Annotated in this window: 57 protein-coding genes (2 of these 57 running past the window's edge); 40 read left to right on the forward strand and 17 right to left on the reverse strand. The window is 53.0% G+C overall.

Going from position 1 to position 56,854, the window contains the following annotated elements:
• Both glpE and glpG read left to right on the forward strand, forming a co-directional pair.
• Positions 1-13, forward strand: partial view of a thiosulfate sulfurtransferase GlpE gene (gene glpE, locus RNAN_RS00560; protein WP_008217656.1) — the 3' portion only. It extends 314 nt beyond the left edge of the window; the window shows 13 of its 327 coding nt (coding positions 315-327); the start codon falls outside the window, past its left edge; its stop codon occupies positions 11-13.
• A gap of 5 nt (positions 14-18) precedes the next feature.
• Positions 19-840, forward strand: a complete 822-nt coding sequence (gene glpG / locus RNAN_RS00565; RefSeq protein ID WP_008217657.1) for a rhomboid family intramembrane serine protease GlpG — start codon at positions 19-21, stop codon at positions 838-840.
• Positions 841-858: 18 nt separating this feature from the next.
• Here the strand turns inward: glpG and RNAN_RS00570 are convergent, their stop codons facing one another.
• Positions 859-1,254, reverse strand: coding sequence for a flagellar basal body-associated FliL family protein (locus RNAN_RS00570; protein ID WP_008217658.1), 396 nt, complete (start codon positions 1,252-1,254; stop codon positions 859-861).
• 139 nt (positions 1,255-1,393) lie between these two features.
• Here RNAN_RS00570 and RNAN_RS00575 point away from each other — a divergent pair, with 139 nt between their 5' ends.
• Genes RNAN_RS00575 through RNAN_RS00585 form a run of 3 tightly spaced genes read left to right on the forward strand, consistent with a single transcriptional unit; the run spans position 1,394 to position 3,282 of the window.
• Positions 1,394-1,969 (forward strand): chorismate--pyruvate lyase family protein, encoded by a 576-nt coding sequence (locus RNAN_RS00575; RefSeq protein WP_237739865.1) that lies wholly within the window; start codon positions 1,394-1,396, stop codon positions 1,967-1,969.
• The gene (ubiA, locus tag RNAN_RS00580; RefSeq protein WP_008217660.1) at positions 1,966-2,838 is read left to right on the forward strand and encodes a 4-hydroxybenzoate octaprenyltransferase; all 873 of its coding nucleotides are present in this window, start codon (positions 1,966-1,968) and stop codon (positions 2,836-2,838) included. The genes RNAN_RS00575 and ubiA overlap by 4 nt, the downstream gene beginning before the upstream one ends.
• A gap of 6 nt (positions 2,839-2,844) precedes the next feature.
• Positions 2,845-3,282, forward strand: a complete 438-nt coding sequence (locus RNAN_RS00585) for a DUF192 domain-containing protein (RefSeq protein WP_008217661.1) — start codon at positions 2,845-2,847, stop codon at positions 3,280-3,282.
• Positions 3,283-3,474: 192 nt separating this feature from the next.
• On the opposite strand, the gene RNAN_RS00590 is transcribed toward RNAN_RS00585, so the two are convergent.
• From RNAN_RS00590 to RNAN_RS00620, 7 genes are all read right to left on the reverse strand, one after another.
• Positions 3,475-6,588 carry an efflux RND transporter permease subunit gene (locus tag RNAN_RS00590; protein ID WP_008217662.1) on the reverse strand — a complete coding sequence of 1,038 codons (3,114 nt, stop codon included), beginning with the start codon at positions 6,586-6,588 and terminating at the stop codon, positions 3,475-3,477.
• Positions 6,589-6,599: 11 nt separating this feature from the next.
• Positions 6,600-7,829: an efflux RND transporter periplasmic adaptor subunit gene (locus RNAN_RS00595; RefSeq protein WP_008217665.1), complete on the reverse strand. Its 1,230-nt coding sequence runs from the start codon at positions 7,827-7,829 to the stop codon at positions 6,600-6,602.
• A 62-nt stretch (positions 7,830-7,891) separates the two neighbouring features.
• Positions 7,892-8,236, reverse strand: coding sequence for a hypothetical protein (locus tag RNAN_RS00600; protein WP_148275620.1), 345 nt, complete (start codon positions 8,234-8,236; stop codon positions 7,892-7,894).
• An 88-nt stretch (positions 8,237-8,324) separates the two neighbouring features.
• Positions 8,325-8,957, reverse strand: a complete 633-nt coding sequence (locus RNAN_RS00605; protein WP_008217669.1) for a 2OG-Fe(II) oxygenase — start codon at positions 8,955-8,957, stop codon at positions 8,325-8,327.
• 161 nt (positions 8,958-9,118) lie between these two features.
• The gene (locus tag RNAN_RS00610; RefSeq protein WP_008217671.1) at positions 9,119-9,991 is read right to left on the reverse strand and encodes a hypothetical protein; all 873 of its coding nucleotides are present in this window, start codon (positions 9,989-9,991) and stop codon (positions 9,119-9,121) included.
• On the reverse strand, positions 9,988-10,635 hold the full coding sequence (locus RNAN_RS00615) for a hypothetical protein (protein WP_008217673.1): 648 nt from the start codon (positions 10,633-10,635) through the stop codon (positions 9,988-9,990). Before RNAN_RS00615 ends, RNAN_RS00610 begins: the two co-directional genes overlap by 4 nt.
• Complete coding sequence (locus RNAN_RS00620; RefSeq protein ID WP_008217675.1) at positions 10,610-11,170, reverse strand: RNA polymerase sigma factor; 561 nt, start codon at positions 11,168-11,170, stop codon at positions 10,610-10,612. The genes RNAN_RS00615 and RNAN_RS00620 overlap by 26 nt, the downstream gene beginning before the upstream one ends.
• A 138-nt stretch (positions 11,171-11,308) precedes the next feature.
• Between RNAN_RS00620 and RNAN_RS00625 the strand changes: the two genes are divergently transcribed.
• Positions 11,309-11,890 (forward strand): DUF3833 domain-containing protein, encoded by a 582-nt coding sequence (locus tag RNAN_RS00625; protein ID WP_008217677.1) that lies wholly within the window; start codon positions 11,309-11,311, stop codon positions 11,888-11,890.
• Positions 11,891-11,958: 68 nt separating this feature from the next.
• On the opposite strand, the gene RNAN_RS00630 is transcribed toward RNAN_RS00625, so the two are convergent.
• The 3 genes from RNAN_RS00630 to RNAN_RS00640 are packed head-to-tail and all read right to left on the reverse strand — an operon-like array spanning position 11,959 to position 14,506.
• Positions 11,959-12,537: a DUF4136 domain-containing protein gene (locus RNAN_RS00630; protein WP_237739866.1), complete on the reverse strand. Its 579-nt coding sequence runs from the start codon at positions 12,535-12,537 to the stop codon at positions 11,959-11,961.
• 28 nt (positions 12,538-12,565) lie between these two features.
• A complete protein-coding gene (locus tag RNAN_RS00635; protein WP_008217681.1) occupies positions 12,566-14,092 on the reverse strand; it encodes a response regulator in 1,527 nt (508 codons plus the stop codon).
• A gap of 24 nt (positions 14,093-14,116) precedes the next feature.
• On the reverse strand, positions 14,117-14,506 hold the full coding sequence (locus RNAN_RS00640) for a DUF2721 domain-containing protein (protein ID WP_237739867.1): 390 nt from the start codon (positions 14,504-14,506) through the stop codon (positions 14,117-14,119).
• Between the two features lie 210 nt (positions 14,507-14,716).
• Between RNAN_RS00640 and RNAN_RS00645 the strand changes: the two genes are divergently transcribed.
• Genes RNAN_RS00645 through RNAN_RS00655 form a run of 3 tightly spaced genes read left to right on the forward strand, consistent with a single transcriptional unit; the run spans position 14,717 to position 16,964 of the window.
• Positions 14,717-16,009, forward strand: a complete 1,293-nt coding sequence (locus RNAN_RS00645) for a coiled-coil domain-containing protein (protein WP_008217684.1) — start codon at positions 14,717-14,719, stop codon at positions 16,007-16,009.
• On the forward strand, positions 16,010-16,363 hold the full coding sequence (locus RNAN_RS00650; protein WP_008217685.1) for a putative signal transducing protein: 354 nt from the start codon (positions 16,010-16,012) through the stop codon (positions 16,361-16,363).
• Positions 16,344-16,964, forward strand: a complete 621-nt coding sequence (locus RNAN_RS00655; protein ID WP_008217687.1) for a YjaG family protein — start codon at positions 16,344-16,346, stop codon at positions 16,962-16,964. Before RNAN_RS00650 ends, RNAN_RS00655 begins: the two co-directional genes overlap by 20 nt.
• A gap of 21 nt (positions 16,965-16,985) precedes the next feature.
• Here the strand turns inward: RNAN_RS00655 and rsmD are convergent, their stop codons facing one another.
• Positions 16,986-17,609, reverse strand: coding sequence for a 16S rRNA (guanine(966)-N(2))-methyltransferase RsmD (gene rsmD, locus RNAN_RS00660; RefSeq protein ID WP_008217689.1), 624 nt, complete (start codon positions 17,607-17,609; stop codon positions 16,986-16,988).
• A gap of 82 nt (positions 17,610-17,691) precedes the next feature.
• On the opposite strand from rsmD, the gene ftsY reads away from it, so the two are divergent.
• The 4 genes from ftsY to rpoH all read left to right on the forward strand — a co-directional run bounded on the left by ftsY (position 17,692) and on the right by rpoH (position 21,529).
• Positions 17,692-18,882, forward strand: a complete 1,191-nt coding sequence (ftsY, locus tag RNAN_RS00665) for a signal recognition particle-docking protein FtsY (protein WP_008217691.1) — start codon at positions 17,692-17,694, stop codon at positions 18,880-18,882.
• 2 nt (positions 18,883-18,884) lie between these two features.
• Complete coding sequence (gene ftsE, locus RNAN_RS00670) at positions 18,885-19,571, forward strand: cell division ATP-binding protein FtsE (RefSeq protein ID WP_008217693.1); 687 nt, start codon at positions 18,885-18,887, stop codon at positions 19,569-19,571.
• Entirely contained in the window at positions 19,568-20,551 is a 984-nt protein-coding gene (gene ftsX, locus RNAN_RS00675) for a permease-like cell division protein FtsX (RefSeq protein ID WP_008217695.1), read from the forward strand. Before ftsE ends, ftsX begins: the two co-directional genes overlap by 4 nt.
• Positions 20,552-20,677: 126 nt before the next feature.
• Positions 20,678-21,529, forward strand: coding sequence for an RNA polymerase sigma factor RpoH (gene rpoH / locus RNAN_RS00680; protein WP_008217697.1), 852 nt, complete (start codon positions 20,678-20,680; stop codon positions 21,527-21,529).
• Positions 21,530-21,599: 70 nt separating this feature from the next.
• Here rpoH and metJ read toward each other — a convergent pair whose 3' ends face one another.
• A complete protein-coding gene (gene metJ / locus RNAN_RS00685; protein ID WP_008217699.1) occupies positions 21,600-21,935 on the reverse strand; it encodes a met regulon transcriptional regulator MetJ in 336 nt (111 codons plus the stop codon).
• Between the two features lie 180 nt (positions 21,936-22,115).
• Here metJ and metB point away from each other — a divergent pair, with 180 nt between their 5' ends.
• The 9 genes from metB to argH all read left to right on the forward strand — a co-directional run bounded on the left by metB (position 22,116) and on the right by argH (position 35,272).
• A complete protein-coding gene (metB, locus tag RNAN_RS00690; protein WP_008217700.1) occupies positions 22,116-23,381 on the forward strand; it encodes a cystathionine gamma-synthase in 1,266 nt (421 codons plus the stop codon).
• Between the two features lie 4 nt (positions 23,382-23,385).
• Positions 23,386-25,758, forward strand: coding sequence for a bifunctional aspartate kinase/homoserine dehydrogenase II (gene metL, locus RNAN_RS00695; protein WP_008217702.1), 2,373 nt, complete (start codon positions 23,386-23,388; stop codon positions 25,756-25,758).
• A 15-nt stretch (positions 25,759-25,773) separates the two neighbouring features.
• Entirely contained in the window at positions 25,774-26,673 is a 900-nt protein-coding gene (metF, locus tag RNAN_RS00700) for a methylenetetrahydrofolate reductase (RefSeq protein ID WP_008217704.1), read from the forward strand.
• 123 nt (positions 26,674-26,796) lie between these two features.
• Positions 26,797-29,763 (forward strand): ligand-binding sensor domain-containing diguanylate cyclase, encoded by a 2,967-nt coding sequence (locus tag RNAN_RS00705; RefSeq protein WP_008217706.1) that lies wholly within the window; start codon positions 26,797-26,799, stop codon positions 29,761-29,763.
• 141 nt (positions 29,764-29,904) lie between these two features.
• On the forward strand, positions 29,905-30,948 hold the full coding sequence (gene argC / locus RNAN_RS00710) for an N-acetyl-gamma-glutamyl-phosphate reductase (RefSeq protein WP_008217708.1): 1,044 nt from the start codon (positions 29,905-29,907) through the stop codon (positions 30,946-30,948).
• Positions 30,941-31,711, forward strand: a complete 771-nt coding sequence (gene argB, locus RNAN_RS00715) for an acetylglutamate kinase (protein ID WP_040551355.1) — start codon at positions 30,941-30,943, stop codon at positions 31,709-31,711. Before argC ends, argB begins: the two co-directional genes overlap by 8 nt.
• Positions 31,712-31,754: 43 nt before the next feature.
• Entirely contained in the window at positions 31,755-32,669 is a 915-nt protein-coding gene (locus tag RNAN_RS00720; RefSeq protein WP_008217713.1) for an ornithine carbamoyltransferase, read from the forward strand.
• Between the two features lie 7 nt (positions 32,670-32,676).
• The gene (locus RNAN_RS00725) at positions 32,677-33,885 is read left to right on the forward strand and encodes an argininosuccinate synthase (protein ID WP_008217715.1); all 1,209 of its coding nucleotides are present in this window, start codon (positions 32,677-32,679) and stop codon (positions 33,883-33,885) included.
• 4 nt (positions 33,886-33,889) lie between these two features.
• A complete protein-coding gene (gene argH / locus RNAN_RS00730) occupies positions 33,890-35,272 on the forward strand; it encodes an argininosuccinate lyase (RefSeq protein WP_008217717.1) in 1,383 nt (460 codons plus the stop codon).
• Positions 35,273-35,352: 80 nt separating this feature from the next.
• Here the strand turns inward: argH and RNAN_RS00735 are convergent, their stop codons facing one another.
• The gene (locus RNAN_RS00735; protein ID WP_237739868.1) at positions 35,353-37,848 is read right to left on the reverse strand and encodes a penicillin-binding protein 1A; all 2,496 of its coding nucleotides are present in this window, start codon (positions 37,846-37,848) and stop codon (positions 35,353-35,355) included.
• A 279-nt stretch (positions 37,849-38,127) separates the two neighbouring features.
• Between RNAN_RS00735 and RNAN_RS00740 the strand changes: the two genes are divergently transcribed.
• The 9 genes from RNAN_RS00740 to RNAN_RS00780 all read left to right on the forward strand — a co-directional run bounded on the left by RNAN_RS00740 (position 38,128) and on the right by RNAN_RS00780 (position 47,035).
• Entirely contained in the window at positions 38,128-39,207 is a 1,080-nt protein-coding gene (locus tag RNAN_RS00740; RefSeq protein WP_008217721.1) for a pilus assembly protein PilM, read from the forward strand.
• On the forward strand, positions 39,195-39,788 hold the full coding sequence (locus RNAN_RS00745; protein ID WP_008217723.1) for a PilN domain-containing protein: 594 nt from the start codon (positions 39,195-39,197) through the stop codon (positions 39,786-39,788). The genes RNAN_RS00740 and RNAN_RS00745 overlap by 13 nt, the downstream gene beginning before the upstream one ends.
• Positions 39,785-40,384, forward strand: coding sequence for a type IV pilus inner membrane component PilO (locus RNAN_RS00750; RefSeq protein ID WP_008217725.1), 600 nt, complete (start codon positions 39,785-39,787; stop codon positions 40,382-40,384). Before RNAN_RS00745 ends, RNAN_RS00750 begins: the two co-directional genes overlap by 4 nt.
• The gene (locus RNAN_RS00755; RefSeq protein WP_008217728.1) at positions 40,381-40,917 is read left to right on the forward strand and encodes a pilus assembly protein PilP; all 537 of its coding nucleotides are present in this window, start codon (positions 40,381-40,383) and stop codon (positions 40,915-40,917) included. Before RNAN_RS00750 ends, RNAN_RS00755 begins: the two co-directional genes overlap by 4 nt.
• 18 nt (positions 40,918-40,935) lie before the next feature.
• Positions 40,936-43,002, forward strand: coding sequence for a type IV pilus secretin PilQ (locus RNAN_RS00760; protein ID WP_008217731.1), 2,067 nt, complete (start codon positions 40,936-40,938; stop codon positions 43,000-43,002).
• Positions 43,003-43,157: 155 nt separating this feature from the next.
• Entirely contained in the window at positions 43,158-43,676 is a 519-nt protein-coding gene (aroK, locus tag RNAN_RS00765; protein WP_040551360.1) for a shikimate kinase AroK, read from the forward strand.
• A 26-nt stretch (positions 43,677-43,702) separates the two neighbouring features.
• Positions 43,703-44,761, forward strand: a complete 1,059-nt coding sequence (gene aroB / locus RNAN_RS00770; protein ID WP_008217735.1) for a 3-dehydroquinate synthase — start codon at positions 43,703-43,705, stop codon at positions 44,759-44,761.
• Positions 44,761-46,155, forward strand: a complete 1,395-nt coding sequence (locus RNAN_RS00775) for an SPOR domain-containing protein (protein WP_008217737.1) — start codon at positions 44,761-44,763, stop codon at positions 46,153-46,155. Before aroB ends, RNAN_RS00775 begins: the two co-directional genes overlap by 1 nt.
• Positions 46,156-46,162: 7 nt before the next feature.
• Positions 46,163-47,035, forward strand: coding sequence for a Dam family site-specific DNA-(adenine-N6)-methyltransferase (locus RNAN_RS00780; protein ID WP_008217740.1), 873 nt, complete (start codon positions 46,163-46,165; stop codon positions 47,033-47,035).
• Here the strand turns inward: RNAN_RS00780 and RNAN_RS00785 are convergent.
• From RNAN_RS00785 to RNAN_RS00795, 3 genes are all read right to left on the reverse strand, one after another.
• Complete coding sequence (locus RNAN_RS00785; protein WP_040551361.1) at positions 46,980-47,171, reverse strand: DUF2970 domain-containing protein; 192 nt, start codon at positions 47,169-47,171, stop codon at positions 46,980-46,982. The genes RNAN_RS00780 and RNAN_RS00785 overlap by 56 nt on opposite strands.
• On the reverse strand, positions 47,171-47,428 hold the full coding sequence (locus tag RNAN_RS00790; RefSeq protein WP_008217742.1) for a hypothetical protein: 258 nt from the start codon (positions 47,426-47,428) through the stop codon (positions 47,171-47,173). Before RNAN_RS00790 ends, RNAN_RS00785 begins: the two co-directional genes overlap by 1 nt.
• A 161-nt stretch (positions 47,429-47,589) precedes the next feature.
• Complete coding sequence (locus RNAN_RS00795) at positions 47,590-48,270, reverse strand: TorF family putative porin (protein WP_040551362.1); 681 nt, start codon at positions 48,268-48,270, stop codon at positions 47,590-47,592.
• 234 nt (positions 48,271-48,504) lie between these two features.
• On the opposite strand from RNAN_RS00795, the gene rpe reads away from it, so the two are divergent.
• From rpe to RNAN_RS00845, 9 genes are all read left to right on the forward strand, one after another.
• A complete protein-coding gene (rpe, locus tag RNAN_RS00805; RefSeq protein ID WP_008217748.1) occupies positions 48,505-49,182 on the forward strand; it encodes a ribulose-phosphate 3-epimerase in 678 nt (225 codons plus the stop codon).
• Positions 49,183-49,304: 122 nt separating this feature from the next.
• Complete coding sequence (gene trpS / locus RNAN_RS00810; RefSeq protein ID WP_008217749.1) at positions 49,305-50,309, forward strand: tryptophan--tRNA ligase; 1,005 nt, start codon at positions 49,305-49,307, stop codon at positions 50,307-50,309.
• Between the two features lie 20 nt (positions 50,310-50,329).
• Positions 50,330-50,932 carry an anthranilate synthase component II gene (locus RNAN_RS00815; protein ID WP_008217752.1) on the forward strand — a complete coding sequence of 201 codons (603 nt, stop codon included), beginning with the start codon at positions 50,330-50,332 and terminating at the stop codon, positions 50,930-50,932.
• A 58-nt stretch (positions 50,933-50,990) separates the two neighbouring features.
• The gene (locus tag RNAN_RS00820) at positions 50,991-52,121 is read left to right on the forward strand and encodes an HDOD domain-containing protein (protein WP_237739869.1); all 1,131 of its coding nucleotides are present in this window, start codon (positions 50,991-50,993) and stop codon (positions 52,119-52,121) included.
• A gap of 308 nt (positions 52,122-52,429) precedes the next feature.
• The gene (locus RNAN_RS00825; RefSeq protein WP_008217756.1) at positions 52,430-53,647 is read left to right on the forward strand and encodes an aspartate aminotransferase family protein; all 1,218 of its coding nucleotides are present in this window, start codon (positions 52,430-52,432) and stop codon (positions 53,645-53,647) included.
• Positions 53,648-53,749: 102 nt separating this feature from the next.
• Positions 53,750-54,766, forward strand: a complete 1,017-nt coding sequence (astA, locus tag RNAN_RS00830) for an arginine N-succinyltransferase (RefSeq protein ID WP_008217758.1) — start codon at positions 53,750-53,752, stop codon at positions 54,764-54,766.
• A 25-nt stretch (positions 54,767-54,791) separates the two neighbouring features.
• Positions 54,792-56,261 (forward strand): succinylglutamate-semialdehyde dehydrogenase, encoded by a 1,470-nt coding sequence (gene astD / locus RNAN_RS00835; protein ID WP_008217761.1) that lies wholly within the window; start codon positions 54,792-54,794, stop codon positions 56,259-56,261.
• Between the two features lie 117 nt (positions 56,262-56,378).
• On the forward strand, positions 56,379-56,726 hold the full coding sequence (locus tag RNAN_RS00840; RefSeq protein ID WP_008217763.1) for a DUF3802 family protein: 348 nt from the start codon (positions 56,379-56,381) through the stop codon (positions 56,724-56,726).
• 83 nt (positions 56,727-56,809) lie between these two features.
• On the forward strand, positions 56,810-56,854 hold the beginning of the coding sequence (locus RNAN_RS00845) for an OsmC family protein (protein WP_008217764.1). The gene runs 393 nt beyond the window's last position; the window shows 45 of its 438 coding nt (coding positions 1-45); it begins with the start codon at positions 56,810-56,812; the stop codon falls past the right edge of the window.

Genomic DNA, 56,854 nt, shown 5'->3' on the forward strand with positions numbered 1-56,854 from the left:
CGAAGGTGAGTAAAGCCGGTGAATAAATTTGCCGAATTAAACTCCGCCAGCGCAGCGCAGCTGTTTGCCGATTATTGCCGGGCGCAGGGCTTAAATGTCAGCGCTGTGGTGCAACAAGCCGATTTTGCTGAGCTGTACGCCGACAGCGCGCAACTGCCGCAGATCGAGGCCGAGTTTAGCCGTTTTATGCAGCAGCCGTCGCACCCGCGTTATCAGGCTGCCGCCTGGCAGTTAAGCCAGCCGGCAACCCTGGCCAGTGCGCCGCTGACGAAACCGGATCTGGGCAAATTATGGCAACAGGCACCGCTGACGCTGCTGCTATTAGTGCTGTGTTTGCTGGTGTATGGCTGGCAGCAACTGGACTGGCGTGCCAGTAGCGCGGCGTTACAACTGACAGAGCCTGCACAGCTATGGCGCTGGTTTACGCCTGTGCTGCTGCATTTTAGCCTGACGCATCTGGTGTTTAACCTGGCCTGGTGGTTTTATCTTGGCCGCCAGTTAGAGCAGCGGCTGGGCGCGGCCTTGCTTATCAATATTACCTTATCGGCTGCTCTGGTTTCTAATGCGGCACAGTATGTTGTGGTTGGGCCTAATTTTGGCGGTATGTCGGGGGTGGTGTACGCCTTACTGGGCTATTGCTGGCTGGCGGGGCAGCTTAACCCCAGGCAACAGCTTAATATTAGCAACGGCCTGGCCGGTTTTATGCTGCTGTGGTTGCTGCTGGGCTTTATGGATCTGCTGTGGGTGAGTATGGCGAACTGGGCGCATTTAGGCGGTTTAGTTACTGGCTTGCTGTGGGCCTGGCTGCTGCGGCACAGGCCCGGACGCGAATTGAGCTGAGCTTATTGATGCCTAAGTTTATTGATACAGGTACTTGGTAAACAGAATATCGCGGATAATGGTATTGCCGGCTTCGCGTTTCATCGCCTGCTGTAGCTGATCCAGCAGCGCCAGGCGAATTTCCTCGCGGCCGGTCAGCGATTTAATTTTATCTTCCGGCTGTTTGCTGATGGTGCCGTAAATAATATCGAGGATCAGTGGCTCGTGGTGCTCAATGGCCGGTAAAAATGACTTGTCTTCCAGCATCAGCTCAACCGTAATGCGGATATAGCCCAGGCTGCGCCGGTTGCCGGAGATATAGTTGGTGACAATATCCGGGTCAAAACCGTAGTACACCACTTCTTTCGGTTGCTCCTGTGCCGGCGTGGGCAGCGTGGCGAGCAGTAACAAAAACAGTGGAACAATTTTTAGCATAAGTATCACTTTTAGTTAAGAAAATTGGCCAGCACCGGCACTAACCTTAGCGCTAATGCCGCCATTTTACCAGCTAAGGTGGTTGGCAGTAAGCGCTTTTGTCGGCCAATAACGGCTGAAAAGCGCCACTGAAGTTGTTATGATGCAGCACGTTTTTTTCACGACAGAACAAACCCCTGTGACCACAGCGTTAATTTCGCTGGATCAGCCCTGGCAGGATGCGCGCAGCCTGACCTTGCCGGCTGAGCTGGCCCCCTGGATTTTAGAGCCCGCTTCGCTGACAGCCCGCTTAAAGCGACACTGCCGGCACTTTCGCCTGCAGCTGTTAAATGAGCGGCAAAGCGCGTTGCCACCATTTTTACAACCGCTGTTACCGGGTACCGCTAATGCACAGTTACGCGAAGTGATGCTGTGGTGTGATGATAAGCCCTGTGTTTACGCGCAAAGCTGGCTGCCACAGCAAACTATCAATCGGCTGCAACCGCTGGCGGATATGGGCGAGCGGCCACTGGGCGATTATATTTTTCAGCAGCCCGGTTTAAGCCGCGGCACCATTGAAGCAACCGAGCTGCAGCTGCACGGCGTGCTGACACGCGGTACAGAGGCCGGCCACTGTTTTGCCCGCCGCTCGGTATTTCAGCTGCACGGTTTGCCGCTGCTGGTGGCAGAGGTGTTTTTGCCGGCCATCAGGCGATTAGAGCCGGTGACAGCATGAGGCTGGCGCTAAAGGCCGCACACTGGCGTTATTATTTGCAGCTAATGCGGCTGGAAAAACCGATTGGCACCTACTTGTTGCTGTGGCCAACCTGGTGGGCGCTGTGGCTGGCGGCAGAGGGGGTGCCGCCGCTAGCGATGTTGTTAGTTTTTACCGCCGGTGTGGTGCTGATGCGCGCCGCCGGCTGTGTCATTAACGACTACGCCGACCGGCACTGGGATGGCGCAGTAGAGCGCACTAAGGCGCGGCCGTTAGCCAGTGGCGCGGTTAGCGCCGGTGAGGCGCTGCAGCTGTTTGGCCTGTTGGTGCTACTGAGCGCCAGTTTGCTGTTATGGTTAAACTGGCAAACGGTGCTGCTGTCTGTTGTCGCCTTGCTGCTGGCCGCCGTGTATCCCTTTATGAAGCGCTATACCCATTTGCCACAAGTGGTGCTGGGCGCTGCTTTTAGCTGGGGTATGCCAATGGCATTTATGGCAATACAGCTTAAGTTGCCGTTGCTGGTGTGGCTGTTGTATCTGGCTAATTTGCTTTGGACAGTGGCTTACGATACTTACTATGCGCTGGTCGACCGGCCGGATGATGTCAAAGTGGGCATTAAATCTACGGCGATTTTATTTGGCGATTATGCGCTGCCCATTATTGTGCTGCTGCAATTGGGCAGCCTTGGCTTACTTGCGGCAGTGGGCGACTTAGCGGCGTTGCACGGAGTGTATTATCTGGGTTTGCTGGCTGCAGCAGGCTGTTTTGTCTATCAGTACCGGCTGGCCAGTAGCAGCCGCGCCGGCTGCTTTAGTGCCTTTTTGCACAACCACTATGTCGGTATGCTGGTGTTTGCCGGCATTGCCTTAAGTTATGTCTTACAAGGATAACGCCTGATGAAACGTTTGCTGCTGTTAGTGCTGTTATGTTTGCCGCTGCTGGCCTGTGCCGCTCAGGAGGGCGAGCTTGAGGTGTTCGATCTGGTGTCATTACAGATAGGCAATATGACAATACAGGTACAATTGGCCGATACGCCCGAGAAGCGGGCACAGGGGCTGATGTTTCAGCAAAGCGCCGAGCCTGGCATGTTGCTGTTGTATAGCCAGCCGACAGCGGTATCTTTGTGGATGGCCAATACCGCTATGCCGCTCGATGTCGCCTATATTGGCCCGGACTGGACTATTGCTGAGCTGATAACACTGCAGCCGTTTGACCAAACGCCGGTGTCATCACAGCAGCCGGTGATTGCTGCGCTGGAACTGCCGCGCGGCTGGTTTGCCCGGCATAGTATTACCGTAGGGCAAAAAGTGGCTCTGGGAGCCGGTAAGAACTGATTTACCAGCGTGGTAGCACGAGAGTGTTACCGCTATGCTCGCCACAGCGGGGTTGCGGGCTTCCTGCCCTCCACCAGGCGGACCAGCTGCGCTGACCAAATTCGCTCCGGGCGAATTTGTTATCCGCCTTCGCTGGCGCGAAAAGGGTCTGTGGCTGCGCTATCGGCAACACTCTCGTGCCAGGTCTTGCTATCACTTTTGTGGCAATAAGCGCCGCAGTAATAAAAAGTACAGCACCGGCATTAATAACATCGACACCAGCGGCGCGGCTATCATGCCGCCAAGCATCGGCGCGGCAATGCGCTGCATTACTTCATTACCGGCACCGCCACCGAGCATAATCGGCAACAGGCTGACAATAATGGTCAGCACCGTCATCGCTTTGGGCCGCACCCGCTGTACTGCGCCCTGCATAATGGCGTGCCATAGCTGCTGCTCGTTTTCTGGCTTTAGCTCGTCCACGGCCCGCTTTAAATACAGCAGCATCACCACGGCAAACTCTGCCGCTACGCCACTGAGCGCAATTAAGCCCACCGCCACCGCGACCGACAACTGATAATCCAGCAGATATAACAGCCACAGGCTGCCACTGAGGGCAAAGGGTAATGACACCAGCACCAGCGTCACATCGCTAAAGCGGCGGAACGTCAGGTACAGCAAAATGATAATCAGCAGCAGGGTAAAGGGCACTAACTGCTGTAAGCGTTGCTGCACCCGCTCTAAATATTCATACTGGCCGCCTATGCTGACGCTAACCTGCGCCGGGAAGCGCTGCTCAGCCAATAGCTGCTCCAGCTGGTCCAAATAAGCGCCCAGCTGAGTGTCTGACGGTAAATCGATATAAATCCAGCTGGTTAAGCGGGCGTTTTCAGCGCGGATCATCACCGGGCCTTTTGTTACCTCGACCCTGGCCACCTGCTCCAGCAATACATAGGCACCATCCTGGCTTTGCAGTGGCAGCTGACGAAGGTCATCCGGGTGGCTGCGGTAATCACGCGGGAAGCGCAGGCTGATATCATAACGCTCGCGGCCCTGAATGCTCTGCGCAATAGGCGCACCGCCAATCGCAAATTGCACATATTGCTGCAGCTCGCTAAGTGTAATGCCATAGCGGCCCAGCTGCGGCAAATTCGGCGTAATTTGCAGGTAAAGCCCATCTTCGGCGCGCTCGGCAAATACCGAGCGGCTGCCGGGCAGCTGTTTAATCTCAGCCTCCAATTGCTGTGCCACTTCTGAGATAGTGCTAAGGTCGGGCCCGCTCACTCTAACGCCCACGGGGGTGCGAATACCGGTGGAGAGCATGTCAATACGGGTTTTTATCGGCGGCAGCCAGGCGTTGGTCAGGCCGGGCACCTGCACCACGGCGTCCAGCTCGGCGATAATATCGTTAAGCGTTACGCCTTCACGCCACTGGCTTTGTGGCTTGAGTTTGATACTGGTTTCCAGCATGGTCAGCGGCGCCGGATCGGTAGCGGTATTGGCGCGGCCGCTTTTACCCAGCACGGTTTCTACCTCGGGCACGGTTTTAATCAGCCGGTCAGTTTGCTGCAGCAGTTTGGCCGCTGTGGCCGGGCTTAAGCCGGGCAGGGTGGTGGGCATATACAGCAAGTCGCCCTCAGCAAAGGCTGGCATAAATTCACTGGATAGCCGCTGCCAGGGCAGCAAGCTGGAGCTAAGCGCCAACAGGCTTAGCAGCACCAGGCTTTTGGGAAAGCGCAGACAAAGCTTTAATACGGGAGTGTATAACGCGATTAATACACGGCTAAGCGGGTTACTGTGCTCAGACGGAATGTTACCGCGCAGAAAATACAGCATCAGCACCGGAATTAGCGTAATGGCCAACAGCGCTGCCGCGGCCATCGCGAAGGTTTTGGTGTAGGCCAGCGGCGCGAATAAGCGGCCTTCCTGTGCTTCAAGCATAAACACCGGTAAAAAGCTGACGGTGATCACCAGCAGCGAGAAAAACAGCGCCGGGCCCACATCCAGGCAGGCATCAATAATAGTTTGGCGAAACTCGGCTTTGCTGAGGCTGCGGCCATCACTGCGGGCCTGCTCCAGCTTTTTATGGCCATGCTCTACCATGACAATGGCGGCATCCACCAGCGCGCCGATGGCAATGGCAATACCCCCCAGGCTCATGACGTTGGCGTTAATGCCCAGCAGTTGCATCAGTAAAATACTGGCCAGCAGTGCCAGCGGCAGGCTGATTACCGCCACCAATGCCGAGCGGGCATGCAGTAAAAACACAAAACACACCAGCGCGACGACTGCCATTTCTTCCAGCAGCTTTTGGCTGAGGTTATTTACCGTGTTTTCAATCAGCTGTGAACGGTCGTACACCGTAACGATATTAACGCCCTCGGGCAGGCCATTTTGCAGCTGCTGCAGTTTGGCTTTTACCGCCGCTATGGTTTGCAGCGCGTTTTCGCCGTGGCGCATCACGATAATGCCGCCGACCACTTCACCTTCGCCGTCAAGCTCGGCAATACCGCGCCGCGCGGCCGGGACTTGTTGCACTGTGCCGATATCGGCCAGCGTGAGCGGGTAATCGGCACTGTTACGCACCCCAAGCGGCACGGCAGCTAAATCGGCTAATGACTGAATATAATCGCCGGCTTGTACCAAGAGTTCGGTTTCGGCCACTTCAATCACGCTGCCGCCCTGTTGCTGATTGTGACTGTTAATGGCGCTTATCACCTGGGCTAGCGTCACGTTATAAGCACGCATCAGCCGTGGCTCTAACTGCAACTGATAGGTCAGCGCCATACCGCCAATGCTGGCCACTTCCGACACGCCTGCCACACTTTGCAGCTCGGGCGTTAAATAAAATTGTTGCAGGCTGGTCAGCTGCTCCAGCGACATATCGCTGTTTGGCGCACTTAGCGCGTACTGGAAGATCCAGCCGACACCGCTGGCATCCGGCCCCAGCGTGGCGCGGGCGCCATCAGGCAGCGTGACGGTTTGCAGGTATTCCAGTACCCGTGAGCGGGCCCAGTAGGGGTCGGTACCGTCTTCAAAAATAACGTACAGATAACTGTCGTTCGGCATAGAGAAGCTGCGTACCGCCTTGGCTTTGGGCACGGCCAGCAGCGCCGTAGCCAGCGGATAGCTGATCTGCTGCTCTATGGTCTCGGGCGTTTGGCCCGGATAACTGGTCTTAATAATCACCTGCACGTCGGATAAATCCGGCAGGGCGTCCAGCTTAAGTTGCTGGCTGGCCTGATAGCCAAACAGCGCCAGCGCCAGTGTGCTTAGCAGCACCAGCAGCGGGTTTTGTACCGACCAGCGGATAATCGCCTTAATCATGGCTCAGGCTCCTAATGCTGATGGCTGCTGCTAACGGGCAGCTGGCTGAGGCTGGCTTCCGCGTCCAGTAAGAACTGGCCGGACACCACCACCTGCTCGCCCTCGTGCAGGCCGGATAACACCTGCACGTAGCCTTGCGCGCTGCTGCCGGTGGTTATTTGCCGCACGCTAAAGCTGTCGCCGTCTTTTACCACTACCCGGCTGCTGTTACCGCTTAGCAGCACCGCATCACGCGGTATCGCCAGCACATCACGCAAGGGCCCGCCATATAGCCGCACTGGCAACAGCATATTGGGTTTTAGCAGTTGCTGGCGATTATCCAGCGTCAGGCGGACCTTGCTGCTGCGGCTTAGTGCATCCAGCGCCGGATAAATATAATCGACGCTGGCTTCCAAGCCGTTGATTTGCTGCGACGGCAGGTCTACCTCAGCGCTCATACCGCTAAACAGCCAGCTTTGCTGCGCTTCGGGCACATCGGCCAGCAACCAGACCCGATCCAGACGGGTAATTTCTATTAGCGTGTCGCCGGGGCTGATATACATGCCATCGCGCACGTTAAGCATGGTGACGACGCCATCCTGATGGGCGTACACTGTGATCTGATATTGGCTTTGCCGGCTTTGTTGCAGGTTGTTAATATCGTTATCGGTCAGGCCCAGCAGCCGCAGCCGGGTTTCAGCGCGTTTTAGCAGGCTGCTGCTGCGCTCACCGTTTTGTTTACTGACCGACAGCGCCTGTAAATAATCATCCTGTGCCACCAGCAGATCGGGCGCATAGTAGCTAAACAGCTTGTCGCCGGCTTTTACCCGCTGGCCCAGGGTGCGCACATGCAGCTGCTCTATCCAACCCTCAGCGCGGATATGGCTGTGATGAATGGCATCTTCCGGGTACTGCACCTGGGCATAGGTTTGAATAAAGCGCCATAAGGTACGGGGGGCCGCCGCCTCGGTGCGGATAGCCAGCGCCTGCTGCATGGCGCCGTTAACCTCAACTGTGGCCGTGCGCTGCTGCTTTTGTGCGACTAAATCCATACCGCAAATCGGGCAGGAGCCTGGGGTAGCCTGCACAATCTGCGGGTGCATTGGGCAGACATAACTGCTTGTTGCTGGCAATACGTCTTGCAATACACTCTGTGTTGCACCATCGCTGGTGTGGGCGTGGTCGCTGTGGTCCTGCGCGGCCAGCGCAACAGGCAGAGCGCTGTGCAGCAGCAGGGCGGCAAAAAGATAACTTTTATACATGGGAAAATTCCTAAAACCAATACGTAATAGCGTGATAAAGCACGCGTGTTAAACGAGTCGGATCAGGCGTTTATCGGAGGTGGTGGCTCAGAGGCAAATAACCATTTTGGCAGCGCTGCCGGGTTGTTGTTCGCTATTGTCTGCGGGCGGATATAACGGAACAGTTCAGCAGCCAGCAAGGCACCGCCGGCGGCACAATGTTTGGCGCAGCAGTCACCTTTGCATTGATGCTGTGGCGTATCACAACAGTCGTGTGCGCTGTCGGTTACTGTCGCTGTCGCAGTGCTATTGGGGGTTTTTGCCAGGCTATGGCAAGGCATCTCAGTTTCTGCCTCAGTGGCTGCCCCCACATGGGCGCTGCTCTGTTGCTGCTGTATCGCATCGGCCAGTGTATAGGCATGCGCCATTTGCACCGATCCGGACAGGCCGGATAGTGCCAGGCAGAACAGTAAAACATAACTTAACCAGATACGCATGGTGCTTATGATAGGCGTTTTAGCTGGCCGGATCCAGTACGCCGTTAATGCTGGCATTTTTGCGAAACCAGCCGGCAATACTAAAGCGGGTATCAATTGCCGGCAGTACCTCGTGCGGAAAGCGCTCGCTTTCAAACACTATCAGGCTACCCGCTGTTGGCAAAAAGGTATCAATTAACTGGTCCTGCTCGTTATACAGTGCCAGCTCGCCACCCTGACTGACGCTATTGAGGTAGCTAACGGTGGTCAGTACCCGGTTAGAGCGGCCGCTAAAGGCATCCAGATGTTTTTGGTAGTAATCGCCCTGCTGATAACGGGCAAAATGGCATTCAAAGTCGAACAAGCCTAAAAAGCAGCGCCGGTTAAATGCTTGCTGTAACTGCGCCATCAGTGCCAGATACTGCTGCTGGGCCGCGCTTGTACCATCAAACCACTGGGTGGCGTCACGCCGTACCTGCTGGTTTAGCTGGTGATCGCCCTGACGGCCAATGCCGGCGGGCGTTAGCTGCGCCTGATGCTGCGCTTCATGCAGCAGGGCTGCGTTTAGCTGTGCGCTTAAAAAGTTTGGCAGCCACACCCAGCCATGCTGATAAAAGGTGTCGATAATGGCATCGGCATGTAACGCATTAGGTTCGGATACAGCATTGGGCATGGTGCAGGCTCAACAGGAAAAACCGCCGCTATTGTCGCTGAACAATTGACCGTGACCAAGTGGAATTTCACCTCAGTGCCCAAAGCAGCGGAACAGGGTTGAAAACGCATATCGGTGCGCCGCACCAGCGGTATGGTAAAGCCACTGGTGCCCGGGCCGGCTTAAAACTGATAACGCTTGGCTTTGGCCAGCAAATCAGCGGCTTTTATTTTGCCCGTCATGCACTGGTTAATGTCGGCTTTTTTTATCACCCAGTAATAGCGGCCGGCATCGCTGCGGCTATTAAGTTGCAGCGTAACGTGTTCGTTTTCCGGCAACTGACGCAGGCTGGCACCATAGTCACACAACACCTGGCTAAATTGCTCGCCTACCGTCTTCACCAGTGCAGCGGTTTGCTGCTGTTGTTCCGCTTGCCGCTTGGCCCGCTGTTGTGCCAGTTGTTCGCGGCTTTGCTCGGCTTGCTTGGCCGCTTCGGCTAATTTTTGCTGCAGCTGTTTGGTTTTTTCCTGTAACTGCGTTAGTTCCTGCTGTTGCTCTTTGTCCAGTTTGGTCAGCGTTTGGCTAAATTCCAGATCGCGCTTTTCGCGCTCTGCGTCGCGCAGCTCACGCTCGATCGCCCGCTGCTGCTCGAACAGGCGGTGATGCTGACGAAATTGCTGCTGCGCCAGCTCAGCCATCTCTTCAGCCTGCTCGGTAATGATGGTTAGCTGTTCGCTGTCTAGCTCAAATTCAAACTGACCGCCGGGTAGCGGCGCCGGTGGTGCCACCGGCACGCGGGCATCGTTAAACTGAAAAATATGGCTGGCGCCAAGTTTACTGTTGGCCTGAAACAGCAAGCCCTGACCAGCCAGGTAGCTGGATTGTAATGAGGTTAACCGGGCCTGCTCTGTATTGCTAAAGGCGGTTTGTAAAATGGTTTGCAGAATATCGGCATTCTTTTTCAGTTGTGGCGCTACGTCTGCGGCACTGTGTGTGCTGTAGCCAAGCAGGGCGGCACTGGTTAGAGCAAGTAAAGTTGGGCGTAAAAAAGTCATGGTTTGTCCACTCCGCTAGTTGTTGGGGTTAGGTAGTAACTGTTATCCGGCCGGTAACTGGCCTGAATCGGCTGATAGTTGTCCTGCCAGTATTGCCAGTCGGCCTGGCGCTGCTGGTTTAAATGTTCAACCAGTTGCAGCATATCGCTGCGTTGATCGCGTTTTAGCTCGTCCTGCAGGTAGTCTTTTAACAGTACCAGCTGTGAGTTGGTGTTTTGCTGCTGTAACGTCAGCTGCTGCGCCAGCCACTGTTGCTGCTGTTGCTGATAGGTTGTCAGTGCGCTTTCTACTGCAGCATTAAGCTCACTCTGGCTGTTGCTCCAGCGCAGACTAAGGCTGCCGTCCTGTAATTGCAGCTGAGCCGGCGACAGGCTGATAAGCATGGCGGCGCAAGACAGCGCCAGACTGACTTGCGGCCACCAGCTGCGCTTGGCTTTGGGCCTCTGCCACTGGCTGGCAAACAGGGCGCTGCTGTCAAACACCGGTATCGCATCAAACTCTGGTGTGTTGGCATCCCGGCGGATCGCCATAGCGCTGTTAAGCCGGGCTAACCACTCTGGGGCATGCTGTAATTGTGTTTTACACTGCTCGGTGCTGATTTTACCGTCGAGCCAGAGCTCAAAAATTTGCTGATTGTTCGACATGGTCGTCCTCCAACTGCAGACGTAGTTTATCCAGCGCGGTATAAAAACGTGATTTCGCCGTATTGCTGGATATAGCCAGCTGGCTGGCTATTTCATCAAAGGTAAATTGTTGATAAAACTTCAGTTCCAGTATCAGCCGCTGCTCGGCTGGTAGCTGGCGCAGCTGCAGCCTTACCTGCTGCTGTTGCTGCTTGCTGCTCAGTTGCTGACACAGCGCCGGGCTGTCGTCAGCAAGCTCGGCCAGGCTTTGCTCGTCTTCGCTGTATTTGCGCCGGCGCAGTACGTCCATCGCGCGGTAATTGGCAATGCTGAACAGCCAGCTTTTAAAGCTGCTTTCGCCGCGGTATTGGCCTAAATTGCGGCACAGCACCATTAACACGTCCTGCAACAGATCATTGGCATCCTCCTTTGAGCCCAGCAGGCGTAAGCCAAAATAATACAGCGCACTTTGGTAGCGGCTGACCAGTTGTTGCCAGGCATGCTGGTCACCTTCCAGTGCTTTGGCGATTAAACTTTCATCACTGCGTTTAAACACGATATGGTTATTCTCTGTCGGTTTTGCATATAAGTCGGTGCTGGCCTGATTTTAGTTGGCGGTTTTCACAGTTTTTTTCTATTTTTGTGAGCCGCCGCTGTGTTGTAGCCGTAAGTGGGCGAAATACCGGAGGATAACATGCAAAAACCAGCCATTTTGCTTGCAGCTGTGTTGCTAAGCGGTTGTAGTCAGTCAGTCACCGATTATGTCAACGAAACACCCAAACTTAAACTGGACCAGTTTTTCCAGGGCCAAAGCCGGGCCTGGGGTGTGCTGCATGACTGGCGCGGTAAGCAAAGTGTGCGCTTTACCGCCGAGCTGTGCGGTAGCTGGCAGGGCGATAACGGCGATTTGTATGAGCTGTTTTATTTTAGCGATGGCCGTATTGAGCAGCGCCACTGGCAGCTGAAGCAAAATGCCGATGGCAGCATCAGTGGCAGTGCCGGCGACGTGATTGGCGAAGCGACAGGCCAGCTGGCCGGCAATAGCCTGTACTGGGAATACACCCTGCGTGTGCCTTATGACGGTGATACGCTGGATGTTAAAGTAAAAGACTGGTTGTATCTGGTGGATGAGCAAAACCTGCTTAACCGCAGCACGCTGCATAAGTTTGGTGTGACGGTGGGCGAGCTGACCTTGTCTATTCAGCAGCAAGACACCAATGCGGATTGCGCGCCACTGCAGCAGAAAATTAAACAGCTGGTGTCAAACGCCAGCTAAAAAAACGCCGCTTGGCACAAGGCGAAGCGGCGTACTTTGTTTAGTCTGTCGGTTAATCCGGCCTGTTGTTAGGGCTTCACTGTCTGACGAGTTGGGTACTGCTGGAAGATTAAGCCAACTACGTTAGCAATAGCCTGCTTGGGGTTTTGTAAATCGGCTTTTTTCAGCGTGCCCTCGGAAATCCCCTCCCAAATCAGCTGTTTTTTCGCGGCGTCAACCACATCGATATTTACCGTGCCGTACTTGTAACGCACAGTATCAATGTCGTTACTAATCAGTGGGAAACCGGCATAAATACCGTGGCGGTAACTGTAGTACCCGTAATGGATGCTGGCGCTGGGGGTAGAGCGCACATCGGTACGGTTTTCTACATTAGAGTTAAAGTTGACCAGCAAATCGGCGTTGGCGTCACTGTACTGATACCCCAGTGCCGTCATCTCAGCGGTTATCGCATCTTTAAAATGCTGTGTCACTAAAGTGGCATAGCCTGCTTTGTCCGTGGCCGGCTCTGGCATAAAACCAAAGGTGCGGTAAGTGGAAAAATTCACGTTAGCGGCACTGTCAGAGCGCACTTTAGGCCCGGTAGCACAGCCCGTTAATATCAGGGCGGCCAACGCGACAGCGGCGATACTCAACTTTTTCATCATGCCAGGTTGCATACTTCTGTTCCTATGCTTAATCCGGATAGGCATCGCGTATTGCAAGAAATGCCTCCAGGTTGTTTAACAAAATATCCACTAAAGCCGGGTCAAACTGTTGACCGCGTTCAGTGCGGATAAGTTCGATGATCTGCTCCAACGGCCAGGCTTTTTTATAACAACGATCGCTGCCCAGCGCGTCAAATACATCTGCCAGTGCGGTAATGCGGCCGGCAATATGAATATTGTGCCCGCTTAAGCCCTGCGGGTAACCTTTGCCATTCCACTTTTCGTGATGCTGGTGGGCTATGATGGCACCCATCTGCAGGATCTCGTTAGTGGAATGTTGTAAAATCTGGTAACCCAATTCAGCGTGCTGCAGCATGATAGCCCATTCGGCAGCGTCATGTTTACCCGGTTTATTTAAAATATGGTCGGGGATGGCGATTTTACCCAGATCGTGCAGTGGCGATGCTAGTTTTATCACTTCTGCCTCGTATTCCGACAAGCCACACTTTACCGCCAGTAAATGGCTGTAGTTGGCTACCCGTTTTACGTGGCTACCCGTCTCTTTGGATCGTTTTTCCACCGCTTCGCCCAAAATATATGACAGCTCACGCTGGCTATCACGCATCAGCTCGCGCAGGCGGATGTTTTCATAGGCAATAGCAATATTGTGCGAGAAGTAGCTGAGTAAGTGATGATCGGTGCTTTCCAGCTTGCTGCCTTTGCTGACATACAGAAAGTTTTCGCTGCCTTTATGGGTGGTAAAGTAGCTGATAAAACAGTCTTCCCCCTGATAAGACTGCTTTTGCTGTTGTACCTGCTGAATTTTGGCAAACACCTCAGGCGGTAGGCCGCGTTCTTGCCCAGGATTACTGCTGGCAATGACATCCAGCATTAAACCCTGCGGGCGGGCGTTGTTTATGGCGGCACAGCAGAAAATTTGCTCGCGCTGTAAATCGAGCAGGTAGGCCACCTGGCCTAAAATCAGTGAGGCAAAGTCTTTCAGGGTGCTGCATTGCAGGAAGCTGGTGGTACAGCCGATAATTTTCTCCAGCCCGGCCTTATGGTGCTCGATAATGCAGATATCACGGTAAGAGCGCAGGCCGGCATACAGCAGGGTTTTTAGTTTAATGGCGGTAACTTCGGTTTTATTTTTATAGTCATTGATGTCGTAGTCGCGGATCACATGCTCTTCCGGCGCTTCACCCGGCTGGCCGGTGCGCAATATCAGCCGCATGCGCTGATTTTTCAGCTGCTGGCGGATGGTTTTTATCAGCTCCAGGCCAGCATGCTGGGTTTCCATCACTACATCTATAAGCGCCAGCGCAATATCATCATGCTGCTGAATAAGCACCAGCGCCTCGCGCGCGCTGAGGGCATGCAGCAATTTCAGCGGCCGCTGCTCAAACTCAAAGCTGTTTAGCACCAGCGCCGTAATTTGATGAATGCTGTCATCGTCATCCACTACCAGCACCAGCCAGGGCGGTGCGGTATTAGCCGGCGCCGGCGTGTCGCCCTGAGCGCTGTCATCCTGAAATAAAAAGTCTTCTTCAGTCATGCTGATATCCGCTGCGTGTCGGCCTTAGCCATGTTGTAACGATTCCAACTCTATATTTATCGCGTCACATGAAATTTGGATCTCATACAAAGAATAGAGCAGGCTGATTAATAAGCTAATCAGACTGACGACAAACAGCAATTGGCCGGCGGTTTGCCAGCGCATAAACAGACAAAACATCGCTGCGGTGCACAGCACAAAGCTCAGCACGCCAAAGGCTTGCATGGTTTTAATCAGCACGATGCGTTTACGCAGGTTGGAAATTTGCCGTTTTGCCAGGTCGCGCACCTGGCCACCTTCGCGTTGGTTCAACTCGCGGATCAGCTGGGCTAACACCAGAAAACGGTTGGTATAAGCTAACAATAACAATGAGATAGCCGGAAACAGCAGTGCAGGGGTGGTCAAATCCATCATATCGTTGTTCCTGTTATAACAATTTAACCGTTTGCGTCGCTAAAAGTATCATTAGCGTTAGCTATCGGTGACAACTCATATTACACTAATCAGCGATCTGGTGTGCGCCGGCGCGAATAACTGATAAGGTAGCTGGTGAACTAATCTGAACAGAACGTAGCGTATGCAGCGGTAATTGCAGGCGCTGCCGCAGTAAAGCGAGAGCTGATAATGAATGCAGTGAAAAAGAACAATAATAAAAACGAGCAGCAAGTTATTGCCGATTTAACCGAGGCGGCACAGCAGCAGCTGGAAGCCAGTCTGGTGGAGTTTTCCAGCCAGCTATTAAATGCCCAGCAACAGCAGCTGCAGCAATTTGCCAGCACGGTAGTGGCTGATAGCCAAAAGCAGTGGCAACAGCGCTTAATAGAGCAGGAACAAGCTTATCAGAAACTGTTTAAAGACTGGCAGCAAACCAAGCAGCAGCTGGATTTAGCCGTCCCGGTGGCCAGTGCCGATAATCAGGAACTGTCAAAGCTGCGCCAGCAGCATAAAGTGGTAAGCGAAGAGTTAGAGGCGGCGCGGCAAAAGTTAGTTAGCCTAAGCGCCGAGCGCGAAGCGCAAACCGCCCAGCTGGAGCAATTCCAACAGAAATTACAGCAGTTACAGCAGGCTTCTGCGGATCCGGCCGCGCAGCAAAAACTGCAGCAAACCGAGCAGCAACTGACGCAGCTGCAACAGCAATTAGCCAGCGCCGAGGCCGATGCCGAGCAAGCTAAAGCCACTGTGCACGAAATGAAGCTGGTAGTACAGCAAAGTAAAACCGAGCTGAAACTGGCCACCGAGCAGCAGCAAAAGCAGCTACAGCAAATTAACGACCTGCAGGCCGATTACCAGACTAAGCTGGCGCAATTAGAGCAGCAACTAAGCGAGCAGGCCGCCAGTTTCGCCAGCGAAAAGCAGCAGTTTGCTGAGCTTGAAGCCGCCAGCCAGGACAAATTACAAACCATCGCCCGCTTGCAGCAGGAAGTGCAGGACCGCAAGAAAACGCAGGAACTGCAGCAGCAAAAAATTCAGCAGTTACAGCAAGAGCTGCAGACGCAAGCCGAACAGCAGCAACAAAATCAACAGCTATTGCAGCAGCAATTAGAAGACGCCCGGCAACAACTGGCCGAGGCGCAGCAGCAGTTGCTGGCGATGCAGCACGAAACCGGTGGTTTGGGCTCGGAGTTAACCAAGTTACAGGCGGATTACGTTAACCTGACCGAGCAGTATCAGCATAGCCAGACTAAAGCGCAGAAAATGGAAACCCAGCTTGAACATGCGCAAAACCGCCAGTTCGCTGCCGAACAAAAGCAGCAGCAGGAAGCGGATGCCAGCCGTGAATTGATCCGCACCCTGCGCCTGGAGCTGCAACAGCAGCAGGAAACGCATCAGCAGGCATTACAGGCGCTGGAAGAGCGCATGATGGAATACAAGCTGAAGTTTGAATACGCGCAAAAACAGCTGAAGGTCACCGGCTAGGTGCAGTTGTTACACCCGGCTGATGTGACACAGTGGCAGCGGGTGTATCTGGCAGCAAACAGCGTCGAAGCGGCGCTGCTGCGTGGCTTGCTGCAGCGCGCTGCGGTGTTGGTGCAGCTACAGGGCGAGTTTCTGGCCGGTGCCGCCGGAGAGTTGCCGCTGACTGACATAGGGGTGCAACTGTGGGTGCCAGAGCAGCAATTTGCTACCGCACAGCGTATAATCACGCAATATCTTCAACAATTACAGCATGAACCGGCACAGTGGCGTTGCCTCTGTGGTGAGCTGAACTATGACAGTTTTGACCTGTGCTGGTCGTGCGGCCGAGACCAAGATGAAAGTAAAAGCCAATAATTTTCAGGCGATGCGTGAGCTGGGGTTCTATCAGCAAGCGGCCATTGCTGCCACCTTACTTGAACGCATGTTACCGAACTATCAGTTATTCGCTGAAGTGACCAACACCGGTGATGCTGCGCTGCCGCGCCATATTTTAAACCTGGTGTGGGAGTGGTTAACGGTAAAAAAAGCCAAGATAAACTTTGGCAAATTAGCCGAAGAGCTGGAACTGATTACTCCCACCCTGACAGACTTTGATATTTTTGGTGTTTACCCGGCGCTGGATTGTGCCACCGCGCTGGATATGATGTTAAGCGGCATTAGCCAACAGGATGCCAGCGAGTTTATCAACGTGGCCAAGATCTCTCAGGCCACCGTGGCGCGGCTGATTGAGCATGACAGCATCGATGATGACATCACGACCGAAGCTGAGCTGAAAAAAATCGTCCGTGAGCATCCGCTGATGCAATACGAAATGGACTGTCTGGCCGAGCTGATTGCACTGGTGACGCCGCTGAAACAATTTGGCCGCGATGAGCGCCAGCTGCTGCAAAACTGGGTGGCCGAGCAGGGCCTGACCAATTTAGGCATGGAGCTTAACAGCAGCGACGCGCTGTAGCCGTGCTTGCGTCACGTCGGTTTAGCTGGTGCGCTGATACAAGCGGTACGCCAGCTGGCCAGCCACTTTTTCTTTTAACAGCCGCCAGTTGGCCGGCAAAGCGGCGACATCCAGTTCTTTCTCTGTTTCCAGATAAACCAGCGCATGGTCAGTTAACCACTGCTGCTGTTCCAGTTGCTGGCAGCAGGGTAATGCCAGGTTTTTCCGAAATGGCGGGTCAATAAACACCACATCGTAACGGCGTAGCGCAGGCTTTGCTAACCATTGCAGGCTATCGGTGTGAATAATATCGGCATTGGTGCAGGCTAATTTGCGCTGGTTAGCCAGCAACTGATTAGCGGCCGCTTTATCGCGCTCCAGCAAGGTACAGTGGCTGGCGTAACGTGACAAGGCTTCAAACCCCAGGCTGCCGCTGCCGGCAAAGCAGTCCAGCACTGTTGCTCCGGCAATATCGTGCATCAGCCAGTTAAACAGCGTTTCTTTTACCCTGTCGGTGGTGGGCCTTAAGCCTTCGGCGTCCAGCACGGCCAGTTTACGGCCACGCCAGCTGCCACTGATAATACGCACTTCACCCGGCGCGCCGCTAACGGCTGAGGGCTTTTTACCGGTGGCTGGCCGTTTGGCGGCGCTTTTTGCTTGTTTCATCTAATCCGTTTTGCCTTTAACACAAAGGTGTTAGTATAACGGCCAAGTTTACCTTAGTTTTTATCAGCATACACTTGGGCTTATGAGCAAAAAAAATAAACTGTTTTCCTGGCTTGGGCTGGGCAAGGCTGACGAAGCCGAAACGGCCGACAGCGCTAAGCAAGCTAGCCAGCCAGCCCCGGCGCCAGATACCCAGACGGCAGTGGTGCAGGATACCCAAGCAGGCACTGAGCTGGCCAGTACAGCGCAGGCATCAGCTTCGGCGCACACTGAGCAACCAGACACCCTGGTAGCTGAAACGCCGGCTTCGCCGGCAACATCACCAATGACGGTCGCGGAGCCGGTAAAAAAGGCCGGCTTTTTCTCCCGCTTAAAACAGGGCCTGAGTAAAACCAGTCAAAACCTGGGCGCAGGCCTGGCCGGCTTATTCAGTGGCCGTAAAATTGATGACGAATTATATGAAGAGCTGGAAACCCAGCTGCTGCTGGCTGATGTGGGTGTGGACACCACACAGAAGCTGATTCGCCAGCTGGAGCAACATGCCGATCGTAAGTCGTTAAAAGACTCCGAATTGCTGTTTGACAAACTGCAGCAGGATATGGCGGCGCTGCTGGCTGATGTAGAGCAGCCTTTGGTGCCGCTGAACCCGGCCGGGCCCTTTGTTATTTTAATGGTAGGGGTAAATGGTGTGGGTAAAACCACCACTATCGGCAAAATGGCGCAGCAGTTTAAACAGCAGGGTAAAAGCGTAATGCTGGCCGCCGGTGATACCTTTCGCGCCGCTGCAGTAGAGCAGCTGCAGGTGTGGGGCGAGCGTAACCAGATCCCGGTGGTGGCTCAGCATACCGGTGCCGACAGTGCTTCGGTCATTTTTGATGCCTACCAGGCGGCTAAAGCGCGCAAAGTGGATGTGTTAATTGCCGACACCGCCGGCCGCTTACAAAATAAAGCCCACTTAATGGAAGAGCTGAAAAAAATCGTTAGGGTGCTACAGAAAATTGACCCCGCAGCGCCGCATGAGGTGATGTTAACGCTGGATGCCGGTACCGGCCAGAACGCGCTGAGCCAGGCCAAAATCTTTAATGAAGCGGTGACGCTTAGCGGTATCAGCCTGACCAAGCTGGACGGTACGGCCAAAGGCGGGGTAATTTTTGCTATTGCTGACCAGTTTAAATTACCGCTGCGCTACATTGGCGTGGGCGAGGGCATCGACGATTTGCGCGTGTTTAACAGCAAAGACTTTATTCGCGCTCTGTTTAACCGGGACGCTTAAGCATGCTGGAATTTGCCGATGTCAGTAAAAGTTATCCCGGTGGTTTTGTCGCGCTGGACCGTGTCAGTTTTAAACTGGAAAAAGGTGAGATGGCCTTTTTAACCGGCCACTCCGGTGCCGGTAAAAGTACGCTATTAAAACTGATTAGCCTGATTGAACGGCCGAGCGTGGGCCGGGTATTGATTAACGATGTGGATTTAAGCCGCATCCGCCGGGCGCATATTCCTTATGTAAGGCGTGATATTGGCATTATTTTCCAAAATCACCGGTTGCTGATGAACCACACGGTGTTTGACAATGTGGCACTGCCGCTGGTGATTGAAGGCTTTAGCGGTAAAGACATGGTCAAACGGGTGCACGCGGCACTGGATAAAGTGGGTTTGCTGGATAAAGTACGCTGCCTGCCGCATACCTTATCCGGCGGTGAGCAGCAGCGGGTGGGCATTGCGCGGGCGGTGGTTAATAAGCCGCCATTACTGCTGGCCGATGAGCCTACCGGTAACCTGGACCCGGATTTATCCAAAGACATTATGCGGGTATTTGAAGCCTTTAATCAGGTAGGGGTATCTGTGCTGGTGGCCACCCACGACTTAGGCCTGGTGGCGCGGATGAAATACCGTACGCTGACACTAAAGCAGGGCAAGATGATCAATGACGGCCTGCTGCAATACCAGGAGGACCCGCTATGAGTATCTTGTTCTCCGGTCGGGTCACCAGCGGTGCTTCCGAGCATAAAATTGGTATTGCCCGCCGCTTTGTCATGTTCTGGGTCAATCATGTGCGCCAGGCTGTGGCCAGTTTAGGCGAGCTTTGGCGTACGCCGTCGGCCTCTATTTTAACTATTGGGGTGCTGGGCGTCAGTTTAACCTTGCCGGCGACCTTACACCTGCTGGTAAAAAACGTGCAGCAGGTCAGTGACAGCTTTACCCAGGCAGCAGAAATCAGCCTGTTTATTAAAGAAGGCAGCAGCGACACCCAGATCCGCAGCCTGCAGCAAATTCTACAGGCCGATCCGGCCATTGCCCGTGTCAGCCATATCAGCAAACAGCAAGCGTTGGACGAGTTTGCCGCCGTGTCAGGTTTTGGCGCAGCGCTCAATTATTTAACCGACAACCCACTGCCGGATGTGCTGCTGGTGCTACCGAAAAATACCCAGGCCGCCAGCGCCCGCGAGCTACTGGCAAGGCTGAGCAAAGAGCGGATTGTCGAGTTTGGTAAACTGGATATTGACTGGCTAACCCGGCTGGATGCCATTGTCAGCTTATTGCGTCAGGCGGTGCTGGTAATTGCCGTGCTGCTATTGGGCGCGGTATTGCTGATTATCGGCAACACCATCCGCTTATCTATTATGAACAAAAAAGATGAAATTGAAGTGATGAAGCTGGTCGGCGCCACCGATGCCTTTATTCAGCGGCCCTTTTTGTACAGCGGCATCTGGTATGGCGTGTTTGGCGGCTTACTGGCATTTTTGATTGTCGAGGCCATGCTGTGGTGGCTACAAAGTGCCATTGTTAGCGTGACCTCGCTGTACGACAGCGACTTTAGCCTGCAAGCCCTCAGCTTTGTCGAGTTTGCCAGCCTGATGGCACTGGCGATGGCACTGGGATTAGGTGGCTCTTACCTTTCAGTGCGCCGCCATATCACGGCCATTGAACCCACCGGCCCTTAATAGCGTTTAATTATGACTGGTTAGTTTTTAGAATAAGCAGATCTAAAAAAGGCGGCAACTAAAATTAGCACTCTCAGTCAAAGAGTGCTAATATTGCCCCACTTAGCTTAGGACAGGACACTAAAGATGAGCGATACAGCAGAAATGATGTCATTACCGGTAGCGGCCAGCAGTAGCCTGGAAGCTTATACCCATGCTGTCAGTGCTATACCTATGCTCAGCGCAGAACAAGAGCGCAGCCTGGCTGAACGGTTACACCAGCATGGTGATTTAGAAGCTGCTCGTCAGCTGATTATGTCGCACCTGCGTTTTGTAGTGCATATTGCCCGCAGTTATTCTGGCTATGGTTTGCCGGTTAGCGACCTTATTCAGGAAGGTAATATTGGCCTGATGAAAGCGGTAAAACGCTTTGACCCAAGTGTAGGCGTGCGGCTGGTGTCTTTTGCTGTGCACTGGATTAAAGCCGAAATTCATGAGTATGTACTGAAGAACTGGCGCATCGTTAAAATTGCCACCACCAAGGCGCAGCGCAAACTGTTTTTTAACCTGCGTAAAGCGAAAAAGCACTTAGGCTGGTTTAATCAGGAAGAAGTGAAAAACGTAGCAGAGTCGTTAGGGGTAGCCGAGCATGAAGTGCGTGAAATGGAAGCGCGCATGAGCAACTACGATATGCCATTTGATGCGCCGGATGAAGACGATGAATCAGCTTACACTGCGCCGGTATATTACCTGGAAGATAAAGCCTCTGATCTGGCCCACCGGGTAGAGGAAGATCAGTGGGATAACGCCGCAGTGGATCGCTTGCAAGCGGCGATGCGCACCCTGGATGACCGCAGCCAGGACATTATCCGCGCCCGCTGGCTGGATAATGCCAAGCTGACGCTGCAAGAGCTGGCCGATCGCTATGGCGTATCCGCTGAGCGGGTGCGTCAGTTGGAGAAAAACGCGATGAAAAAGCTACAGGCTGCCATGAGCTAAGCTAGTCGCGCCTAAAGCGGCACGCATAAAAAAACCGCCGGCAGGCGGTTTTTTTATGCCTTACAGCAACTTATTCTTCGTCGCTGTCGGCTTCAATAATCACCGGGATCGGTTTGCCCATGCTGGTCAGGATCTGACGCACTTCAGCTGGGATCTGATGCGGGTTGTCTTTACGTAAGTCTTCATCGGCCGGTAATGGCTGGCCGGTGAAGGCATGTAAGAATGCCTCACATAATAACTCACTGTTGGTGGCATGACGCAGGTTATTCACCTGACGCCGGGTGCGTTCATCTGTCAGCACCTTTAATACGTTCAGCGGAATTGATACGGTGATTTTTTTTACCAGTTCTGATTTTTTACCGTGTTCCGCGTACGGGTGAATGTATTCCCCATTCCACTTAGCCATATGCTTACCTTGTAGTAGTCTGAATAATGTATTGCTCGCGCAAGTGGCGAAATTCTATCTTGTTATGCCGCTGAGTCAAACAGTGCACAACAAATAATCATTATAGACGGCTAAATGGTTTGACATCTTTATTTCTGACATTATACTTTTGGACGTCTAAACATCTAAATGAGGTTTATTATGTCAAAGCATCATGCCGCGACCATCGCTGCCCGTGCCGGCATTGCCCAGGATCCTGCCTATGGTGCTGTTACGCCGCCACTGTATTTAACCTCAACCTACGAACTACCGGCATTTAAACAGCCGGGGCCTTATGACTATTCGCGCTCGAACAACCCCACCCGTGACTTGCTGGCCGAGGCGTTAGCTGAGCTGGAGGGCGGGGCAAAAGCTATTGTGACGAATACCGGTATGTCAGCCTGTTTACTGGCGCTGCAGCTGCTGACACCGGATGACACCCTGGTGATCCCGCATGACTGTTATGGCGGCAGCTATCGGTTATTTACCAATTTAGCTACGCGTAAAAAGGCGTTTAAACTGCTGATCGTCAATTTTCAGCAAGCGGATTGGGCAGCTCAGATAACTGCAGCCAGGCCAAAGATGATCTGGCTGGAAACGCCATCAAACCCGCTGTTGCAAATTACTGATGTGCGCGCCGTGTGCCAGCTGGCACAGCCATTACAGGCGTTGGTGGTGGTGGATAACACCTTTTTATCGCCGGTATTGCAGCAACCGCTGGCGCTGGGCGCGGATATAGTGGTGCATTCCACCACCAAGTTTATCAATGGCCACAGCGACATTGTTGGTGGCGTGCTGGTGTGTGCCTGTGCACAATTGGGCGATGAGCTAAAATGGTGGGCCAACTGTTTAGGCCTTACCGGCGCACCTTTTGACAGCTATATGACGCTGCGCGGCTTGCGCACGCTAGAGCCACGGCTGCGTCTGCAGCAGGATAACACCGCTAAGATCGTTGAATTTCTGTCCAGGCAGCCGCTGGTAAGCAAGGTGTATTACCCGGGCTTAGTACAGCACCCGGGCCATGCTATCGCCAAAGCGCAGCAAAGCGGTTTTGGTGCTATGTGTAGCTTTGATTTAGCAGTAGAGCAGGCACTGCTGCCGGTATTTTTCGAAGCGCTGCAGCTATTCACCCTGGCGCAGTCATTGGGCGGTATTGAAAGCCTGATTTGCCACCCCGGCACTATGACGCATGCGTCTATGGATGCCAAAGCGCAGCAAACGGCCGGTATTGGCCCAACCTTGATCCGCTTGTCGGTAGGCATAGAAAACCTTGACGATTTACTGGCCGATTTGCAGCAGGCTTTTAATGCACTGGCCAGCGCACTGCGCCAGCACGCTGATAACGCTAAGCCTGCTGCAGCTAAAGCTGACTCAGCGCTAAATTCACCACAGTTTAGATTAAACCCGGCGCTTAGCGCCCTTTGGTAACAAGATGCATTCTAAAACACAACTGCAGCCGCAACAGGCGGCACAGGTACATAAATTTGGTGGCAGCAGCCTGGCCGATGCCAATCGCTTTGCTGCGGTAGCCAAGCTGGTGCAACAGCAGCACCAGCAGGCCGCCGGGCAGGCATTATGGCTGGTGGTTTCGGCGCCGGGCGACACCACCGATGCCTTGCTTAATATTATCGCCAGTAGCGACAACGAGGCTCAGTGTCAGCCTTTACGCAGTGCGTTGCAGCAACAGCTAAGCAGTTTGGTGCAGCAGGCACTTAGCGCAGAAGGTGCCGTGAGCGTGCAGGTACAACTACAGCAATGGCTGGCTGCTGTGCCGGCGCTACTGACACAGCAGCGGCATAACGAGGTGCTGGCGATAGGAGAGCGCTTATCTGCACTGCTGCTAAGCGCGGTACTGAAGGAGCGCGGCCTTAACGCAGCGGCGCTGGATGCGCGCGATTTTTTACGTTTACACCAGCACCAGCCAGATCTGCCGCAATCGGCGGCCTTATTAGCGGCGCTAACCCAGGCAGATACTATTCATGTGGTGACCGGCTTTATTGCCCGTGATGAACAGCAGCGCAGTATTACGCTGGGCCGAAACGGCAGCGATTACTCGGCAACCTTGTTAGGTGCTTTGGTGCACGCCGCTGAAGTGACCATCTGGACGGATGTAAAAGCCATTTACAGCGCTGATCCGCGTAAAGTGGCCTCGGCGTTGCCTTATCAGCAGGTAAGCTGGCAGCAAGCCTGTCAGCTGGCGCGTCTGGGCAACCCGGTGCTGCATGCCCGCACCTTGTCAGCGCTTACCGGCACGACTACCCGGCTGCGGGTACGTAGCAGTTATCAGCCTGTGCATCAGGGGTGTCAGGTGCAGCAGCAGGTAAAAGCGCAGCATTTTATCACCGAGCTGAATGACGTCACTTTACTGACACTGGCCGCCGGCAGTTATGACGCTGAGCGGTTAGCACTGCAGCTGCAACAGCCGGTCGTGACCCTGGCGCAGCACAGCGACCATGTGATCTGGTTATTACCGGCCAGCTGCGCCGAACAGGCGCTGGCGCTGTTGGCGGCAGAGCATATTCATGCGGTATGGGATACAAGGCGCTACCATGCGCTGGCCTGGCTAAAGGGCGAACAGGCCACTGATGTCAGTGCTAACCTGCTGCCACAGGCGCTACACCGCTACGAAAATGAGCAGCAGCTGATTTGGTTATTACCAACGCCACTGAATGCCGAGCAATTGCAGCAGCTGCATCAGGCCTTGGTAACGCCGGCAGCCGAGCTTAAGCTGGTAGTGGCCGGCAGTGGTAATGTCGGCGGCGAGTTTCTGGCAATGTTGCAGCACCAGCAACAGCGGTTACAGCCGCAGGTTAAGCTGTCGCTGGCCGGTGTGATGAATTCGCGCCGGGCGCTGTTAGAGCCCGATATTGCCCCAATCGACTGGCAGCAGGCCTTAGCCGAGGCCGCTAGCTGGCACAGTGATAGCTTGCTTAGCTATCTGCAGAGTTTGCCCGCACCCAAGGTGCTGGTAGACATTACGCCCAGTGCCGATTTTGCCCGCTTGTACCCACAGTTTATTGCCGCCGGCTGTGACATTATCAGCGCGAATAAGCAGGGGGTTACCTTGCCGGGCAGCGAGTATCAACAGATCAAGCAAGCGCTGGCAGATCACCAGCGCCAGTGGTTAAGCAACACCACTTGCGGTGCCGGTATTCCGGTACAGCGTAGCCTGCAGGAATTGCTCAGCGCCGGTGATCGTATTCGCCAGGTCAGCGGTATTTTCTCCGGCACCCTGTCATGGTTGTTTTGCCAGTTCGATGGCAGTAAGCCGTTTTCTGATTTTGTGCTGGAGGCGCAGCAAGCCGGGCTGACCGAGCCCGATCCGCGTGATGATTTATCCGGTAAAGATGTGCAGCGTAAATTGCTGGTGCTGGCACGTGAACTCGGCCTGACGCTGGAGCTTGGCGATATTGCGCTGCAGCCACTGCTGCCCGTTGAGTTGGAGCAAGGTAGCTGGCAGCAGTTCTGGCCAAAGCGTGCCTTGCTGGATAACGCTATGGCGCAACTGTTTGCCCAGGCGAAGGCGCAGGGCAAGGTGCTGCGCTATGTGGCCTGCTTAACGCTGCAGAATGAACAGGCGCAGGCCAGCGTGGCGCTGCAGGCGGTTAGCCCGACGCATCCGCTGGCGGCCATAGCGCCGTGCGATAACGTGTTTGTCATTGAGTCAGACTGGTATAGCAGCAACCCGCTGGTGTTAAAAGGGCCTGGCGCCGGTAAACAGGTTACTGCCGGCGGGTTACATGCCGATCTGGCGCAGCTTATCGATTTTTATTTTCGTCGGGCGCAGCCCGCTACACTGACGTAACAGAAGAGAGTGGTTATGGCATTTGCAAATGCACAGTATTTAGAAGCAATCAACCGCAACCTGCAGGATGTAGAGGGCAAGGTTAACGTCAGTTTTGAGTTTTTCCCACCCAAAACGGCCCAGATGGAGCAAACCCTGTGGCAGTCTATTGAGCGGCTGGCGCCACTGGCACCGTCTTTTGTCTCGGTAACCTATGGCGCCAACTCCGGTGAGCGCGACCGCACGCACGACATTATTAAATCCATTAAGCAGCGCACCGGCCTTATTGCCGCGCCGCATCTGACCTGTGTTGATGCCAGCAAAGACGACTTAATTGCGATTGCCAAAGATTACTGGCAAAACGGTATCCGCCATATCGTCGCGCTGCGCGGTGATTTGCCGCCTGGTACGCAGTCCAAGCCGGATCTGTACGCCGCGGATTTAGTGGAAATCCTGCGCTCGGTGGCCGACTTTGATATCTCGGTGGCGGCCTACCCGGAAGTACACCCGGAAGCGCCCAATGCGCAGTTTGATCTGCTGAATTTAAAGCGTAAAGTGGACGCCGGTGCCTCCAGGGCTATTACGCAGTTTTTCTTTGATATTGAGAAGTTTCTGCGTTTTCGTGATCGCTGCGCCGCCATCGGTATCGACGTGGATATTATTCCGGGCATTTTGCCGGTAACCAATTTTGCCCAGCTGCAAAAATTTGCCAGCCTGACCAATGTGGCGGTGCCGCAGTGGATGCACAAAGCCTACGAAGGACTGGAAAATGACGCCACCACGCGCAATCTGGTGGGGGCTAATATCGCCATGGAAATGGTGAAGGTGCTAAGCCGCGAAGGCGTTGATCACTTCCACTTTTATACGCTTAACCGCAGCGAGTTAAGCTATGCCATCTGCCACTTACTGGGGGTGCGGCCACAACGCGCGTTGTGAGAGTGACGGCGGCAGTCAGCGCTTATAAAAGCGCTGTGCTGTGGCTTGGCGAGCGCCCTGTTTTGCGTTACTCTTGCGCTACTGTTGCTTTAGCAGCTGCTTAAGAATCAGGGATGTGCAGTGATGTTAAGTAAAGCAAAACACCCATTCAGTGTTTTCAGCTATGTTTTAGCAGTGACTTTGCTGTGTCTCAGTATCAGGGTTGATGCCGGACAAACACTGCTCAGTGACTACTTTCAGGAAAGCTGGACCACCCGCGACGGCCTGCCGCATAACACCATTAACAGCTTTAATCAAAGCGAAGACGGCTACCTGTGGATCGGTACCTGGGAAGGCGCTGCCCGCTTTAACGGCCGCGAATTTGCCGTATTTGGCCGCGGTGAGCCTACCGGTTTGCCCGACTCTGGTATCAGAAGCATCAGCAAAGACAAGCAACATAACCTTATTCTGGCCGGTGCCCGTGGCGGCATTAGCAAACGCAGCGCCAGTGGCTGGCAAAGCTGGCCGGCCTTTAATGTACTCATCAACGCCGTCACCGAAGATCAGCACGGTAACCTGTGGCTGGCCAGTGAAGGCCAGGGCTTGTTCTGGCAAAATGCGCAGGGCGGGCGCCGGCAATTTACCACCGCCGGGGGCCTAACCAGTGATGTGGTGCACAGTGTGCTGGCTAGTACAGATGGCAAGGTATGGGTAGGCACCGGTCGTGGCCTGCAATGGTTTAACAGCAGTGATACCAGTGTAAAACTGACAACGGTAAAGGGGTTACCCCAGGTGCCGGTATTTGCACTGCATCAGTATGGCGACAGCGTGCTGATTGGCACTGAGCGGGGCTTATATCGCTATCACGCCGGCAGCGTCAGCGTATTTTCCGCAGCCTTAAGCGATTTACCGGTATCGGCGCTGCTGGTGAGCGGTGAGCAGCTGTGGATTGGCACCACCGATCGTGGCCTGCTAAGGCATAGCGCGCTGGGGCTGGAAACCCTCAGCATGGCCGGCGGCCTGCCGAATAACCGGATTTTATCGCTGTATCAAGACCGCGAGCAGAGTATTTGGGTGGGTACCAACGGTGGCTTGTTCCGCCTGCGCGATGCGCCTTTTGTCACCTATACCACCGCTCAGGGGCTGGCTGGTGATTATATCCGTGCTGTGCTGGCACACAGTGATGGCAGTGTCTGGATTGGCAGCAGTCAGGGGGTTAGCCGCTATACCGAGCAGGGTATCAGCAATATTGACTTATCCGCTGTCAGTACCGGTCAGTCGGTGCTCAGTCTGGTGGAAGCGCCGGATGGCTCGGTCTGGATTGGCACTTACTCTGATGGTGCCATTCAGTGGCGTGATGGCCGTATTGTGCGTCAATTTGACAGACGCAGTGGCCTGCTGGCCAATGAAATTCGTGCTATCGCCATTGCTGACGACGGCGGCTTATGGTTTGGCACCGGGCAGGGCTTAAACCACGTTAGCGGACAGCAGGTAACCAGTTTTGCCAAAGAGCAGGGGTTGCCCACACCCTTTGTGATGGCGCTGTATTTACACCCAGATGGCCGTTTGTTTATCGGCACCGGCGGTGGGGTGGCAGTACGTCAGGCGGATGGCCGCATTGAAACACTGGATTTTACCGGTTTGGATGATGCCGAGTATGCCTTTGGTTTTACACCGGACTTAGCCCGCGAGCTGCTTTGGATGGCAACTGATCGCGGTTTAGTTGCTTTTGATTTGCAAACTGACCACATGACCATGCTGGGGCGCAGCGCCGGCCTGCCGTTTGATAAGGTGTTTCAGGCAGCCATTGACCAACAGCAGCACCTGTGGCTTAGCAGTAACAGGGGCATACTACGCTTTGAACGCCAGCAGCTTGAGCAATTTTTAGCTGCACAGCGTAGCGACATCGATTATGAATTATTTGGCGAAAGTGATGGCATGCAAAGCGCCCAGGCCAATGGCGGCTCCATGCAGGCGGCTGCGGTAGCGCGGGATGGCAGTGTCTGGTTTGCCACCTCTAAAGGCGCCAGTAAGGTGCAGCCAGAGGATTTAGCCCGCTTTGCTGCCAATATACCGCCGGTGGTTATTGAAGGCTTTAAGGTGAATGGTAAGGCGCTGCCGCTATACAGTGGCAGCCAGCTTGCTGCCGGTGCCAGCCGCATAGAGCTGCAATTTGCCGGTCTGGGTTTTGTCATGCCGCAGCGTATTCAATACCGCACCAAACTCGAGGGTTTTGATACCGATTGGGTAGAGCGTGGCTCCAATACCAGCGCTGAGTACACTAACTTGTCACCAGGTAACTATCGTTTTATGGTCAGTGCGGCCTACCCGCAGGGCGACTGGAGTGAGCACAGTGCCAGTTTCAGCTTTAGCATAGCGCCGTATTTTTGGCAGCGGCCACTGTTTTGGCTGCTTTTGACCGTGTTTAGCCTGCTAAGCGCTATGTTAGCACTGCGCTGGCGGTTGGGCAGTCTGAAACGGCGCGCTAAGCAGTTAAGTGCGCAGGTAGCGAAGAAAACCTTTGAATTGCAGCAGCAGGCCGATCATCTGCGCCAGGTGGATCAGGAGCGCTCGGCGCTGTTGTTACAAGTAAAGCAGCAGGCGCAGGAGTTCGAGCTGCAGGCAAGGCTGGATATCCTGACTGGCCTGGCCAACCGGCGGGCTTTTGATGAAGCGCTGGCGCGTGAGTGCGCCCGCTCACGCCGTAATGCTTTACCGCTTTGTTTAGTGCTTCTGGACATCGACCACTTTAAACGGGTAAATGATAATTACAGCCACAGTGTCGGCGATCAGATCCTGAAATTGGTGGCCACTGAAATCAGCCGGCATTGCCGGCAGGACGATACGGTAGCCCGCTGGGGCGGCGAAGAGTTTGCCTTGCTGCTGCCCAATACCGCCCTGGCCGATGCAAAAGACATTTGTGAGCGTATCCGCCTGGCAATAGAAAAAATCGATTGCTCGGCCTTCGCCGCTAATTTGCATATCAGTATCAGTATGGGCATCGCGCAATATGCCGGTGAGGCTGCCCACGACAAACTGTTAACCCGCTCAGACAGTGCGTTATATCAAGCTAAACAAAATGGCCGTAACCGGATAAATGTCGCGGTGTAAGCCAAAGTGCTGCAATTTTCAATAAAATAAAAATTCAAAAAAGCAGCATAATAATTCTTGAAGCTGCATGGTGGCCGTTCTACACTAGCGGCTGTTTCGTGCTATACCTATACGTTATTTATTGTTTAAGAGCCGTTGCCCATGTTATCGACTGACAAAACTTCTTCTTCTTTAGTACGCAGCATTGTATTAGGTGCTGCCGGTTACAGCGGTGCTGAACTGGCAGTGATTTTAGCGCGCAACCCGTATTTTCAGCTGGTAGGCGCTTATGCCTCAGCCGGCCGTGCTGCCGAGCCGTTCTCTGCGCTGTATCCGCGCTACAAGCAGCAACTGGATATTATGGTACAGCCCTGGACCGACGAGCTGGTGGCTGGTTTAACCGGCAAAGTAGAAGTGGCCTTTCTGGCGCTGCCACATGAAGCCAGCGAAGCGGTAACGCCACTGCTGTTGGCGCAAGGTATTGATGTAGTGGACTTATCCGGCGCTTTTCGCTTGAAGCAGTCGGCACTGTATCCGCAGTATTATGGTTATCAGCATCAGCACCCTGAGTTGCTGGCCGAAGCGGTTTACTCATTGATGGAATGGCAGACCGAGCCACTGCCACGGCTGATTTCGGTGCCGGGCTGTTACCCAACGGCCTGCAGCCTGGCGCTGTTGCCGCTGATTAAAGCCGGCTTAGTGGCCGATGGCTGTATTCCGGTAATTAACGCCACCAGTGGTGTCTCCGGTGCCGGCCGTAAAGCCGCATTAAATACCTCATTTTGTGAAGTAGGCTTAAATGCCTATGGCTTCTTTAAACACCGCCACCGGCCGGAAATTGAGCAAAACCTTGGCCGCAAGGTAGTGTTTACCCCCCATCTGGGCAACTTTAAACGCGGTATTTTAGCCACCAGCGTAGTGACACTTAAAACCGGTGTGACGCCAGAGCAAGTTACAGCTGCTTTTCATCAGGCTTACGCTGGCAAGCCGCTAGTGCGGCTGGTATCGCATTCGCCCAATGTGGCCGATGTTGCCGGTACGCCTTATTGTGATATTCACTGGCAGCAGGATGGTGAGCAGCTGGTGGTGGTTTCGGCCATCGACAACCTGTTAAAAGGTGCAGCGGCGCAGGCGATGCAGGCGGCCAATGTGCGTTTTGGCAAACCGGAAACGGCCGGTTTATTTGCGGGGGTGGCACATGAATAAGTCACCTCTGGTGCTGAAAATGGGTGGGCGTTTGTTGCAGGACGAAGCGGCGCTGGATGCCTTGCTGGCGGTGTGCGCTGAGCTTAAACAGCAATACCCGCTGGTGCTGGTGCATGGCGGCGGCGATCAGGTCGATCAGTGGCTGGCCAAATTTGGTTTTCACACTGAAAAACTGGATGGCCAGCGTGTGTCCCCGCCTGAGCAAATGCCGGTGATCGCCGGCGCCTTAGCCGGTGCCGTTAATGCCCATATGGTAGCGCGGGCCGATTTACAGGGCTTAACGCCGGTGGGTTTAACCTTGGCAGCGGGTAATAGCTGCCGTTTTGAGCTGAATACCAGGCTGGGCGCTGTCGGGGTGGCAAAACCACAAGATGGCACTTTACTAAAAAACCTGCTGGCCGGCGGTTTTACCCCGGTGTTTTGCTCTATCGGGCACGGTGAACAGGGCCAGTTACTAAACGTCAATGCTGATTTAGCCGCTGCGGCAATTTGCCAGCTGGTGCAGGGGCAGTTAGTGCTGCTAACCGATGTGCCGGGTATTTTAGACGGTGAAGGTAAGCTTATCAGCGAACTGAACAGCGAGCAGGCCGCAGCATTAGTACAACAAGGCGTAATTAAAGGCGGCATGAAAGTAAAACTGGACGCCGCCTTAGACACCGCTCAGGCACTGCGACGAAGCATTAGCGTCGCGGGCTGGCAACACCCGCAGGATTTATTAAATCTGATGCGACAGCAAGCAGTAGGCACCCGCATCGTCTGTTAATCCCTTAAACAAGGATGCCGCTTCGGCGGCAAGTCAGCTGAACATGAGTAAACTGAACCAACTATTGAGCCTGGCTGAATTAAGCCCGGCCATGCTTAACGATTTGCTGAATTTAGCGTTAAACGTGAAGCAGCAACCAGAGAAATACACACAGGCGCTGGCCGGTAAAAGTATCGCGCTGATTTTTGAAAAGCCATCGCTACGGACCCGGGTCAGTTTTGATGTCGGTATTTATAAGCTCGGTGGCCACAGCGTTTATCTGGATCAGCAAAACGGCGCCATGGGTAAACGTGAAACCGTGGCCGATTTTGGCCGCAATCTGGCCTGCTGGACCGATGCCATCGTAGCGCGGGTGTTCTCGCAGCAAACACTGGAGCAGCTGGCGCATGCCAGCCATAAACCGGTGATTAATGCGTTAAGCGATCTGTACCATCCCTGCCAGGCGCTGGCCGATCTGCTGGCACTAAAAGAGCGTTTTGGTGATTTAAGTAAGGTGCATCTGGCTTATGTTGGCGATGGTAATAACGTTTGTCATTCATTAATGATTGGTGCTGCACTTAGCGGTATGAAGATGACGGTCGTTACGCCACAGGGCTTTTCACCCGATGCACAGGTGCTGTTAAAGGTGCAGAAAATCGCCATGGACACCGGCGCTGAGCTGGAGCTCAGCCCACATTTATCCGCCGCTGCCGGTGCCGATGCTATCTATACTGATACCTGGCTGTCGATGGGCGATAAAGCCGACCCTGAGCTGATCGAGCGGGTATTCAAACCCTATCAAATCAATACCGCCGTGATGCAGCGCCTGGCGGTGAAGTATTTTATGCACTGTTTACCGGCGCACCGCGAGCATGAGGTCACCAGTGAGGTGCTCGACAGCGAAGCGTCGCTTGTTTTACTGCAGGCGGAAAACCGCATGCATGCCCAGAATGCCGTATTAATCAGTTTATTTGCGTGAGGACACTATGAGTATCAAAAAAGTCGTTTTAGCTTATTCCGGTGGTTTAGATACCTCGGCCATAGTGCCCTGGTTAAAAGATAACTATGACTGTGAAGTGATCGCCTTTGTCGCCAATGTGGGCCAGGGTGATGAAGAACTGGCCGGCGTAGAGCAAAAAGCCATTAACTCCGGTGCCAGCAGCTGCTATATCGTCGATTTGCGCGAAGAGTTTGTCAAAGAAGTGATTTACCCGACGCTGAAAACTGGCGCTGTGTACGAGGGCCAGTATCTGCTGGGGACCTCTATGGCACGGCCGGTGATTGCCCGTGCCCAGGTTAAACTGGCACTGGAGTTAGGTGCCGATGCGCTGTGCCATGGCTGTACCGGTAAAGGTAATGATCAGGTGCGCTTTGAAGGTGCTTTTGCCGCCTTAGCCCCGCAGTTAAAGGTGATTGCGCCCTGGCGCGAGTGGCAGTTTAATTCACGTCAGTCATTGCTGGATTATCTGGCGGAGAAAAAGGTGCCTACCACTGCCTCTGCTACCAAAATTTATAGTCGTGATGCTAACTTATGGCATATCTCGCACGAAGGTGGCGAGCTGGAAAACCCCTGGTGTGAGCCATCAGAACAGGTGTGGATGTGGACCAAATCACCGGAGCAGGCACCGGATCACGCCGCCTATATTGAGCTGAGCTTTACGAAAGGCGAACTGAGTAAAATCAATGGCCAGGCGATAGCGCCGGTGGCAGCCATTGAGCTGTTAAACCAGATTGGCTCTGAGCATGGCGTTGGCCGTATCGATATCGTCGAAAACCGTTTGGTTGGTATGAAGTCACGCGGCTGCTATGAAACGCCGGGCGGCACTATTTTAATGGCGGCATTAAAAGGCTTAGAAGCGCTGGTGTATGACAGAACCTCACTGAAATACCGCGAAGAAGTGGGGCTGGAATTTGCCCAACTGGTGTACGATGGCCGCTGGTTTACCCCGCTAAAAGATGCCTTACTGGCTGCAGCGACCTCACTGGCGGAGCAGTTAACCGGTGATGTGGTAATCAAACTGTACAAAGGTAATGTGACGGTAGCGAAACGCCGCTCACCAAACTCGCTGTATTCTGAAGCTTTCGCCACCTTTGAAGGCGATGAAGTGTACAACCAGAAAGATGCCGCCGGCTTTATCCGCTTATACAGCCTGGCCAGCCGCATCCGGGCACTGCACCAGCAACAAAAGGATTAATATCATGGCGATGTGGGGCGGACGCTTTCAGGAAGCCACCCTTAGCGAGTTTCGCAGTTTTAACGACTCGCTAAGCTTTGACTACCTGCTGGCACAACAGGACATTCAGGCATCACGCGCCTGGGCGCAGCAACTGGCGCAGGCCGCTATTATCAGCGCTGATGAAGCGGCGCAGCTTGATGCCGCGCTGGCCGATTTAGCGGTAGCGATAGAGGCAGATCCTAAGCTGCCGCTACAAACCAGTGAAGAAGATATTCATAGCTGGGTAGAAGCCCAGCTGACGGTGAAACTTGGCGCTGTTGCGAAAAAACTGCATACCGGCCGTAGCCGTAATGATTTAGTGGCAACTGACTTGCGGCTGTGGAGTAAGCTTAATGCGCAGGGCGTGCGGCAGTCGTTGCTGGCGGCTATTGCAGCACTGCTTAACTTTGCCGACAACGCCGGCACAGCAGTGATGCCGGGCTTCACCCATTTGCAGCGGGCGCAGCCGGTACTGGTGGCACATTGGGCGCTGGCTTATGTTGAAATGTTTAAGCGCGATTTAAGCCGGTTAGATGATGCGCTGGCACGGCTGGATGTCTGTCCGCTTGGCTGTGGCGCTTTAGCCGGCACCGGCGTGGCGGTAGACCGCGTGCAATTAGCACAGCGGTTGGGCTTTGCCAGCGCGGCGCTGAATAGCTTAGATGCGGTGTCAGACCGTGATTATGTGGTGGAGCTCTCTGCCGCCGCCAGTATCTGTATGACGCATTTATCGCGCCTTTCAGAAGATGTCATTTTCTTCTGCTCCGGCGAAGCGGGCTTTTTCAAATTGGGTGATGCGATAAGCTCCGGCTCATCATTGATGCCGCAAAAGAAAAACCCCGATGTGTTTGAGCTGCTGCGCGGTAAAACCGGCCGGGTGCTGGGCCACTTGGTGGCCATTTTGCATGTGCTAAAAGGCTTGCCACTGGCCTATAACAAAGATATGCAGGAAGACAAGCAGGGCTTTTTTGACCTGATGGCCACCTGGCAGCAATCTTTGCTGATACTGGCCACCGTATTGCCGCATCTAACGGTTAACGAGGCGCAGTGCCGCCAGGCGGCAGAGCTCGGTTACAGCAACGCCACTGACTTAGCCGATTATCTGGTCAGCAAAGGTATGCCGTTTCGTGATGCGCATGAAGTGGTTGGCGAGCTGGTGGTGCATGCGGCCAAGCAGCAGCTGGCATTGGAAGCCTTGCCACTGCATGAGCTGCAGCAGTTCAGCAGTTTGATTGCTGAGGATGTGTATCCGGCACTTCAGCTCGAGGCTGGTTTGCAAAAGCGTGCGGCGTTAGGCGGTACGGCACCACAGCAGGTGCTGGCAGCTTTACAGCAGGCGAAGCAATGGTTTGAACAACAGGTTTGAGCTACAGCCTTGAGCTGTGAGTGAGTGCTGTTAACATAAACAACAAGCCCGCATTACTCGCGGGCTTGTTGTTTAAGCTGTTAAAACAGCTCGACTTCCTCTTCTTTGTCCTGATCAGCCGGCTTTTTCTCAGCGGTACTGTCAAAACTGATCTGCTGAATATCTGCACTGGCATACTGGCTGGGCTCGGTGCCGGGTTTAAAGTACTCAAAGCTGCTTGTATGATCCGTTTTACGGCTTAGCAAACCGGTTTGCAGGTCGATCCGCACCGATGCCAGGCCAACCGGTGGCGTAGCTTGCCGCTCAGGCACGCTGCTGCTAACGGCTTGCAGGTAACTTAACCAGGCGGGCAATGCGGTACGGGCACCCGATTCGGTGCCGGCGCTTTGTTGCTGGCCCATATTGGCATGCCACTGGGCGCGACCTAAACTGCGGTTAGCGTCGTCAAAGCCAACCCACACAGTGACGGCCAGATCCGGGGTGAAGCCAGAGAACCAGGTATCCTTTGAATCATTAGTAGTACCGGTTTTAGCCGAGATATCACGCCGTTTCAGGCTTTGTACCCGCCAGGCTGTACCATTCCAGCCGGTGCCATGTTGCCAGCTACCGCCGCCCCAGACACTGCTTTTCAGCGCATCGGCGATTAAAAAGCTGTTCTGCTCTGAGATAACCTGCTCGGCCAGCCGCTGTTGGGGCTCGCTGATCGCGTCAGGCTCAGCTTGGCTGCTGCTATCGGCCGCCAATTGGCTAAATAGCTGATCCAGCTGTGCTTCACTGTCTTCATTGTTGCTTTGTTCTGCTTCACTTGGCGTCTGCTCACACTGCTGGCAAGCAATAGCCGGGTTATGCTCGAATATCACTTCACCTTCATCAGACAGTACTTTATCAATGACATAGGGTGTGACCAGATAGCCGCCGTTGGCGAACACTGCATAGCCTGTTACCAGTTCCAGTGGCGTTAATGAAGCAGAACCCAGAGATAAGGTTTCGTTACGGGGTAAATCACTGGCAGCAAAACCAAAACGTTGCAGGTGGCGAATACTGTTGTCTATACCCACACCACGCAGTAAGCGCACCGACACCACGTTTTTCGACTTCGCCAGTGCTTCGCGGATGCGGATAGGGCCGTCGTACACCGCTGGCGAGTTCTTCGGCCGCCAGGCGATACCGGCATTATCATCCCATTGGTGAATAGGGGCGTCGTTCATAATAGATGCCAGGGTATAGCCGTGTTCCAATGCTGCCGAATAAATAAACGGTTTTATGTTCGAGCCAACCTGACGCTTGGCCTGGGTGGCGCGGTTAAACTGGCTTTGGCTAAAGCTGTAACCGCCAACCAGAGAGCGAATGGCACCGTTATTAGGATCTATCGCCACAATAGCGCTGCTGGCCTGGGGCACCTGAGACAGACGCCATTGTTGCTGCTGTTGCCGCACCAACACGTGCATACCGGGCGCCACTATATTAAAGGCAGTTTTAGGCGCAACGGCCTGACGCTCGTCGTTAATAAAACGCCGTGCCCATTTTAAGCCGTCCCACTCCAGGCTGATTTGCTGGCCGCCGGCGATAATAAGCTCGGCGCTTTGGGCTGCAACCTGTATTACCACGGCGGGGATCAAATCTTCGATACCGCTTTGTTTATCCAGGTACGCCAGAATGTCTTCGCGTGGCAGCGGGTTGTCTTCAACAAATACCGGTTCGTTATCGGCGCTTTGTTGCAGCGTTGCCGGCCATAGCTGGGCAACAGGCCCACGGTAACCGTGACGCTCGTCGTAGTCATACAGGTTTTGCTGCAGTGCCTGCTTTGCTGCCGCCTGCTGCTGACTATTCACTGTGGTATATACTTTCAGGCCAGCAGAGTAGGCGGTCTCTTCACCAAAACGGTTTACCATGTCCTGCCGTACCATTTCGGCAATATAGGGCGCTGAGGCTGTGATTTGCGCACCATGCAACTTGCTGGTAATGGGCGCTGCTATCGCGGCATCATAGGCGGCTTTATCAATAACGCCGGTATCGAGCATACGGCCAAGCACGATATTACGCCGGGCACGGGCATTGCTGGCTGAACGTATCGGGTTTAGCGCTGACGGTGCTTTGGGCAGGCCGGCGATAATCGCAATTTCGTCCACGCTAAGTTCATGCACAGTTTTACCAAAATAGACCTGAGCTGCGGCACCCACGCCAAAAGAGCGCTGGCCCAGTTCAATTTTATTCAGGTACAACTCGAGGATCTGATCTTTGCTCAGCAACTGCTCGATGTGAAAGGCGAGGAAAATCTCTTTGATCTTACGGATCAGCTTTTTTTCCCGGCTTAAAAAGAAGTTGCGCGCCAGCTGTTGGGTAATGGTACTGGCCCCCTGGCTAAAGTCACCCGACTGAGCCACCACCGTTGCCGCGCGGAAAATACCGATAATATCTATACCGGGATGTTCGTAAAACCGAGTATCTTCAACAGCTAAAAATGCCTGAACTAATAAAGGTGGCATTTCTGTCAGTTTCAGCGGGATACGGCGTTTTTCACCAAATTGCGAAATCAGCTCACCGTCTTCGGTAAACACCTGCATTGGGGTCTGCAATCTTACATCCTGCAAGGTGGTTACGTCAGGTAGATCGTCCTTTAAATAGAAATAGATCCCCGCGATCGTTGTTGCACCGAGCAGGATCAGGATCAGACTGAGAATTAAAAGTTTTTTAACCCAAGACACTGAATAGCCCCAATTTTTACTCCCAATTCCTTTACAACGCTGCTAGTATATATTTATTAGCTTTAGATTAAACGCTTTTTCTTGCCAAAAATTAGCGACTGAGCTAACAATGAGACAATAATCATAACTATAAATTGGCCGCAGGAAGCTATGATAAATCGCCTGTTCAGTAAACAAACACCGATGATGGTGGGGATCGATGTCGGTGCACACTCCGTTAAGGCTGTGTTACTCAGCCAGCATAACGGCGTCTGTAAAGTAGAAGCCTTTGCCGTTGAACCTATGGTTAAAGGTGCTATGTCTGATCGGGAGATCCAGGACATTGAAGCAGTAGGTAATGTACTGGCTAAGATCCGCAAGAAGATCCCGAGATCAGTCAAATTCGCCGCCACTGCTGTTTCCGGATCCACCGTGATCAGTAAAGTCATTTTTATGGATGTGTCCTTAACTGATGCTGAACTTGAAAGTCAGATCGAAGTTGAGGCAGACACCCTTATTCCTTATCCACTTAATGAAGTTAGCCTCGACTTTGAAAAGCTCGATGTTAACGAAGCCGATCCATCAAAAGTTAATGTCTTGTTAAGTGCGGCCCGTACCGAGAGTATTGAGGCCAGAGTAGCTGCGTTAGAAAACGGTGGTTTTAGCGCCAAAGTCGTGGACATTGAAAGCTACGCACTAAGCCGCGCCTCAGAGCTTTGCCTGAAGCAACTGCCAGATGATGCCAATAAAAAAGTCGTTGCCATGGTAGACATAGGTGCGACCATGACACTGCTTAGTATTATCGAGAATGGCAAAACGCTGTATACCCGCGACCAGGTATTTGGTGGTGATCAATATACCCGCAGCATTTTGTCCTACTACAATAAAAGCTATGAAGAGGCCGAACAGGCTAAAGTCAGTGGTGATTTACCGCCCAACTATACGTTTGAAGTACTGGCTCCGTTTCAAACCATGCTGTTACAGCAGGTACGCCGGGGTATTCAAATGTACCTGACCAGCAGTGGTAAGGACGCGGTAGATTATCTGATCATCTCTGGTGGTACTGCGCTTATTGACGGTATCGACCGGTTGTTAATTGACGAGCTGGGTATTCACACTGTAGTGGCAAACCCTTTTAAAACGATGGAAGTGGCGACTGCGGTAGACCGCGATCAGCTTAACCGTCATGCACCTCAGTTAATGGTTGCCAGTGGCCTGGCGTTAAGGAGTTTCTCGTCATGGCATATATAAACCTGTTGCCGTGGCGCGACGCAGCGCGCAAAGAACGGCAAAAACAATATCTTACGTTATTAACCGGCACAGCAGTACTGAGCTTTTTACTGGTGTTTGTCGTGAACATGATCTACAGCGCCCGTATCGACGGTCAGTTGCAGCGTAACCGCTTTTTAGAAAGTGAAATCAAAGTGTTGGATCAGCGCATTGCTGAAATTCGTACTTTGAACGAAACCAAGAAAAGCCTGCAGCAACGTATGTCGCTGATTTCTCAGCTACAAAGCAGCCGAAACCTGGGCACCCAGATAATGGATGAGATTGCCAGTGCGGTACCGGCTGGCGTCTATCTGACGCAGTTAGACAAAAAAGGCACTGCTTTACTGTTAGTGGGTAAAAGCGAGTCGAATAACCGTTTGTCTAACATGTTACGTGAGGCCGAAGAGTCTGAGTTATTAACAACGCCTTATCTGGAATTTATCGAAGCAGGTAAGGATTCTGTTAGCTTGCTGAGCAACTTTAAAATGCACCTGAAAGTAAAAGGCTTTGAAGAAGTACAAGGCGCTGAAACTACGCCGCCGGCCAACGGAGGTGCAAGATGAGCATGAATTTCAACTTGTCCGAGATCGACATTAATGATCTGGACTTTGAAAACATGGGCTCCTGGCCCACACCTGCCAAAGTTATCTTTGCGGCGTTATTGGCTCTGTTAGTGTCGGTAATTAGTTACTTTTTGCTGGTAGATAGCAAGATTGATGAGCTGGCGTTTGCGCAGAATAAAGAACAGGAACTGCGTCAGGTTTACCGCACCAAGTACGCCTCGGCGGTTAATTTAGACTTGTATAAACAGCAGATGGTTGAGATGGAACAAACCTTCTCATTCCTGTTAAAGCAGCTGCCGACCACACACGAAACACCGGGCTTGCTGGACGATATTACCTACGTCGGTACTACCAGCGGCTTAACCTTTATTCGCATCAACTGGGAGCCGGAGATTGAAAAAGAGTTCTACACTGAGCTGCCGATAAAAATTGAAGTGATCGGTGATTACCACCAGTTTGGTAACTTCGTTAGCGAAGTGGCGAAATTACCGCGGATTGTCAGCTTGCATGACTTCTCTATTCAGACCGAAAAGGATGAGCGCTTACGTTTTAACGTTGTGGCAAAAACCTACCGCTATAAAGAGGTGCAGCCATGATTAAACGCTTAGCCGTAGTGTCACTGGCGTTATTGCTAAGTGGCTGTTTTGACGATTTAAGCGATGTGCAAAACTACATTGCTGACGTGAAAGCCAATACCCGGGCCAGGGTCGAGCCGTTGCCGGAAGTACAGGAGTTTGTCCATATTCCGTACCGCTCGCAGGATGCCCGTAGTCCGTTTTCCGCACCAAGGCCTGAGGCCATTCAGGACAAATTCTTACAGGTGCAGGATTGTTTGCACCCGGATCCGCGGCGCAGAAAAGAGCCTTTGGAAAAATACGCACTGGATAACTTAAAGATGCGTGGCACTTTGGGCGATATAGGTAATATCTGGGCCCTGATCGAAGCGTCAGATAAAACACTACACCGGGTTACCCTGAACAACCACATAGGGTTGTTTCACGGCCGGGTGATTAACGTTGAACCAACTCATATAGAGTTGCTTGAATTAATCCCAGATGGCGCCGGTTGCTGGAAAGAACGGACGACCATGTTGCAGATGGCCGATGCGTCATCAGTAGCAAGTAATTGATAGGTATGCGAGTAAATCATGGATAAAATAATCAAAACAATGTCTGACAGCATCCAGCGCACCATACTGTGCTTTGCAGCCTTAATGCTACTTTCATTGCCGGCATCAGCAGTACCACTGCTGTACGACGTGCGATACAACCCTTTATTGACCGGCGAAACCGAAATTGAGTTCGTCTTTGATGAAGAGTTATACGCCGATCCGAGTATTCAGGTGTTTAACGAACCCGCCCGTATTGAGCTGTTTTTCGACGAGTCAGACTACGAAGAAAAACTGAATGAAGTGCTGATAGACAAGGCGGGTGTAAAGCGCATTACCTCAGAATTCTCTGGGGATGGCTTTAAAACCGTCATTTTTTTAGATTACTTGAAAATCTACCGTACCCGTGTACGTGGTAATGTGTTTTATATAAACATCTCAGACAATCCAACGGCAAGTGATGTTGGGCAGGCGGCAGATGTTAAGCCCACCTATATTAACCGGGTGAATGCCATCGATTTTCGCCGTGGTGATAAAGGCGAGGGTCGGGTATTAATATTTTTGCGTGACAACACTGCCGCGGTTGATGTGTCAGAGCGTCTGGGAAAACTGGAAGTTGAATTTCACAATACCGACATTCTCGATGAGTTACTGTACCAGTTAGACGTGGTGGACTTTGGCACTATCGTCAAAGGCATTGAAACCTTTAAAGACGGTTCCTCTGCCCGGCTGGTGATTGATACCACCGCAGAATTTACCTACACCTATCAGCAGATTGATAACATTTTCACGCTCAATGTCGAGCGTGACACCACCAACCGCAGTATTTTAGGCGGCGGTAAAGAATATAAAGGCCGGGCTATTTCGCTGAATTTCCAGGATATACCGGTACGTACTGTATTACAGATTATCGCTGACTATAACGGCTTTAATCTGGTAACCAGCGACTCTGTAACAGGCAATATTACCCTGCGTTTAGACGGTACCCCTTGGGATCAGGCATTAGACATCGTGTTACGTGTTAAGGGCCTGGATAAGCGGATGGAAGGTAACATCCTGATGGTAGCGCCTACCGATGAGCTGGCTGCGCGCGAAGCCCGTGAGCTGGAAGCAAAGCAAACGGTAGCCGATTTAGAGCCGCTGTACTCTGACTTCTTATCGGTAAATTATGCCAAAGCGGCAGATATCACCAAGTTACTGAGCAACAAAGATGCCACCCTACTGTCTTCCCGTGGTTCGGTTAACGTTGATGAGCGCACCAATACTATTTTGATCAAAGATACTGCGGTTAACATTGAAAACGTCCGTAAGTTAATTGAACGCTTAGATGTACCGGTACGTCAGGTATTAATTGAATCACGTATGGTAACGGTGCGTGACAGCGTAACGGATGAACTGGGTATCCGCTGGGGCTTTAGTGATCAGCAAAGTAGCAGCAGTTCTAACCAGGGTACTTCCGGCACTGCCGGCGGTGCTAATACCATTGCCAACGGTGTTATTCCTTCACTGGACGACCGCTGGAACGTTAATCTGCCTGCCAGCAACCCGGCCGGCAGTATCGCGTTCCATATTGCCCGTCTGGCTGATGGCACCTTGCTTGATTTGGAGCTGTCTGCACTGGAGCAGGAAAATAAGGGTGAAATTATTGCCAGCCCGCGCATTACCACGGCTAACCAGAAAGAAGCCCGGATTGAGCAGGGTGTGGAAATTCCTTACGTCCAGGCTGCATCAAGTGGTGCAACCACGGTGGAGTTTAAAAAGGCGGTATTAAGCCTGACGGTGACACCGCAGATCACGCCGGATAACAAAATTATCCTCGATTTGGTTATTACGCAAAACACCCGTGGCGAAACCGTACAAACGCCAACCGGTCCGGCTACTGCCATTGATACGCAGCAGATCCAGACCCAGGTATTGGTCGATAACGGTGAAACTATCGTTCTGGGTGGTATTTATCAGCAGCAGATCTTATCGACAGTAAGTAAGGTACCCCTGTTCGGTGATATTCCTTATGTGGGTAACCTGTTTAAGTCTACCCGTGAGGTTAACGAGAAGAACGAATTGTTGATCTTCGTTACACCGAAGATTATCACTGACGGTTTATAACAACCTCATCCGGATAGCTGCCAGTGCAGCTATCCGGACATCTCAGAATTAGCTTGCCAACAAAAGGCTATTCCTGACATAATTCAGCGCTTCAAATTTTCGTGGGAGCCTTTTGGTCCTTGAATTCAACTTTTCGCTGATTAGTAATACGACTTATGGCAGAAAAACGTAATATCTTCCTCGTAGGGCCGATGGGTGCGGGTAAAAGCACAATCGGACGTCACTTAGCAGACATGCTTCACCTGGAATTCTACGACTCAGATCAGGAAATTGAGCGCCGTACCGGAGCGGATATTGCCTGGGTATTCGATCTGGAAGGTGAAGAAGGCTTTCGCGTACGTGAAGAAAATGTCATTCAGGATCTGACCGAACTACAAGGCATAGTGCTGGCTACCGGCGGTGGCTCGGTGCTGAGCAAAGAAACCCGTAACCGCCTGTCGGCACGTGGCATCGTAGTTTATCTGGAAACACCTATCGAAAAGCAGGTGGCCCGTACTCAGCGTGATAAGCGCCGCCCTCTGCTACAAACTGAAGAAGCGCCCAGAGAAGTGCTGGAGCGCCTGGCCGCTGAACGCAATCCGCTGTACGCTGAAATTGCTGACTTTACGGTGCGTACTGATGAGCAAAGCGCACGGGCCGTTGCCAGCCAGATTATAGATCAGCTGGGTTTTTAATTTTTGTCTGAATCAGGGAGCTGCAGATGCAAAGAGTTGACGTCCAACTTGGCGAGCGCAGCTACCCGATTAATATCAGCGCTACCTTCAGCCCGCTTTTACCTGCATTAGCAGCGAAAAAGCAGGTTGTTGTCATTTCAAATCCTACCGTCGCGCCACTTTACCTTGACGCTGTTCAGACGCTGTTTAGCCAGACTAAGGTGCAGCATTTTTTGTTGCCTGACGGTGAGGCTTACAAAACATTACAGTCGTTCGAGCAGGTATTAAGCTTTTTATTGCAACAGCAGATGTCGCGGGATCTGCTGTTAGTTGCGCTTGGTGGCGGAGTTATCGGCGACCTTACCGGTTTTGTCGCTGCCTGCTATCAACGCGGCGTCAGCTTTATTCAGATCCCGACCACGCTGTTATCTCAGGTAGACTCTTCGGTGGGGGGTAAAACCGCGGTGAATCATCCGCTGGGTAAAAATATGATCGGCGCCTTCAAACAGCCGGCACAGGTGCTGATCAATACCCGCGTACTTGTCAGTTTACCTAAGCGTGAATTTGCCGCAGGCATGGCTGAAGTGATCAAGTATGGCCTGATTGGCGATGCAGCTTTCTTTAGCTGGCTGGAGCAGCAGCAACAAGCCATACGGCAGTTGGACGATACCAGCCTGGCACAGATGATACGCCATTGCTGTCAGATGAAAGCTGATATTGTCAGCCGTGATGAGACTGAGCAGGGTGAGCGGGCCTTGTTAAACCTGGGCCACACCTTTGGCCATGCTATTGAAGCCTGGCTTGGTTATGGCAACTGGTTACATGGCGAGGCCGTCGCTGCAGGCATGGTCATGGCCGCTAAGGTGTCTGTGGCGCGCGGTTGGCTCAGCGAGACGGAGTTAGCACGGATCTGCGCTTTACTTAGCGCCTTTGATTTGCCTATAGTAGCGCCATCCGGTATGCAGCTGACAGATTTTATGCCCTACATGAAAACTGATAAAAAAGTCCGTGATGGCAAAATGCGCTTTGTATTACCTACGGCGTTTGGCCAAACTGCGGTGGTCGATGATGTGACTGAACAGGAACTGATAAGGATATTTGCCTGATGGACATCACACTGTTACAGCAAAAGTTGGCGCAACAAACGCAGTTACTGCCGTCGCAACGTGAATGGCTTGAGCGCCTTCTGTTCCAGTTGGCCTTTAATGAGGTGCAGCAGATAGAGGCGCCAGGCGCTGAGGGCAGTGGCAAATCGACACTGGCAATGGCAACGGCCGAGTTGTTTTCTGAGCAGTACAATGTCGCACTGCTGGATGGCAAAGTGGCTGCCGCGCAAGCGGGCGAGCAACTGATGCAGCAGTGGTTTTCACAGCCCCTGCAGCCACACACTGATCTGGCGCAGCAGGTGGCTACAGCGCTTACGACAAGCCCGCTGCTGTTAGTTGTCGATGATGCCGAACAGCTACCGCTGACTGTACTGCAGCAACTCGCCGGCTTGCCGTGTTTGCTGATTTATTTTTCCAGCGAGCCGCTGGCTGTAGCGCCGCTGAGTTTAACGCTGAACCGGCTAAGCGCAGACGACGCTGCCATGTTATTGCAGCATGAAGCTCTTAACAGTATCGAGCTGGCCAGCCGTCTGGCAGCTGCCGATGGCAATTTACATGCGCTATTGCTACCAGCACGGCCATCATCAGCGACCGCTGCGGCTGATACGCCTAAAAGCCGCATACCACTATGGGCCATCGGTGCTGGCGGCGCTGCTGTTGTGCTATTGCTGTTATTGCTGTGGCCGGGCGAAGATAAAGCGCCTAAACGGCAGCCGGTGTCGGCTAAGCCGGACATCACGCGTCCTGATAACATTACAGCGACAACCGCCAACAATGACACCGTCACCGGGCGCGCTGATGCAACCACCAGCAATGTGGCTGCAGGCGTCAATGATGCAGACGTTGGTGTGGATAACCTCAGCGACTCTGGCAGCGCAGCGCCTGAAGCCAACGCGTTACCACCGCAAACCGAAACAGCTGACACGGCGGCTTTGACAACTGAAGCGCAAGAGTTTGCAATACCGCAGCCTGAGACTGAACCTGTGGATGAGCAGATGCCAAACCCGCCAGCTGAGGTTGCTGACGCAGCCGGCGACACGCAGGCAGCCGGTCAGGCCGATAATGCTGTGCCTGCCTATGTTTATCAGGAAGCGTCTTTGCTACAAATGGCAAAAAGTGATTTTGCCGTGCAGCTGGCAGTGTTGTCCAGTGATGCAGCGCTGACACGTTTTACCACAGCCTACCCGGAGCTGGCAGTGCTTAGCTATCAGCGCCAGTGGCAAGGTAAGATGCAATTGGTATTGTTATTGGCCCCTTTTAGTTCATCTGAACAGGCAAAGCAGCAGATGGCACTGTTGCCGGCAGCACTTCGTGCTACAGGCCCCTTTGTTAAGAGTGTGCAGGCGATACAGGCCGAGATCAAAGCGCGACAGCTTAGTCTGCAGGCGCAATAGGCGGATAATGGCTGCTGTGCAAAAAAGCCGGGCATTTTTAAAATGGGCAGGCGGCAAGTATAACCTGGTTGATGCCATCAGCCGCCATCTGACACCGGCCGATACTCTGGTTGAACCCTTTGTTGGCGCAGGCTCAGTGTTTTTAAACACCGATTATCCTGCCTACCAGCTAAACGACATTAATGCCGATCTGATTGCATTGTACCAATTACTGAAAAATCGCCATCAGAGTTTTATCGCCGATGCTAAAGCCTTATTCACCAGCCAGAGCAATCAGCGTGATGCTTATCTGAGCCTGCGCCAGCAGTTTAATTTAAGCCAGGACCCGTACGAGCGCTCGGTGCTGTTTTTATACCTTAACCGGCATGGCTACAATGGTTTGTGTCGCTATAATTTGTCGGGCAAATTTAATGTGCCGTTTGGCAGCTATAAAAAGCCCTATTTTCCGGAAGCGGAGTTGCATTACTTTGCTGAGAAAGCGCAGCGTGCGACCTTCAGCTGCAGCAGTTATCAGCAGGTGATGCAGCATACCCAGCCCGGTGCGGTTATTTACTGCGATCCGCCTTATGTGCCGCTGAGTAAAACGGCCAGCTTTACCAGCTATGCCAGACAGGGCTTTGATTTGGATGATCAGGCACAACTGGCCAATTTGGCGGAAAAAGCCCAGCAACGCGGTGTAACAGTAGTGATCAGTAACCACGATACCACCTGGACGCGTAAAATTTATCAGCAAGCAGCATTACATAGTTTGCAGGTCGGCCGTTCAATCAGCCAAAAAGGCTCTGGCAGGGGCAAGGTAGCGGAATTGTTTGCGGTTTATCAGGCTAGGCCAGCACCAGTTTCACCACCAGTAATAGTACAGCCACAAAAAGCAGGGTAACGACCAGGCCGACTATGATGTAGGGTAGCGGGCTACTGGTGGCAAAATCCTGCTGTCGTTGCCGCTCTGACTGCACGCCAACAAAAGCGCCCAGCACCGCTTTAATAACCTGTTTAAGAGTAGGCTTATTCGCCATTAAGGTTTTTGTGCCGGGCTTAGCCGGCTAAGCAACTCCAGCAAATCAACAAAATGAAACTGGGTAGAGCGACTATTGCCCTGAAACCAGCTAAACCAGCTTTGTTGCTGCGTTGCCATGCACTGTTGCTGTGCGGTGATGTCGTCTAGCGCCGCGCAATGTGGGCTGGACAACAGCTCGGGTGCCACAACATAAAGAGCACCGGCACTAATGCCAGCTGAAATTAAAGCAGCTTTATATAGCTTGGTAAATTTCATGTTAAATCCATTTGCTCTTTTAAAACGCCTAGATAATAAAACATCTGGCTGTTTGAAACAAGCTGATTATTAATTCAGCAATCTGGCTGTTATAAGTAATCTGGCCGGTATTGGATCAATGGTGGGAGAAAAAGCTGGCAGCGTTCTGCCAGCCGGTGATATCAGAAGCTTTTTGATATGGCAAAAATGACCCGGCTGTCTGCCAGATAAGAGCCATCAATATCGGTATCGACGTAAGTCAGGCTGACGCCGGCACCCAACACTTCAGTGCTTAAACCGATACTCCAGTCTAAATAACTGGCGCTGCTGTCATCATATTCGTTTTGACCGACATGTAAGTCCAGGCTCAGGTTATCGCTAAGTGCATAGATATAATTGGCGTATACATAGATAAAGTTGCCACTATTGGCATAGTAGTCATCGCTATAAGCCAAACCGAAGGTCAGATCTTTGTAAGACAGCGAGCCATATAGCTCATAAAAGTTAGAGCCATCGATTTCTGCATTCGGATAGCCATAACGCATAATGCCGACATCGGTCGACCAATCGTCATTAATGGCACCACTCCAGCCTAACATCACATCCAGCTCCAGCGTGCCCTCAGCCAGAAAGTCGACGTTAGAGCCCCAGACAGAAGCGTAAAAGCCTGATGCGGTGCTAAGTGATAAACCACCTTGCAATGCAGGAGCTTCTTCGGTTTGTGATATACCGCGAAAGGCATAGTCAGACGCAAAGGTAACATCACCGCTTAACGTCAGCTCTGATGCGCCCGCGCTGCTCAGGCCAGAGCCCAGCATCCATAAACTTGCTGCTAAAATCGTACGTTGTGTTGCTGTTTTCATCTTATTAGCCCTTTTCTCTGTTCCCTGCCTCTGGCATTCCAAGATGTATGCCAGTTAAATAAAGTCAATATTTTCAATGGTATATTTAATTTTGTAGATTCGGTGCGGCGCTGTCTTGTGCATTATTGGTGCGTTGTTGCTTAATTTGCGTGCAGTAAGGCATCTTAGTGTCAGCGTGTGTTTTGGCCGCAAATCCAGTAAAGTATCGGCTTTGCTGATTTTGGGGGTGTTGCTATGCAACCTTATCTGATTGCACCATCGATTCTATCGGCTGACTTTGCCCGCTTGGGTGAAGAGGTGTCAGCTGTACTGCGCGCCGGCGCCGATGTGGTGCATTTTGATGTGATGGACAATCACTATGTGCCCAACCTGACTATTGGCCCTATGGTATGTCAGGCGCTGCGTAACTACGGTATCAGTGCACCCATTGATGTGCACCTGATGGTAGAGCCGGTCGACAGCCTGGTACCACAGTTTGCCCAGGCCGGCGCCAGTATGATTACCTTTCATCCTGAAGCCTCACGTCATATTGATCGTACGCTGCAACTGATCAAAAGCCATGGCTGTCAGGCCGGTTTAGTGTTTAACCCGGCAACCCCGCTCAGCTACCTGGATTATGTGCTGGATAAAGTCGATATGGTGCTGCTGATGTCGGTAAACCCGGGTTTTGGCGGGCAAAAATTTATTCCGGCTACCTTAAATAAGCTGTCGCAGGCGCGCCGGTTAATCGATCAGAGCGGTTTGCCCATCCGGCTGGAAATTGATGGCGGTGTCACGGTAGATAATATTGCCGAGATTGCCGCCGCCGGCGCGGATATGTTTGTCGCCGGCTCGGCCATTTTCAACGCGCCGGACTATAACGCAGTAATAAAGCAGATGCGGCAGCAGCTGGCTAACACAACAGCCGGTTAGCGGCGCGCTAAAAAAGCATTTTTACTGCCCGTCCTCAGTCTGAGCAGATATAATGGCGCGCAAAGCGGCTGGTGTTGCCGGCCTTAAGTTAACCTGAAACAGTGGTAATAGTGGATACAATAATGAGCAAAAAGCCCATAGTACTCAGTGGCGCACAGCCTTCCGGCCAACTGACAATAGGAAATTATCTGGGCGCGCTGCGCCAGTGGGATAAAATGCAGGACGATTATGACTGCTTATATTGTATCGTTGATCTGCACGCGATTACGGTACGGCAAGAACCCGCCGCGCTGCGCAGTGCCTCACTGGACAGCCTGGCCCTTTATCTTGCCTGCGGCATCGACCCTAAGCGCTCAGCGGTGTTTATGCAGTCGCATGTGCCGGAACATAGCCAACTGGCCTGGGTGCTAAATTGCTATACCCAATTTGGCGAGCTAAGCCGTATGACGCAGTTTAAAGACAAGTCAGAGCGGCATAACAACAACGTCAATGCCGGTTTGTTTACCTACCCGGTGCTGATGGCGGCTGACATTTTGTTGTACCAGGCTAACCAGATCCCGGTAGGGCATGACCAAAAGCAGCATCTTGAGCTGGCCCGCGATGTCGCTATGCGCTTTAATGCGGTGCATGGCGATATTTTTACCGTACCGGAGCCTTATATTCCGCCGGTGGCCGCCCGCGTGATGAGCCTGCAAGATCCGACGAAGAAGATGTCAAAATCGGATGATAACCCGTGGAACTTTGTCGGCTTGCTTGAAGATCCGAAGATGATCAGTAAGAAATTCAAAAAGGCGATGACTGACTCGGAAGATCCGCCGCGAGTGCGCTTTGATCTGGATAACAAACCCGGTGTGGCTAACCTGCTCAGTATTTTAAGCGGTGTTACCGGCAGAACCATCGCCGCGCTGGAAGCCGAGTACGAAGGCAAAATGTACGGTCATTTAAAGGGCGATGTGGCCGATGCCGTTATCAGCCTGTTAGAGCCGGTACAAAAAACCTTTAGCGAGCTGCGCGCAGACTTACCCACCTTACAAGCGGTCATGCGTGACGGTGCCGAAAAAGCCCGTAGCCGCGCCGCCGCCACCCTGGCCAAAGTGAATGACGCTGTGGGCTTTGTTGCACCTTAAGCACGCAGCAGGCCAAGGTTATGTTACTGCTGATTGATAACTACGACTCTTTTACCTATAACCTGATGCAGTATTTTGCTGCATTGGGCCAACAGGTGATGGTGCGGCGTAATGATGATATTAGTCTGGCGCAAATACAGGCGTTGGCACCGGCCTATCTGGTGATCTCTCCCGGGCCAAAAACACCGGACGATGCCGGTATTTCACTGCGGGCAATCGAGCATTTTGCCGGCAAACTGCCTATGTTAGGCGTTTGCCTCGGGCATCAGGCGATAGCCCAGGTGTTTGGTGCCAAAGTCGTGCGCGCCGCTCAGGTGATGCATGGTAAAAATTCGCTGATCCGCCATAACAACCAGTCGGTGTTTGCAGGGCTGGCTAACCCACTGGATGTTACCCGTTATCATTCGCTGGTGGTTGAGCGGCAAAGCCTGCCCGCAGCGCTGGTTGAAACCGCCTGGACGACTGACGGCAATGGCGAGCCGGCCGATATTATGGGCCTGATGCATGCCAGTTTACCTATTCATGCTGTGCAGTTTCATCCGGAGGCGATATTAAGCCAGCAGGGTAAAGATCTGCTGGCCAACTTTCTAACGCTAACGGCTGGCACAGCACGGCTTGACTGAAACCCCGCCGCACCGCAGTATGGTCTAAGTTAAACAAAGTTAATGGAAGTAACGATACGTGACGAGCCCCACAGTGCCTGCAACTGATACGCTGCAGCAACGTTTTTTCGACCAGTTGGTTGGCGTGCATCCTGACAGCAAACGGCTGGGCTATCAAATTCGGGCCGGACAGGCAGAAGGTGGCCGTACTTTGTTGGATGTCGAGGCCCGTGCTGCACAACTGCGGGCGGCCGGTGCGCAGGCCAAAGCCCAATTCAGTGAATTTGCCCAGGCGCATTTACACGACGAAGTCGCCGATGAGTTGCTGCGTAAGCTGCACAATATCGATCAGGTAACGGCTTCGCTGTTCGACCCCGGCCAGAGTTTTTACCCCTTGCTGGACGCGCTCAGCACCAAAGTGGTGACGGTAAACAAACTGGATGGGTTAATATCGGCCGTACCCTGGCTAGTGGAAGACTTATTGAGGCTGGTAAATCAGCCACAATACCGCAACCGCACAGCGTCAGCTGCTATGGTGAAAGACATTAAAACGGCCCTGCGTTTTCTTGGTGTGGAAAGCCTGCAACTGATCCTGCCGGTGTATGCCATGCGTCGTATGCTGCCGCATTCGACTGATCCCTTTACCAGCCTGAAAAGCCGGCTCTGGGACTATTCGCTGGCGGTGGCGATAGCGGCACGCAAACTGGCCGAAAACAGCGCCGAGCTGCCGTATAACGCCTTTTGCGTTGGCCTGTTTCATACGCTGGGACACCTGGTGGTGACACGTAATTACCTGCGTACCTTCCAGCAGGTGCGCCAGCAGCAATTGCTGCTGGCGCGGGAAAACCGCGATGTACAGCTGACCGATGCGCTGGATGCGTTAGCGCCCGATGCCAGTTTCTTGTGTGAAAGCATGCACGAATTTGCCGCTATTCTCAGTGCCGATATCACCTCATGCTGGCAGTTACAGTCATTGCCATTGTGTCAGACGCTGGATCAGCTGGCTGAAGGTATCGGTTACAGCGGCTGCAGCCCCTTGGCCCGTCTGGTACAGCAGGCGCAAACCTATGTGCAGTGGCAAGAGCTGAAAAGCCGCCAGCAAGTCTCGGAAGCCGAGCGTCAGGCCTGGTTTGCCAAAGTACAGCTCAGTGCGGAAAACATCGAACTGCTGGCTAAAACCAACCTGAAACGCTTGGGTGTCGATATTTAACAAAAAAATTTCCGGCCATAAACATGCAGCTATGCTTAAACGCTCTGCCATTGCTGTAACGCCAGCCGGCAGCCTGTGCCAGCCACAGGCTGGTAGCAGAGTCACTGCCGGCACGGGGTAACTTAGCTGCGTAGTTATTCAGTTAGCATGCAAATCTATCTGCAGGCCTTGTTTTTTCTGGCTTTTCGCTGCTTTGGCAGGCAAGACAAGGCAGGTTAAATCTGCAATAATGCCTGCCAATTAGGGCAAATGCCTAACCTGATCGCTGACAGCACAGCGGCATCCAGCAGACCAAAGAGGAACAGAACATGAGCGGCCAGTCGCAAATCACTCGTGCATTATTCGATGAAGTTATGGTACCCAACTATGCTCCCGCCGGCATTATCCCGGTGAAGGGCGAGGGTTCCCGCGTTTGGGATCAGCAAGGCCGCGAATACGTTGATTTTGCCGGCGGTATTGCCGTAAGCAGCCTGGGCCACTGTCATCCAGCCCTGGTCAATGCGATTAAACAGCAGGCTGATAAACTGTGGCATTTAAGCAATGTGATGACCAACGAGCCGGCGCTGCGGTTGGCAAAAAAGCTGGTCGATAACACCTTTGCTGACAAAGTGTATTTTGCTAACTCGGGCGCAGAAGCCAATGAAGCGGCCTTTAAACTGGCGCGGCGCTGGGCGCTGGATAAATTCGGCGCGCACAAAGATCAAATCATTTCCTTTGGCAAAAGCTTTCACGGCCGTACTTTCTTCACCGTAACCGTAGGCGGTCAGGCGGCGTATTCAGACGGTTTTGGCCCCAAACCCGGTGCGGTGCTGCACGCGGAATTTAACAACCTGGACAGTGTCAAAGCGTTAATCTCGGACAATACCTGTGCCGTGGTGCTGGAGCCTATTCAGGGCGAAGGCGGTATTATTCCGGCTACCGCCGAGTTTTTGCAAGGCGTACGTGAGCTGTGTAATAAACACAACGCGCTGTTGGTGCTGGATGAAGTACAAACCGGCGTTGGCCGCACCGGTAAACTTTATGCCTATATGCATTATGGTGTGACGCCGGATATTTTAACCACCGCCAAATCATTGGGTGGCGGTTTCCCGATTGGCGCCATGTTAACCACGACTGAGATCGCCAGCCACCTGAAAGTGGGCACCCACGGCAGTACCTATGGCGGTAACCCGCTGGCCTGTGCCGTGGCTGAAGCAGTACTGGACACCGTAAACCAGCCAGAAGTGATGGCAAAGGTGTTAGAAAACGAGCAGCTATTCCGCCAGCAGCTGGATGCCATCAACCAGAAATACCAGGTATTTAGCGAAGTGCGTGGTAAGGGCATGCTGCTGGGTGCGGTGTTAAACGAAAAATACAAAGGCCGCTCGCGCGATTTCTTTTTAGCTGCTGCCGAGCACGGTGTGATGGCCTTAGTTGCCGGGCCTGATGTCGTGCGTTTTGCACCGTCACTGGTGATTACACCGGCGGATATCCGTGAGGGTATGCAACGCTTTGAGCAGGCAGTTAAACAGGTGGTTAGTGCTTAACAGCACGCCAAAACCATATAGCAAGCAGCATTAAGACTGCAAAAATGAAGCAAGGGGCCTTGGGGCCCCGAAAACTATAAAGCAAAACTGGAGTAAGCGACGATGATGGTGATTCGCCCAATCCGAGCGGATGATTACCCGGCGCTGTATGATATTGCAGTGGAGTCCGGGCATGGCTTTACGTCCCTGCCGGTCAATGACGAGCTGCTGATGCGTAAAATCAGCCGCTCTGAGCATTCGTTTAGTAAGCAGGTGACGCAGCCTGGCGATGAAGGTTATCTGTTTGTGCTGGAAGATACCGCCACCGGTGAAGTTTGTGGCACCAGTGCACTGGAGGCGGCAGTAGGCCTGGACGATGCCTTCTACCATTATCATCTGGGGAAAGTGGTGCACAGTTCACGCTCGCTGGGCGTGTACAAAACGGTGGATATTTTAACCCTGTGCAACGACTACACCGGCGTCAGTGAGCTGTGTACGCTGTTTTTGCGTGAAAGCCGGCGCGAAAAACACAACGGCCGCTTATTGTCGAAAATGCGCTTTTTATTTATGGCGGAATTTTCTGAGCGCTTTGCTGAGCGGGTGATTGCTGAGATGCGTGGTGTGTCGAATGACGATGGCAGCTCGCCGTTCTGGCAGTGGTTGCAGGAGCATTTTTTCTCGCTGGATTTTCCCACCGCCGACTACCTTACTGGCATAGGGCAGAAAGTCTTTATTGCTGAGCTGATGCCAAAGTACCCGATTTATGTCAGTTTACTAAGCAAACAAGCGCAGGCAGTGATTGGCAAAGTACATGAAAAAACGAAGCCGGCGCTGGCGTTACTGCAGTCTGAAGGGTTTTCTAACCGCGGTTACGTTGATATTTTCGACGCCGGCCCCACCGTAGAGGCAAGGGTAGAGCATATTCGCTCAGTGCGGAACAGCCGCCGCTTGCAGGTGGTGATTGGTGAGGTGAGCCAGGGCCAGCCGTATTTAATCAGCAATACGCAGCTGATAAATTTTCGCGCCACCTGGCTGTTATTACAGCCAGACGAATACAGTGAGCAGGTAACCATACCGGCCGATGTTGCAGCCGCGCTGCAGGTTGATGCCGGCGATTGGGTCAGGGTTACCCGCATCTAAGGCCCATTTTTAGCAGGGGAGTAGCATGAAGCACGCAGAGCAGTTTATTAATGGTGAGTGGGTGTCGGGCGAAGGTAAGGCCTTTGTTTCGTTAGATCCGGCAAAAAATGTGCAGATCTGGCAAGGCCAGGCGGCCACCGCAGCGCAGGTGGCGCAGGCGATAAGCGCGGCACGCCAGGCGCAGTATGACTGGGCCGGCTTAAGTTTTGACGAGCGGGTGGCGGTGGTGAAAAAATTTGCTGAGCTGCTCACCCAACATAAAGAAGCGATGGCGCTGTCGATTGCAGAGGAGACCGGCAAAGCGCTGTGGGAAGCCCGCACAGAGGTGGGCGCCATGATTGGTAAAATTGATATTTCCGTGCGCGCCTATCAGGAGCGCACCGGTACCAAAGAAAACCCGATGCCGCAGGGCCGGGCGTTTATCCGCCATAAGCCACATGGTGTGGTGGCGGTGTTTGGCCCTTATAACTTCCCGGGGCATTTGCCCAATGGCCATATAGTACCAGCGCTGCTGGCCGGTAACGCCGTGGTGTTTAAGCCTTCAGAGCTGACGCCAAAAGTGGCGGAAGATACAGTAAAACTGTGGCAGCAAGCCGGTTTGCCTGCTGGCGTGCTAAGCCTGCTGCAAGGCGAAGTCGACACCGGTAAGGCGATAGCGGCCCATGATGGTATCGACGGTATTTTCTTTACCGGCAGCTCACGTACCGGCCATTATTTACACCAGCAATTTGCCGGCCGGCCAGATAAAATTCTGGCACTGGAGATGGGCGGCAATAATCCGCTTATCGTGCAGGAGGTCAGCAATATTGATGCCACGGTACACGATATTATTCAGTCTGCCTTTATTTCTGCCGGCCAGCGCTGTACCTGTGCCCGTAAATTGTTTTTACCAGAGGGCGCGCAGGGTGATGCCATTTTAGCGCGCTTACTGGACGTTAGCCGTAATATCAAAGTCGGCATATACGATGCGCCCGAGCAGCCCTTTATGGGTTCGATGATTTCGGTTGCCGCAGCCAAGGGCATGTTAGCGGTGCAGCAACAGCTGGCAGAGTTGGGCGGCAAGGTGCTGCTGGAGATGCGTCACCTGGATGAAAACACCGCCCTGGTGACACCGGGTATTATCGAATGCTCGGCTGTAACTAACTTCCCGGACGATGAGCACTTTGGCCCCTTACTGAAAGTGTTTCGCTTTACCGACTTTGACCAGGCGATTGATCAGGCCAACAGCACCGCCTTTGGCTTATCAGCCGGCTTGCTCAGCGACAGTGCCGAGCTGTACCAGCACTTTTTCCGCCGTATCCGCGCCGGTATTGTCAACTGGAACCGGCCCATTACCGGCGCCAGTTCAGCGGCACCTTTTGGTGGCATAGGCGCCAGTGGTAACCACAGAGCCAGCGCTTATTACGCCGCCGATTATTGCGCCTATCCGGTGGCATCGGTAGAGCTGGAGCAGGTGGTGATGCCGGAGCAACTGTCCCCCGGGCTTAGCTTTTAACTAAAATAAAAATAATTACAACCGGGGCGTCAGCCCCGGTTTGTTTTATGCTATGGTTTTTGCTTAAATAACGAAAACTTATTGCTGTTTTGCCAGCAGCCAGGTGTAAAGCAAGTTATGGTTACAGACAAACCCGGATACGAGCATCTGATCCAGTTTCTGACTGAACATCTGTCATTGTTTGAGCAGGGCGGCAACAATGGTAGCGGTAAAACCATCGGCGAGCTGTTAGAAGAGTCGATTGCCGAACAAATTATCACCCTGTGCACCCAACACACCGAGCTGGAAATGAACCATCGCAGCATGATTATCCGCGAAGTGGACGGCATCATGTACGACTTTCAGGAAGTGTTAAGCAGTGTGCTGGAAAAAAAAGCTACTGCGCAGCAAGCTGAACTCATCAACGAAATCTCTCTGTTAATCAAAAACCTGTTTGATAACGCCATCGCCGATCTGCTCGATTAACCGGCCAGACTGCGCAATTATGCTAGATACCTGCCGCCGTTTTACGTAAAATACCGCCCTTGTTTTTTCGGCAGGGGTAGCCCGTGCAAGCAAAAGTTAAATGGCTGGACAATAACACCTTTATTGGT

The organism is Rheinheimera nanhaiensis E407-8, from assembly GCF_000296695.1.
Taxonomy (GTDB): Bacteria; Pseudomonadota; Gammaproteobacteria; order Enterobacterales; family Alteromonadaceae; genus Alishewanella; species Alishewanella nanhaiensis.

Bases quoted from the DNA above. Each gene is read 5' to 3' on its own strand.
- RNAN_RS00780 (WP_008217740.1), top strand. From the start codon at position 46,163: ATGGCTGCTGTGCAAAAAAGCCGGGCATTTTTAAAATGGGCAGGCGGC.
- RNAN_RS00720 (WP_008217713.1), top strand. From the start codon at position 31,755: ATGAGTAAACTGAACCAACTATTGAGCCTGGCTGAATTAAGCCCGGCC.
- RNAN_RS00610 (WP_008217671.1), bottom strand. From the start codon at position 9,991: ATGACTTTTTTACGCCCAACTTTACTTGCTCTAACCAGTGCCGCCCTG.
- argC (WP_008217708.1), top strand. From the start codon at position 29,905: ATGTTATCGACTGACAAAACTTCTTCTTCTTTAGTACGCAGCATTGTA.
- argH (WP_008217717.1), top strand. From the start codon at position 33,890: ATGGCGATGTGGGGCGGACGCTTTCAGGAAGCCACCCTTAGCGAGTTT.
- ftsE (WP_008217693.1), top strand. From the start codon at position 18,885: ATGCTGGAATTTGCCGATGTCAGTAAAAGTTATCCCGGTGGTTTTGTC.
- metF (WP_008217704.1), top strand. From the start codon at position 25,774: ATGGCATTTGCAAATGCACAGTATTTAGAAGCAATCAACCGCAACCTG.
- RNAN_RS00600 (WP_148275620.1), bottom strand. From the start codon at position 8,236: ATGGCGCATGCCTATACACTGGCCGATGCGATACAGCAGCAACAGAGC.
- RNAN_RS00825 (WP_008217756.1), top strand. From the start codon at position 52,430: ATGAGCGGCCAGTCGCAAATCACTCGTGCATTATTCGATGAAGTTATG.
- RNAN_RS00750 (WP_008217725.1), top strand. From the start codon at position 39,785: ATGAGCATGAATTTCAACTTGTCCGAGATCGACATTAATGATCTGGAC.
- RNAN_RS00815 (WP_008217752.1), top strand. From the start codon at position 50,330: ATGTTACTGCTGATTGATAACTACGACTCTTTTACCTATAACCTGATG.
- RNAN_RS00615 (WP_008217673.1), bottom strand. From the start codon at position 10,635: ATGTCGAACAATCAGCAAATTTTTGAGCTCTGGCTCGACGGTAAAATC.
- RNAN_RS00795 (WP_040551362.1), bottom strand. From the start codon at position 48,270: ATGAAAACAGCAACACAACGTACGATTTTAGCAGCAAGTTTATGGATG.
- rpoH (WP_008217697.1), top strand. From the start codon at position 20,678: ATGAGCGATACAGCAGAAATGATGTCATTACCGGTAGCGGCCAGCAGT.
- RNAN_RS00570 (WP_008217658.1), bottom strand. From the start codon at position 1,254: ATGCTAAAAATTGTTCCACTGTTTTTGTTACTGCTCGCCACGCTGCCC.
- rpe (WP_008217748.1), top strand. From the start codon at position 48,505: ATGCAACCTTATCTGATTGCACCATCGATTCTATCGGCTGACTTTGCC.
- RNAN_RS00590 (WP_008217662.1), bottom strand. From the start codon at position 6,588: ATGATTAAGGCGATTATCCGCTGGTCGGTACAAAACCCGCTGCTGGTG.
- RNAN_RS00605 (WP_008217669.1), bottom strand. From the start codon at position 8,957: ATGCCCAATGCTGTATCCGAACCTAATGCGTTACATGCCGATGCCATT.
- RNAN_RS00575 (WP_237739865.1), top strand. From the start codon at position 1,394: ATGATGCAGCACGTTTTTTTCACGACAGAACAAACCCCTGTGACCACA.
- metL (WP_008217702.1), top strand. From the start codon at position 23,386: ATGCATTCTAAAACACAACTGCAGCCGCAACAGGCGGCACAGGTACAT.
- RNAN_RS00595 (WP_008217665.1), bottom strand. From the start codon at position 7,829: ATGTATAAAAGTTATCTTTTTGCCGCCCTGCTGCTGCACAGCGCTCTG.
- aroB (WP_008217735.1), top strand. From the start codon at position 43,703: ATGCAAAGAGTTGACGTCCAACTTGGCGAGCGCAGCTACCCGATTAAT.
- RNAN_RS00585 (WP_008217661.1), top strand. From the start codon at position 2,845: ATGAAACGTTTGCTGCTGTTAGTGCTGTTATGTTTGCCGCTGCTGGCC.
- ubiA (WP_008217660.1), top strand. From the start codon at position 1,966: ATGAGGCTGGCGCTAAAGGCCGCACACTGGCGTTATTATTTGCAGCTA.
- rsmD (WP_008217689.1), bottom strand. From the start codon at position 17,609: ATGAAACAAGCAAAAAGCGCCGCCAAACGGCCAGCCACCGGTAAAAAG.
- RNAN_RS00745 (WP_008217723.1), top strand. From the start codon at position 39,195: ATGGCATATATAAACCTGTTGCCGTGGCGCGACGCAGCGCGCAAAGAA.
- ftsY (WP_008217691.1), top strand. From the start codon at position 17,692: ATGAGCAAAAAAAATAAACTGTTTTCCTGGCTTGGGCTGGGCAAGGCT.
- RNAN_RS00740 (WP_008217721.1), top strand. From the start codon at position 38,128: ATGATAAATCGCCTGTTCAGTAAACAAACACCGATGATGGTGGGGATC.
- RNAN_RS00725 (WP_008217715.1), top strand. From the start codon at position 32,677: ATGAGTATCAAAAAAGTCGTTTTAGCTTATTCCGGTGGTTTAGATACC.
- argB (WP_040551355.1), top strand. From the start codon at position 30,941: ATGAATAAGTCACCTCTGGTGCTGAAAATGGGTGGGCGTTTGTTGCAG.
- RNAN_RS00635 (WP_008217681.1), bottom strand. From the start codon at position 14,092: ATGACTGAAGAAGACTTTTTATTTCAGGATGACAGCGCTCAGGGCGAC.
- RNAN_RS00705 (WP_008217706.1), top strand. From the start codon at position 26,797: ATGTTAAGTAAAGCAAAACACCCATTCAGTGTTTTCAGCTATGTTTTA.
- RNAN_RS00655 (WP_008217687.1), top strand. From the start codon at position 16,344: ATGAAAGTAAAAGCCAATAATTTTCAGGCGATGCGTGAGCTGGGGTTC.
- metJ (WP_008217699.1), bottom strand. From the start codon at position 21,935: ATGGCTAAGTGGAATGGGGAATACATTCACCCGTACGCGGAACACGGT.
- aroK (WP_040551360.1), top strand. From the start codon at position 43,158: ATGGCAGAAAAACGTAATATCTTCCTCGTAGGGCCGATGGGTGCGGGT.
- metB (WP_008217700.1), top strand. From the start codon at position 22,116: ATGTCAAAGCATCATGCCGCGACCATCGCTGCCCGTGCCGGCATTGCC.
- ftsX (WP_008217695.1), top strand. From the start codon at position 19,568: ATGAGTATCTTGTTCTCCGGTCGGGTCACCAGCGGTGCTTCCGAGCAT.
- RNAN_RS00755 (WP_008217728.1), top strand. From the start codon at position 40,381: ATGATTAAACGCTTAGCCGTAGTGTCACTGGCGTTATTGCTAAGTGGC.
- RNAN_RS00645 (WP_008217684.1), top strand. From the start codon at position 14,717: ATGAATGCAGTGAAAAAGAACAATAATAAAAACGAGCAGCAAGTTATT.
- RNAN_RS00625 (WP_008217677.1), top strand. From the start codon at position 11,309: ATGCAAAAACCAGCCATTTTGCTTGCAGCTGTGTTGCTAAGCGGTTGT.
- RNAN_RS00785 (WP_040551361.1), bottom strand. From the start codon at position 47,171: ATGGCGAATAAGCCTACTCTTAAACAGGTTATTAAAGCGGTGCTGGGC.
- RNAN_RS00640 (WP_237739867.1), bottom strand. From the start codon at position 14,506: ATGATGGATTTGACCACCCCTGCACTGCTGTTTCCGGCTATCTCATTG.
- astD (WP_008217761.1), top strand. From the start codon at position 54,792: ATGAAGCACGCAGAGCAGTTTATTAATGGTGAGTGGGTGTCGGGCGAA.
- RNAN_RS00840 (WP_008217763.1), top strand. From the start codon at position 56,379: ATGGTTACAGACAAACCCGGATACGAGCATCTGATCCAGTTTCTGACT.
- RNAN_RS00760 (WP_008217731.1), top strand. From the start codon at position 40,936: ATGGATAAAATAATCAAAACAATGTCTGACAGCATCCAGCGCACCATA.
- RNAN_RS00790 (WP_008217742.1), bottom strand. From the start codon at position 47,428: ATGAAATTTACCAAGCTATATAAAGCTGCTTTAATTTCAGCTGGCATT.
- trpS (WP_008217749.1), top strand. From the start codon at position 49,305: ATGAGCAAAAAGCCCATAGTACTCAGTGGCGCACAGCCTTCCGGCCAA.
- astA (WP_008217758.1), top strand. From the start codon at position 53,750: ATGATGGTGATTCGCCCAATCCGAGCGGATGATTACCCGGCGCTGTAT.
- RNAN_RS00775 (WP_008217737.1), top strand. From the start codon at position 44,761: ATGGACATCACACTGTTACAGCAAAAGTTGGCGCAACAAACGCAGTTA.
- RNAN_RS00630 (WP_237739866.1), bottom strand. From the start codon at position 12,537: ATGATGAAAAAGTTGAGTATCGCCGCTGTCGCGTTGGCCGCCCTGATA.